The 56,662-nt window shown below is 70.7% G+C and carries 53 protein-coding genes and 1 pseudogene (1 of these 54 running past the window's edge); 18 read left to right on the top strand and 36 right to left on the bottom strand.

From position 1 onward, the window contains the following. Positions 1-778: the 3' portion of a sigma-70 family RNA polymerase sigma factor gene (locus IEZ11_RS28910; protein ID WP_189265843.1), read on the top strand. The gene continues 236 nt to the left of window position 1, outside the view; only the last 778 of its 1,014 coding nucleotides appear in the window; its start codon lies beyond the left edge, outside the window; its stop codon occupies positions 776-778. Here the strand turns inward: IEZ11_RS28910 and IEZ11_RS28905 are convergent. Beyond that, positions 662-958: an STAS domain-containing protein gene (locus IEZ11_RS28905; protein WP_505996395.1), complete on the bottom strand. Its 297-nt coding sequence runs from the start codon at positions 956-958 to the stop codon at positions 662-664. The genes IEZ11_RS28910 and IEZ11_RS28905 overlap by 117 nt on opposite strands. 276 nt (positions 959-1,234) lie before the next feature. On the opposite strand from IEZ11_RS28905, the gene IEZ11_RS28900 reads away from it, so the two are divergent. Continuing rightward, positions 1,235-2,155 carry an AEC family transporter gene (locus IEZ11_RS28900; RefSeq protein ID WP_189265841.1) on the top strand — a complete coding sequence of 307 codons (921 nt, stop codon included), beginning with the start codon at positions 1,235-1,237 and terminating at the stop codon, positions 2,153-2,155. Here the strand turns inward: IEZ11_RS28900 and IEZ11_RS28895 are convergent. From IEZ11_RS28895 to IEZ11_RS28855, 9 genes are all read right to left on the bottom strand, one after another. Further along, the gene (locus IEZ11_RS28895) at positions 2,059-2,751 is read right to left on the bottom strand and encodes a Uma2 family endonuclease (protein ID WP_189265840.1); all 693 of its coding nucleotides are present in this window, start codon (positions 2,749-2,751) and stop codon (positions 2,059-2,061) included. The genes IEZ11_RS28900 and IEZ11_RS28895 overlap by 97 nt on opposite strands. Before the next feature lie 74 nt (positions 2,752-2,825). After that, the gene (locus IEZ11_RS28890) at positions 2,826-4,103 is read right to left on the bottom strand and encodes a thymidine phosphorylase (RefSeq protein WP_189265887.1); all 1,278 of its coding nucleotides are present in this window, start codon (positions 4,101-4,103) and stop codon (positions 2,826-2,828) included. A gap of 73 nt (positions 4,104-4,176) precedes the next feature. Next, positions 4,177-4,578 (bottom strand): cytidine deaminase, encoded by a 402-nt coding sequence (locus IEZ11_RS28885; RefSeq protein WP_189265839.1) that lies wholly within the window; start codon positions 4,576-4,578, stop codon positions 4,177-4,179. Next, positions 4,575-5,837 (bottom strand): ABC transporter permease, encoded by a 1,263-nt coding sequence (locus IEZ11_RS28880; protein ID WP_189265838.1) that lies wholly within the window; start codon positions 5,835-5,837, stop codon positions 4,575-4,577. Before IEZ11_RS28880 ends, IEZ11_RS28885 begins: the two co-directional genes overlap by 4 nt. Then, positions 5,837-6,958, bottom strand: a complete 1,122-nt coding sequence (locus tag IEZ11_RS28875; protein WP_189265837.1) for an ABC transporter permease — start codon at positions 6,956-6,958, stop codon at positions 5,837-5,839. The genes IEZ11_RS28880 and IEZ11_RS28875 overlap by 1 nt, the downstream gene beginning before the upstream one ends. Next, positions 6,955-8,673, bottom strand: a complete 1,719-nt coding sequence (locus IEZ11_RS28870) for an ABC transporter ATP-binding protein (protein ID WP_189265886.1) — start codon at positions 8,671-8,673, stop codon at positions 6,955-6,957. Before IEZ11_RS28870 ends, IEZ11_RS28875 begins: the two co-directional genes overlap by 4 nt. 272 nt (positions 8,674-8,945) lie before the next feature. Beyond that, positions 8,946-9,995, bottom strand: coding sequence for a BMP family lipoprotein (locus IEZ11_RS28865; protein WP_189265836.1), 1,050 nt, complete (start codon positions 9,993-9,995; stop codon positions 8,946-8,948). Positions 9,996-10,260: 265 nt separating this feature from the next. Further along, on the bottom strand, positions 10,261-11,292 hold the full coding sequence (locus IEZ11_RS28860; RefSeq protein ID WP_189265835.1) for a BMP family lipoprotein: 1,032 nt from the start codon (positions 11,290-11,292) through the stop codon (positions 10,261-10,263). A gap of 348 nt (positions 11,293-11,640) precedes the next feature. Further along, positions 11,641-12,858, bottom strand: coding sequence for a M20 family metallopeptidase (locus tag IEZ11_RS28855; protein ID WP_189265834.1), 1,218 nt, complete (start codon positions 12,856-12,858; stop codon positions 11,641-11,643). A gap of 260 nt (positions 12,859-13,118) precedes the next feature. Between IEZ11_RS28855 and IEZ11_RS28850 the strand changes: the two genes are divergently transcribed. Beyond that, a complete protein-coding gene (locus tag IEZ11_RS28850) occupies positions 13,119-13,775 on the top strand; it encodes a class I SAM-dependent DNA methyltransferase (protein ID WP_189265833.1) in 657 nt (218 codons plus the stop codon). A gap of 45 nt (positions 13,776-13,820) precedes the next feature. On the opposite strand, the gene IEZ11_RS28845 is transcribed toward IEZ11_RS28850, so the two are convergent. From IEZ11_RS28845 to IEZ11_RS28835, 3 genes are all read right to left on the bottom strand, one after another. Next, positions 13,821-14,909 carry a glutamate--cysteine ligase 2 gene (locus tag IEZ11_RS28845; RefSeq protein ID WP_189265832.1) on the bottom strand — a complete coding sequence of 363 codons (1,089 nt, stop codon included), beginning with the start codon at positions 14,907-14,909 and terminating at the stop codon, positions 13,821-13,823. A gap of 222 nt (positions 14,910-15,131) precedes the next feature. After that, positions 15,132-16,040: a hypothetical protein gene (locus IEZ11_RS28840; protein ID WP_189265831.1), complete on the bottom strand. Its 909-nt coding sequence runs from the start codon at positions 16,038-16,040 to the stop codon at positions 15,132-15,134. Continuing rightward, a complete protein-coding gene (locus tag IEZ11_RS28835) occupies positions 16,040-16,444 on the bottom strand; it encodes an ATP-binding protein (RefSeq protein WP_189265830.1) in 405 nt (134 codons plus the stop codon). Before IEZ11_RS28835 ends, IEZ11_RS28840 begins: the two co-directional genes overlap by 1 nt. Positions 16,445-16,637: 193 nt before the next feature. On the opposite strand from IEZ11_RS28835, the gene IEZ11_RS28830 reads away from it, so the two are divergent. Both IEZ11_RS28830 and IEZ11_RS28825 read left to right on the top strand, forming a co-directional pair. Continuing rightward, positions 16,638-17,480: a helix-turn-helix domain-containing protein gene (locus IEZ11_RS28830; protein ID WP_189265829.1), complete on the top strand. Its 843-nt coding sequence runs from the start codon at positions 16,638-16,640 to the stop codon at positions 17,478-17,480. Beyond that, on the top strand, positions 17,480-17,683 hold the full coding sequence (locus IEZ11_RS28825; protein WP_189265828.1) for a DUF397 domain-containing protein: 204 nt from the start codon (positions 17,480-17,482) through the stop codon (positions 17,681-17,683). The genes IEZ11_RS28830 and IEZ11_RS28825 overlap by 1 nt, the downstream gene beginning before the upstream one ends. An 86-nt stretch (positions 17,684-17,769) precedes the next feature. On the opposite strand, the gene IEZ11_RS28820 is transcribed toward IEZ11_RS28825, so the two are convergent. Beyond that, a complete protein-coding gene (locus IEZ11_RS28820) occupies positions 17,770-18,645 on the bottom strand; it encodes an AraC family transcriptional regulator (RefSeq protein ID WP_189265827.1) in 876 nt (291 codons plus the stop codon). 87 nt (positions 18,646-18,732) lie between these two features. On the opposite strand from IEZ11_RS28820, the gene IEZ11_RS28815 reads away from it, so the two are divergent. Beyond that, entirely contained in the window at positions 18,733-19,746 is a 1,014-nt protein-coding gene (locus IEZ11_RS28815) for an aldo/keto reductase (RefSeq protein ID WP_189265826.1), read from the top strand. 102 nt (positions 19,747-19,848) lie between these two features. On the opposite strand, the gene IEZ11_RS28810 is transcribed toward IEZ11_RS28815, so the two are convergent. The 4 genes from IEZ11_RS28810 to IEZ11_RS28795 form a co-directional block, all read right to left on the bottom strand. Beyond that, a complete protein-coding gene (locus IEZ11_RS28810) occupies positions 19,849-20,988 on the bottom strand; it encodes a hypothetical protein (RefSeq protein ID WP_189265825.1) in 1,140 nt (379 codons plus the stop codon). A gap of 35 nt (positions 20,989-21,023) precedes the next feature. Next, positions 21,024-21,959: an N-acetylneuraminate synthase family protein gene (locus IEZ11_RS28805; RefSeq protein WP_189265824.1), complete on the bottom strand. Its 936-nt coding sequence runs from the start codon at positions 21,957-21,959 to the stop codon at positions 21,024-21,026. 15 nt (positions 21,960-21,974) lie between these two features. Beyond that, positions 21,975-23,246 carry an acylneuraminate cytidylyltransferase gene (locus IEZ11_RS28800; RefSeq protein ID WP_189265823.1) on the bottom strand — a complete coding sequence of 424 codons (1,272 nt, stop codon included), beginning with the start codon at positions 23,244-23,246 and terminating at the stop codon, positions 21,975-21,977. 68 nt (positions 23,247-23,314) lie between these two features. Beyond that, a complete protein-coding gene (locus IEZ11_RS28795) occupies positions 23,315-24,637 on the bottom strand; it encodes a DUF6716 putative glycosyltransferase (RefSeq protein WP_189265822.1) in 1,323 nt (440 codons plus the stop codon). A gap of 198 nt (positions 24,638-24,835) precedes the next feature. Here IEZ11_RS28795 and IEZ11_RS28790 point away from each other — a divergent pair, with 198 nt between their 5' ends. Together IEZ11_RS28790 and IEZ11_RS28785 are read left to right on the top strand one after the other, a co-directional pair. Further along, positions 24,836-25,813 carry a glycosyltransferase family 2 protein gene (locus IEZ11_RS28790; RefSeq protein ID WP_189265821.1) on the top strand — a complete coding sequence of 326 codons (978 nt, stop codon included), beginning with the start codon at positions 24,836-24,838 and terminating at the stop codon, positions 25,811-25,813. Further along, positions 25,810-27,144 carry an alpha-2,8-polysialyltransferase family protein gene (locus IEZ11_RS28785; RefSeq protein ID WP_189265820.1) on the top strand — a complete coding sequence of 445 codons (1,335 nt, stop codon included), beginning with the start codon at positions 25,810-25,812 and terminating at the stop codon, positions 27,142-27,144. The genes IEZ11_RS28790 and IEZ11_RS28785 overlap by 4 nt, the downstream gene beginning before the upstream one ends. Before the next feature lie 115 nt (positions 27,145-27,259). Here IEZ11_RS28785 and IEZ11_RS28780 read toward each other — a convergent pair whose 3' ends face one another. Both IEZ11_RS28780 and IEZ11_RS28775 read right to left on the bottom strand, forming a co-directional pair. Next, complete coding sequence (locus IEZ11_RS28780) at positions 27,260-29,578, bottom strand: glycosyltransferase (RefSeq protein ID WP_189265819.1); 2,319 nt, start codon at positions 29,576-29,578, stop codon at positions 27,260-27,262. Beyond that, complete coding sequence (locus tag IEZ11_RS28775; RefSeq protein ID WP_189265818.1) at positions 29,575-31,035, bottom strand: glycosyltransferase family 29 protein; 1,461 nt, start codon at positions 31,033-31,035, stop codon at positions 29,575-29,577. Before IEZ11_RS28775 ends, IEZ11_RS28780 begins: the two co-directional genes overlap by 4 nt. A 262-nt stretch (positions 31,036-31,297) precedes the next feature. Between IEZ11_RS28775 and IEZ11_RS28770 the strand changes: the two genes are divergently transcribed. Next, positions 31,298-32,410 (top strand): acyltransferase family protein, encoded by a 1,113-nt coding sequence (locus IEZ11_RS28770; RefSeq protein ID WP_189265817.1) that lies wholly within the window; start codon positions 31,298-31,300, stop codon positions 32,408-32,410. Positions 32,411-32,847: 437 nt separating this feature from the next. Here IEZ11_RS28770 and IEZ11_RS28765 read toward each other — a convergent pair whose 3' ends face one another. Further along, positions 32,848-33,492 (bottom strand): TetR/AcrR family transcriptional regulator C-terminal domain-containing protein, encoded by a 645-nt coding sequence (locus IEZ11_RS28765; RefSeq protein WP_189265816.1) that lies wholly within the window; start codon positions 33,490-33,492, stop codon positions 32,848-32,850. A gap of 71 nt (positions 33,493-33,563) precedes the next feature. Between IEZ11_RS28765 and IEZ11_RS28760 the strand changes: the two genes are divergently transcribed. Continuing rightward, a complete protein-coding gene (locus IEZ11_RS28760; protein ID WP_189265815.1) occupies positions 33,564-34,943 on the top strand; it encodes an FAD-dependent monooxygenase in 1,380 nt (459 codons plus the stop codon). Positions 34,944-35,011: 68 nt separating this feature from the next. Here IEZ11_RS28760 and IEZ11_RS28755 read toward each other — a convergent pair whose 3' ends face one another. Together IEZ11_RS28755 and IEZ11_RS28750 are read right to left on the bottom strand one after the other, a co-directional pair. Next, positions 35,012-35,695: a TMEM175 family protein gene (locus tag IEZ11_RS28755; protein ID WP_189265814.1), complete on the bottom strand. Its 684-nt coding sequence runs from the start codon at positions 35,693-35,695 to the stop codon at positions 35,012-35,014. A 64-nt stretch (positions 35,696-35,759) separates the two neighbouring features. After that, positions 35,760-36,311, bottom strand: coding sequence for a hypothetical protein (locus tag IEZ11_RS28750; protein ID WP_189265813.1), 552 nt, complete (start codon positions 36,309-36,311; stop codon positions 35,760-35,762). A 126-nt stretch (positions 36,312-36,437) separates the two neighbouring features. On the opposite strand from IEZ11_RS28750, the gene IEZ11_RS28745 reads away from it, so the two are divergent. Next, positions 36,438-36,959, top strand: a complete 522-nt coding sequence (locus IEZ11_RS28745) for a PadR family transcriptional regulator (RefSeq protein WP_189265812.1) — start codon at positions 36,438-36,440, stop codon at positions 36,957-36,959. Positions 36,960-36,992: 33 nt separating this feature from the next. Here IEZ11_RS28745 and leuE read toward each other — a convergent pair whose 3' ends face one another. Both leuE and IEZ11_RS28735 read right to left on the bottom strand, forming a co-directional pair. Beyond that, a complete protein-coding gene (leuE, locus tag IEZ11_RS28740; protein WP_189265811.1) occupies positions 36,993-37,646 on the bottom strand; it encodes a leucine efflux protein LeuE in 654 nt (217 codons plus the stop codon). A gap of 49 nt (positions 37,647-37,695) precedes the next feature. Beyond that, a complete protein-coding gene (locus IEZ11_RS28735; RefSeq protein ID WP_189265810.1) occupies positions 37,696-39,276 on the bottom strand; it encodes an acyl-CoA mutase large subunit family protein in 1,581 nt (526 codons plus the stop codon). Positions 39,277-39,399: 123 nt separating this feature from the next. On the opposite strand from IEZ11_RS28735, the gene IEZ11_RS28730 reads away from it, so the two are divergent. Beyond that, positions 39,400-40,248: a L,D-transpeptidase family protein gene (locus tag IEZ11_RS28730; protein WP_189265809.1), complete on the top strand. Its 849-nt coding sequence runs from the start codon at positions 39,400-39,402 to the stop codon at positions 40,246-40,248. 224 nt (positions 40,249-40,472) lie between these two features. Here the strand turns inward: IEZ11_RS28730 and IEZ11_RS28725 are convergent, their stop codons facing one another. After that, positions 40,473-41,582 carry a coiled-coil domain-containing protein gene (locus IEZ11_RS28725; RefSeq protein ID WP_189265808.1) on the bottom strand — a complete coding sequence of 370 codons (1,110 nt, stop codon included), beginning with the start codon at positions 41,580-41,582 and terminating at the stop codon, positions 40,473-40,475. After that, on the bottom strand, positions 41,582-42,244 hold the full coding sequence (locus tag IEZ11_RS28720; protein ID WP_189265807.1) for an RNA polymerase sigma factor: 663 nt from the start codon (positions 42,242-42,244) through the stop codon (positions 41,582-41,584). The genes IEZ11_RS28725 and IEZ11_RS28720 overlap by 1 nt, the downstream gene beginning before the upstream one ends. A gap of 629 nt (positions 42,245-42,873) precedes the next feature. On the opposite strand from IEZ11_RS28720, the pseudogene IEZ11_RS52535 reads away from it, so the two are divergent. After that, positions 42,874-43,041 (top strand): annotated as a pseudogene (locus IEZ11_RS52535) (ATP-binding protein); the annotation flags it as partial. A 439-nt stretch (positions 43,042-43,480) separates the two neighbouring features. On the opposite strand, the gene IEZ11_RS28715 reads toward IEZ11_RS52535, so the two are convergent. The 9 genes from IEZ11_RS28715 to IEZ11_RS28675 all read right to left on the bottom strand — a co-directional run bounded on the left by IEZ11_RS28715 (position 43,481) and on the right by IEZ11_RS28675 (position 52,242). After that, the gene (locus tag IEZ11_RS28715; RefSeq protein ID WP_189265806.1) at positions 43,481-44,986 is read right to left on the bottom strand and encodes an AAA family ATPase; all 1,506 of its coding nucleotides are present in this window, start codon (positions 44,984-44,986) and stop codon (positions 43,481-43,483) included. A 276-nt stretch (positions 44,987-45,262) separates the two neighbouring features. After that, positions 45,263-45,502 (bottom strand): hypothetical protein, encoded by a 240-nt coding sequence (locus tag IEZ11_RS28710; RefSeq protein ID WP_189265892.1) that lies wholly within the window; start codon positions 45,500-45,502, stop codon positions 45,263-45,265. A gap of 21 nt (positions 45,503-45,523) precedes the next feature. Then, positions 45,524-46,123: an RNA polymerase sigma factor gene (locus IEZ11_RS28705; RefSeq protein WP_189265805.1), complete on the bottom strand. Its 600-nt coding sequence runs from the start codon at positions 46,121-46,123 to the stop codon at positions 45,524-45,526. 245 nt (positions 46,124-46,368) lie between these two features. Beyond that, the gene (locus tag IEZ11_RS28700; RefSeq protein ID WP_189265804.1) at positions 46,369-47,841 is read right to left on the bottom strand and encodes an MFS transporter; all 1,473 of its coding nucleotides are present in this window, start codon (positions 47,839-47,841) and stop codon (positions 46,369-46,371) included. A gap of 95 nt (positions 47,842-47,936) precedes the next feature. Continuing rightward, positions 47,937-48,347 (bottom strand): hypothetical protein, encoded by a 411-nt coding sequence (locus IEZ11_RS28695; protein ID WP_229713416.1) that lies wholly within the window; start codon positions 48,345-48,347, stop codon positions 47,937-47,939. Between the two features lie 95 nt (positions 48,348-48,442). Beyond that, positions 48,443-48,988, bottom strand: coding sequence for a hypothetical protein (locus IEZ11_RS28690; RefSeq protein ID WP_189265802.1), 546 nt, complete (start codon positions 48,986-48,988; stop codon positions 48,443-48,445). Between the two features lie 87 nt (positions 48,989-49,075). Then, positions 49,076-49,561: a hypothetical protein gene (locus tag IEZ11_RS28685; RefSeq protein ID WP_189265801.1), complete on the bottom strand. Its 486-nt coding sequence runs from the start codon at positions 49,559-49,561 to the stop codon at positions 49,076-49,078. Between the two features lie 148 nt (positions 49,562-49,709). Beyond that, positions 49,710-50,501 (bottom strand): DUF4328 domain-containing protein, encoded by a 792-nt coding sequence (locus IEZ11_RS28680; RefSeq protein WP_229713415.1) that lies wholly within the window; start codon positions 50,499-50,501, stop codon positions 49,710-49,712. Positions 50,502-50,577: 76 nt separating this feature from the next. Further along, entirely contained in the window at positions 50,578-52,242 is a 1,665-nt protein-coding gene (locus tag IEZ11_RS28675) for a beta-N-acetylhexosaminidase (RefSeq protein ID WP_189265800.1), read from the bottom strand. 155 nt (positions 52,243-52,397) lie between these two features. Between IEZ11_RS28675 and IEZ11_RS28670 the strand changes: the two genes are divergently transcribed. The 5 genes from IEZ11_RS28670 to IEZ11_RS28650 all read left to right on the top strand — a co-directional run bounded on the left by IEZ11_RS28670 (position 52,398) and on the right by IEZ11_RS28650 (position 56,544). After that, positions 52,398-52,946: a 2-oxo-4-hydroxy-4-carboxy-5-ureidoimidazoline decarboxylase gene (locus tag IEZ11_RS28670; RefSeq protein ID WP_189265799.1), complete on the top strand. Its 549-nt coding sequence runs from the start codon at positions 52,398-52,400 to the stop codon at positions 52,944-52,946. Between the two features lie 191 nt (positions 52,947-53,137). Next, complete coding sequence (gene sdhC, locus IEZ11_RS28665) at positions 53,138-53,518, top strand: succinate dehydrogenase, cytochrome b556 subunit (RefSeq protein ID WP_071659649.1); 381 nt, start codon at positions 53,138-53,140, stop codon at positions 53,516-53,518. Positions 53,519-53,523: 5 nt separating this feature from the next. Continuing rightward, positions 53,524-54,006 (top strand): succinate dehydrogenase hydrophobic membrane anchor subunit, encoded by a 483-nt coding sequence (locus IEZ11_RS28660; RefSeq protein ID WP_189265798.1) that lies wholly within the window; start codon positions 53,524-53,526, stop codon positions 54,004-54,006. Between the two features lie 19 nt (positions 54,007-54,025). After that, a complete protein-coding gene (gene sdhA, locus IEZ11_RS28655) occupies positions 54,026-55,780 on the top strand; it encodes a succinate dehydrogenase flavoprotein subunit (RefSeq protein ID WP_189265797.1) in 1,755 nt (584 codons plus the stop codon). Next, the gene (locus IEZ11_RS28650) at positions 55,780-56,544 is read left to right on the top strand and encodes a succinate dehydrogenase iron-sulfur subunit (protein WP_189265796.1); all 765 of its coding nucleotides are present in this window, start codon (positions 55,780-55,782) and stop codon (positions 56,542-56,544) included. Before sdhA ends, IEZ11_RS28650 begins: the two co-directional genes overlap by 1 nt. The last annotated feature ends 118 nt before the right edge of the window (positions 56,545-56,662 follow it).

Raw genomic sequence — 56,662 nt, 5'->3', positions numbered from 1 at the left:
CAAGCGGGCCCGGCCGATGGACCTGAGCGAGTCGACGCCGCTGGCCCAGGCGGCACTGTCACCCCGGCCCGACAACACCTGGCTGGAGCCGGTGCCGGACGCCCGCGTGCTGCCGACGGTGGACGACCCGGCGGAGGCGGCCGTGGCCAGGGAGTCGATCCGGCTGGCCTTCATGGCCGCGCTCCAGCAGCTGCCGCCGAAGCAGCGCGCGGTGCTGATCCTGCGCGAGGTGCTGGCCTGGCGGGCGACCGAGGTGGCCGAGCTGCTCGGCACCTCGGTCGCGTCGGTCAACAGCGCCTTGCAGCGGGCCCGGGCCACCCTGGCCGAGCAGCGGCAGTCGGGCGCCGGCGCCGAGGTCTGCGACCCGCTCGACGAGGAGCAGCGAAAACTCCTGGAGCGCTATGTCGCCGCCTTCGAGGGCTACGACATGACGGCGCTGACGGCACTCCTCCACGAGGACGCCGTCATGACGATGCCGCCGTTCGACCTGTGGCTCACCGGCCACGACGACATCACCGGCTTCATGACCACCATCGGCTCCGCCTGCGAGGGCTCGCGGCTGTTCCCGGTCCAGGTCAACGGCCTGCCCGGGTTCGCGCAGTACAAGCCCGACCCGGACACCGGCGGCTGGAGCCCCTGGTCCGTCCAGGTACTGGAGATCTCAGACGGCAGGCTGACCGGGTTCCACTTCTTCCTCGACACCAAGCGCTGGTTCCCGCTCTTCGACCTCCCCCTCCACCTGGAGCCCGAGGCCGAGGAAACGGAGGAGGGAGCGTAGGGCGGGGTCGGGGTCGCGGAGCCGTGTCCGCCCTCCGGCCCGCCGGGCCGCCAGCTCCAGCCGGGCCAGCAGGTCCACGGCCGCCAGACCCGGCGGTCCGAGGCCGGCCACGTCACAGACGACCACTCCGGCGCCGGTGACCGCCAGCAGCTCACGCACGTCGTCACACAGCCCCGGCACCTCGTCCCTGGCGACGGGGCCCGACAGCACGAGCACGGCGGGGGTCACGGCATTCACGACGCGGTAGACCGCCGGCGGTCCGGCAACTCATCGGCAGGCGTCGCGACTCACCGGTAGGGGGTCGCGACTCACTGGCAGGGGTCGCGCAGATCACGTCGATCACAAGGACCACAACGTTGACCTGGACCTGACCGGCCCAGAGGGTTGGTGTATGCGCCACGTACCGCCATCGCCCCCACCGCCCGACGGCCACCCGGCTCCCGCCGAGGAGGTCATGTGCAGGGGGTACTGAGCGGTTTCGCGGTGATCGCGATCGTCATCGCCGTCGGCTACGCCCTCGGCCGCGGTGGTCACCTGGGGGCCAACGGCCGCGAGGTGCTCACCAAGCTCGCCTTCCACGTCGCCTCCCCCGCCCTGCTCTTCACCACCCTCGCCAGGGCCGACCTGGCGGTGGTCTTCTCCAGCCGCCTCCTGGTGACGGCCCTGAGCACGGCAGCGGCGGCGGGCGCGTTCGTGGCGGTGGGCGTCGCACGACACTGGGGCGTGGGCCGCACCACCATCGGCGCCCTGTGCTCCAGCTACGTCAACTCGGGCAACCTCGGCATCCCGATCGCGGTGTACGTGCTGGGCGACGCGTCCCTGGTGGCCCCGGTGCTGCTCTTCCAGGTGGTGGTCCTCACCCCGGTCGCCCTGACGATCCTCGACGTGGCGGGCATGGGCGAGAAGGGCCCGTGGTGGCGCCGACTGCTGGCGCCCCTGCGCAACCCGATCGCGATCGGCTCCCTGACCGGCGTACTGGTCTCGGCCCTGGGCCTGCACGTCCCCGGCCCGGTGATGGACCCCCTCACCCTGATCGGCAACATGTCCGTCCCGGCGGTCCTGCTGGCCTTCGGCATCTCACTGCACGGCAGCACGCTCCCCGGCCGGGGCCACGACCGGCACCCGGTGTTCCTGTCGGTCGCCCTGAAGTCGGTGGGCCAGCCGCTCGCCGCCTGGGCCCTGGCGTCGATGGTCTTCGACCTGCACGGAGCGCCCCTGCTCGACGTGACGGTGACCTCGGCCCTCCCGGCCGCGCAGAACCTCTACACCTACGCGAGCACCTACCGCGCCGGCGAGGAACTGGCCCGCGACTCGATCCTGCTGTCGACGGTGCTGTCGGTGCCGGTGCTGGTGATCGTGGCGGCGCTGCTGGGGTGACGCGCCGGCCAGTCGACGGGGAACTCGGCGGTGTCGATCGTGAGGTCGAACGGCTCCGGCAGCTTGATGGGGTCGCCGAACTTGACGGCACGCAGGATCCGGTAGACGCCGTCCCTCGGCTCGCCGTACAGCGTGATCGTAGGGCCCCCCGGTGCCAAGCCGTCGATCAGGAGATACAGCGGCACACCCGCCTCGGCACAACCTGCGGCCTTGTGGGTCCGATCGTTGGTCAATGTGGCCTTGGAGGTGATCTCCACGACGAGTTCGGCCCTGTCCACCGGCACGAAGTAGGCGTCCCCGGCAAGTGCCTCCTCCGGCACCACGGCAAGGTCCGGCATGTAGAGGCTCAGCCGGGACGGTACGGCCATGCCCAGCCGCTGATAAATGCCCCAGTCCTGCGGGATCGCCTCGTAGAGGCGGCGCTGCACCCGCCCAGCAATGCAATGGTGCGCGTTGGCAGCCAGGGGAGTCACCATGACGAGGCCATCGATGATCTCCACCCTGCAGCCCTTGGGAACATCCGTCTGCTGCCAGAGCCAGACCAGTTCGTCCCACTCGTTGTCAGCCACGATGTAGTCGGCGTCGAACTCTCCCATGGGCCCATCAGACACGCCGAACGGGACCGGCGCAGGTCCACCGGCCCCGTTCACCCGATCGAGAGACCTCCTCGTCAGGCGATGCGCTCCAGCACCACCGGCGACGCCGTGAACTCCGTCCCCGCCGCCCCGATGTCGTACGACCCCTCGACCGCCTGGAGCGCGTACTCGAAGCGTTCCGGGGTGTCGGTGTGGAGGGTGAGGAGGGGCTGGCCCGCCGTCACCGTGTCGCCTGGCTTGGCGTGCAGCTCGATGCCCGCGCCCGCCTGCACCGGGTCCTCCTTGCGGGCGCGGCCCGCGCCCAGGCGCCAGGCGGCGACGCCGATGCCGTAGGCGTCGAGGCGGGTCAGGACACCGGACGACGGCGCCTTGATCACGTGCTGTTCCTTCGCCACCGGGAGCACCGCGTCCGGGTCGCCGCCCTGGGCCGCGATCATCCGGCGCCAGACGTCCATCGCCGAGCCGTCGGCCAGCGCCTTCGCCGGGTCTGCGGCGCGCACGCCGGCCGCGTCGAGCATCTCGCGGGCCAGGGCGATCGTCAGCTCGACGACGTCCGCGGGGCCGCCGCCCGCCAGGACCTCCACCGACTCGCGGACCTCAAGGGCGTTGCCCGCCGTCAATCCCAGCGGCGTCGACATGTCCGTGAGGAGCGCGACCGTCTTCACGCCGTGGTCGGTGCCGAGGCCGACCATGGTCGAGGCCAGTTCGCGGGCGTCCTCGATGGTCTTCATGAAGGCGCCGGTGCCGACCTTCACGTCCAGGACCAGGGAGCCGGTGCCCTCGGCGATCTTCTTCGACATGATCGAGGAGGCGATCAGCGGGATCGCCTCGACCGTGCCGGTGACGTCCCGGAGCGCGTACAGCTTCTTGTCGGCGGGGGCCAGGCCGTCGCCCGCCGCGCAGATCACCGCGCCGGTGGTGTCGAGGACGTTCAGCATCTCCTCGTTGGAGAGCAGCGCGCGCCAGCCGGGGATCGACTCCAGCTTGTCCAGGGTGCCGCCGGTGTGGCCGAGACCGCGGCCGGAGAGCTGGGGGACGGCCGCGCCGCAGGCGGCCACCAGGGGCGCGAGCGGGAGGGTGATCTTGTCGCCGACGCCGCCCGTGGAGTGCTTGTCGGCGGTCGGGCGGGACAGCGAGGAGAAGTCCATGCGCTCGCCGGACGCGATCATCGCGGCCGTCCAGCGGGCGATCTCGCGGCGGTTCATGCCGTTGAGGAGGATGGCCATCGCGAGCGACGACATCTGTTCGTCGGCGACCTCGCCTCGCGTGTACGCGTCGATGACCCAGTCGATCTGCTGGTCGCTGAGCTCACCGCGGTCCCGCTTGGTGCGGATGACGGAGATGGCGTCCATGGTGGCCATGGCGTTCCCTTCGAAGAAGTGCGATGCGTACGGCCCCTCCCAACCGGAAGGGGCCGTACGGGAGTTACTTGGTGAGATGGGCCGGGCCGAAGGCCTGGGGCAGCATCTCGGAGAGGGGCAGGACGCCCTCCGGGGTGTCCAGGAGGAGGTCCGGGCCGCCGAACTCGTAGAGCAGCTGGCGGCACCGGCCGCACGGGACGAGCAGCCCGCCGGTGCCGTCCACGCAGGTGAAGTGCGTGAGGCGGCCGCCGCCCGTGCGCTGCAGCTGGGAGACGAGTCCGCACTCGGCGCACAGGCCGAGGCCGTAGGACGCGTTCTCCACGTTGCAGCCGCTGACCGTACGGCCGTCGTCCACCAGGGCCGCGACCCCGACCGGGAAGCCGGAGTAGGGGGCGTACGCGTGGGACATGGCCTCGCGGGCCTCCGCGCGCAGGGACTCCCAGTCGAAGCCGGCCGCGTCGGTCACTTGCCCTGTCCCTTCCGGTACGGCAGGCCGTCCGCCTTCGGCATCCGCAGGGACTGCGCGGACAGCGAGAGGACGAGGAGGGTGACGATGTACGGGGTGGCGGTCACGAGCTGGCGCGGGACCTCGTTGGTGGTGGCGTACCAGAGGAACATCAGGACCGAGATGACGATCGTGATGGCGGCCGGGACGTACTTCTTGCGCCAGGCCAGGTAGGCGGCGCCGACCACCAGCAGGATCGCGATCAGCAGGATCAGCGCGTGGACGTTCACCGTGCCGCCGCGCAGGTTGAGGCTGTCGGTGTAGCCGAACAGGCCCGCGCCGAGGGCCAGGCCGCCCGGCATCCAGTTGCCGAAGATCATCGCGGCGAGACCGATGTAACCGCGGCCGGCCGTCTGGCCGTCCAGGTACACGTTGGAGGCGACGATGGAGAGGAACGCGCCGCCGAGGCCCGCGAAGCCGCCGCTGATGAGCACCGCGATGTACTTGTACTTGTAGACGTTGACGCCGAGGGACTCGGCCGCGACCGGGTTCTCGCCGCAGGAGCGCAGGCGCAGGCCGAAGGCCGTGCGCCACAGGACCCACCACGTGATCGGGACGAGCGCGACGGCGACGACCGTCAGCGGGGACAGGTCGGTCAGCAGACCGCCGACCAGGCCCGCGATGTCCGAGACCAGGAACCAGTGCTTCCCGTTGAGCGTGTTCAGCCAGTCGGACAGCCCTGGCACGCTGAAGGTGCCGAGCGAGTCGATCGGCGGGGACTGCTTGGAGGAGCCGCCCTCGGCGTTCTCGAAGGTGAACTTCGAGAGGTAGCGGGTGGCGCCCAGGGCGAGGATGTTCAGGGCCACACCGGAGACGATGTGGTTGACGTTGAAGGTGACGGTGGCGACGGCGTGCAGCAGGGCGCCGAGCGCGCCGCCGAGGATGCCGAAGACCACGCCGACCCACGGGCCCCACTGGTAGCCGGCCCAGGCGCCGAACCAGGTGCCGAGGATCATCATGCCTTCGAGGCCGATGTTGACGACGCCCGCGCGCTCGGCCCACAGACCGCCGAGACCGGCCAGGCCGATCGGGACGGCGAGGCGCAGCGCGGTGGACATCTGGCCGGTCGAGGTGATGCCGTCGGCGCCGGTGATCAGGCGTACCGCGGAGGTCAGGATCAGGACGCCCGCGATGACCAGCAGGAGTACCGGGAGCGACATTCGGCGGCCGCCCCTGCCGGGCTGCTTCGCCTGCGGCTTGGCGATGGTCTCGGTGGACATCAGGCCGCCACCTCCTTCTTGGTGTTCTGGGCGGCGGCCGCGGCGAGCTCCGCGCCGACCTGGCGCTGCTGGCGGCGCAGGCCCCACTGGCGTACGGCTTCGTAGGAGATGACGACGGAGAAGACGATCAGGCCCTGCATGATCGTGGCGATCTCCTTCTCGTACGCCACCGGGGTGGCGTAGTCGAGGGCGGGCGAGGCCTTGTCGAGGAAGGCCCACAGCAGGGCGGCGAAGGCGATGCCACCGGGGTTGTTGCGGCCGAGCAGGGCGATGCCGATGGCGGTGAAGCCGAGGCCGGCCGGGAAGTCGAGGCTGTAGGTGTGGGAGTCGCCGAGCAGCAGCGGGAGGCCCGCGAGACCGGAGACGGCGCCGGAGATCAGCATGGAGACCAGCACCATGCGCTTGGCGTCGACGCCGGAGGCGGCCGCGGCGGACTCGGAGGCGCCGGTGGCGCGCAGGTCGAAGCCGAAGCGGGTGCGGTTGAGGACCACCCAGTAGCCGATGCCGAGAGCGATGGCGACGAAGACCATGCCGTAGATCTCGCCGACGTCGGAGCCCAGGTTGATGCCGGGGAACCAGCCGGACTTCTTCATCACGCCGGTCGTCATGTTGTTGCCGACCTGCACGCCCCACACGTTCGAGAGGGTGACGTAGCCGATGACGCTGGTGGCGATGGCGTTCAGCATGATCGTGGAGACGACCTCGCTGACCCCTCGGGTGACCTTGAGGACGCCCGCGATACCGGCCCAGAAGGCGCCGGTGAACATGGCGACCAGGAGCAGCACCGGGATCTGCAGGAAGGCGGGCAGGCCGATGTTGGCGCCGACCACGGCCGTCATCACGGCGGCGAGGCGGTACTGGCCGTCGACGCCGATGTTGAACAGGTTCATGCGGAAGCCGAGGGCGACCGCGATGGCCGCGATGTAGTACATCGCCGCCTGGTTGATGATCAGGACCTGGATGTCCGAGTACGGCAGCTGCTGGAGCATCAGCACGTACGGCTCGAACGGGTTGCGGTTCGAGGCCAGCAGGACGATCGAGGTGAGCGCGATCGCCAGCACGAGCGCGATGACCGGGCCGGCCAGCGCGAGGAGCACCCGCTCCTTGTCGAACTTCTTCATCGGGCCTCGTCCTCCGGACCAGCGGCGCCTTCGTGTCCTTCTTGGGCGGTGTCTACGTGTTCCAAGTGGCCGGACGCGGCACCCGTCATGGCGGAGCCCAGCTCCTCCGGGGTGATCGTGGCCGGATCGGCGTCCGCGACCAGCTTTCCGTCGTAGATCACCCGCAGGGTGTCCGACAGGCCGATCAGCTCGTCCAGGTCGGCGGAGATCAGCAGCACGGCCAGGCCCTCGCGGCGGGCCTCCCGGATGCGGTCCCAGATCTGCGCCTGGGCGCCGACGTCCACACCGCGGGTGGGGTGGGCGGCGATCAGGAACTTCGGGTGGTGGCTCATCTCGCGGCCGACGATCAGCTTCTGCTGGTTGCCGCCGGAGAGCGAGGCGGCGGTGACGTCGATGCCGGGGGTGCGGACGTCGAACTCCTCGACGATCCGGCGGGTGTCGGCCTGGGCACCCTTGATGTCCAGCCAGAAGCCCTTGGCGTTGGGCTTCTCGGTGACGTGGCCGAGGATGCGGTTCTCCCAGAGCGGGGACTCCAGGAGCAGACCCTGGCGGTGCCGGTCCTCGGGGATGTAGCCGACGCCGGACTCCCGCCGCCTGCGGGTCTGCCAGCCGGTGATGTCCTCGCCGAGGAACTCGATCGCGCCGGAGTCGGCGTGCCGGGTGCCGATGAGCGCGTCGATCAGCTCGGTCTGGCCGTTGCCCTCGACGCCGGCGATGCCCATGACCTCGCCGGCGTGGATGGTGAAGGAGACGTCGTCGAGGACGCGCTTGGCGGCGCCGGGGGTGGTGGCCTCGTCGAGGACGTCGCCGCGCGCCGTGGCGCCGGCCGAGCCGACCGTCGCGGTCTCGGGCTGCGCGCCGACCTCGCCGAGGGAGGCGATGCCGCCGCTGGCGTAGACGGTGAGGTTCCTGACGGTGATCACGGGCTGGTCGGTGACCGTGGACTCGGCGGTCTCCGGGGTGGGCAGCTCGCTGCCGACCATCAGCTCGGCGAGCTGGCGGGGGGTGGTCTCGGAGGGGATCGCGGTCCCGACGGTCGTACCGCGGCGGATGACGGTGATGTCGTCGGCGACGGACAGCACCTCGCCGAGCTTGTGGGAGATGAAGATGACCGACAGGCCCTCGGACTTCAGCTCGCGCAGGTTGTCGAAGAGCGCGTCGACCTCCTGCGGGACCAGGACGGCGGTGGGCTCGTCGAGGATCAGGGTCTTGGCGCCGCGGTAGAGGACCTTGAGGATCTCCACGCGCTGCCGGTCGGCGACACCGAGATCCTCGACCAGGGCGTCCGGGCGGATGCCGAGGCCGTACCGGTCGGAGATCTCGTTGATCTTCTTCCGGGCGTTGCCGCCGATGCCGTACAGCTTCTCGCTGCCGAGTACGACGTTCTCCAGGACCGTCAGGTTGTCCGCCAGCATGAAGTGCTGGTGGACCATGCCGATGCCGCGCGCGATGGCGTCGGCCGGGGACGAGAAGGCGGCCTGCTCGCCGTCGACGGTGATGGTGCCCTCGTCCGGCTTCTGCATGCCGTAGAGGATCTTCATCAGGGTCGACTTGCCGGCCCCGTTCTCACCGACCAGGGCATGCACGGTGCCCTTGCGGACGGACAGGTGGATGTCGTGGTTGGCTACGACACCCGGGAATCGCTTGGTGATCCCCGCCAGCTCGACCGCGGCTGTCGTCTCTGCGGTGAGCGGAGGGCTGCTGGACGCGTCGATGGCGCACTCTCCTAGGGAAAGGGGCCGCTCTACGCGCGTAGCGCCCCTGCTTTAAATAGTGCCCGGACCTGACCGAGTTTTTACGACTCTCGATCCGTTCCGAGCATTCTGCCGCGCGAACGGGGTGTGTCCCTGCCGTAGACGGTCCGAGGGTGCCGGATCTACGACAGGGGCGCGGGAAGGTCATCCTTCCCGCACCCCGTTCCGTGGCCGTAACGCTGCCATTACAGCGTTCTTTTGACCATGCCTACGACAGGGTCATGACCGCCGGGTCAGGAGGTCTTGACCGTGATCGAGCCGTCCTTGATGCCGGCCTCGGCCTTCTTGAGCGCGGCCTGCAGGGTGGCGTTGTTCTTGAAGACCGGGTTGGAGTCGGCCAGGCCGACGCCGCCGTTGGTCAGGGAGCCGCGGATGTCGCCGGACAGCGGCTTCTTGTCCTTGATGACGGACTTGGCGAGGTCGTACACCGCGCCCTCGACGTTCTTGAGGGCCGAGGTCAGGATGTAGTCCTTGTACTTCGACAGCGCGGCCTGGTTGTACTGGTCGGAGTCGACGCCGATCGCCCACACCTTGTGCGCGGCGGCGGCCTTGATGACGCCCTGGCCGGACAGACCGGCGGCGGCGTAGACCACGTCGGCGCCCGCGCCGATCTGGCCCTCGGCGGCGGCCTCGCCCTTGTCCGGGCTGGAGAAGCCGCCCTCCTGGGCGGTCTGGGTCAGATACTGGGCCTTGACCGTGATGTTCTTCTTGGTGTCCTTGACGCCCTGCTCGAAGCCGGCCTCGAACTTGTGGATCAGCGGGACGTCCACGCCGCCGATGAAGCCGACGGTGTTCGACTTGGTGGTCAGCGCGGCGGTGACGCCGGCCAGGTACGAGGACTGCTCCTCGTGGAAGACCATGTCCGCGACGTTGCTCGCCTGGTCCTGGTTGTCGTCGATGATGCCGAAGGTGACCTTCGGGAACTTCGCGGCGGCCTCCTTGACGGCGGGCGCGTAGGCGAAGCCGACGCCGATCACCGGGTTGTAGCCGGCCTTGGCCAGGGTCTCCAGGCGCTGCACCTTGTCCGCGTCCGACTCGCCGTCCTGCGGCTCGATGTCCCGGCCGGAGACGCCGAACTCCTTGTCGGCCTTCTGGAAACCGGCGTACGCGGCGTCGTTGAAGGACTGGTCGCCCTTGCCGCCGACGTCGTACGCGAGACCGACACCCTTGGAGGCGCCACCCTTGCCGGTGGACGAGCTGGACGAGCTGCCGCACGCTGAAACGGTGACGGCGAGGGCTGCGGTTGCAACGCCTGCAACGGCAATACGGGACACCCGGCGCATGGAACGAGACTCCTTCGTGCAAGCGCCCAAACCAGGCGCTGGTTCCGCGGCAGCGTAACGCGCGTAGACCAGACGGAAAACCCCCAATGTCCGGTCCGTTATCTAGCTGTGGCCACAGTCACGGCCAAAGCTACGCACAGCAGTGCGCCCCTTGCGGTAGGCAAGGGGCGCATGATCTGCAACGGCGCGCGGGCGGGCGTACCTCGACCGCCCTCAGCCGTCCGTATACGGCCAGGTGATCACCCGGCCGTATATATATGACGCATTACTTGGTGTTGACGGTGACCTTGCCGGAGATGATGTCCTGCTTGGCCTTCTCCACCGCGGCGACGACCTTGGTCATGGCCTTGTACTTCGGGTTGGTGTCCGCGAAGCCGACGCCACCGGTCTTGAGGGTGCCGTTGACGACACCGCTCTCCGGCTTGCCCTCGTGGACCGACTTCACCAGGTCGTACACGGCGCCGCCGACGTTCTTCAGCGCGGAGCCGAGGATGTAGTCCTTGTACTTGGCGAGCGCGCTCTGGCTGTACTGGTCGGAGTCGACGCCGATGGCCCACACCTTGGCGGCGGCCGCGGCCTCGATCACGCCCTGGCCGGAGAGACCGGCGGCGTGGTAGATGACGTCGGCGCCGGCGTCGATCTGGCCCTGCGCGGCGGCCTTGCCCTTGTCGGGGCTGGAGAAGCCGCCCTCCTGGGCCGTCTGGGTCAGGTACTGCGACTCGATCTTTATCTTCGGGTCGACCGACTTGGCGCCCTGGTCGAAGCCCGCCTCGAAGGTGTGGATGAGCGGGATGTCGACGCCGCCGATGAAGCCGATGTGGTCCTTCTTGGTGGCGGAGGCCGCGGCCACGCCCGCGAGGTAGGAGGACTGCTCGGCCGCGAAGACCATGTCGACGACGTTGGAGGCCGTGACCTCGTTGTCGTCGATGATGCCGAAGGTGATCTTGGGGTACTTGGCCGCGACCTCCTTGACGGCGGGCGCGTAGGAGTAGCCGACCCCGATGATCGGGTTGTAGCCGGACTTGGCGAGCGTGTCGAGGCGCTGCACCTTGTCGGCGTCGGACTCGCCGTCCTGCGGCTCGATGTCCCGGCCGCTGATGCCGAAGTCCTTCTCGGCCTTCTGGAAGCCCGCGTAGGCGGCGTCGTTGAAGGACTGGTCGCCCTTGCCGCCGATGTCGTAGGCGAGGCCGATGCCCTTGCCGTTGTACTTGCCGGACGAGTTGGTGCTGGTCGCACCGCTGTCCGAGCTGGACTTGCCGCAACCGGCGGCCGCGAGGGCGATGACGGCAACGGTCACCGCAGCTTGGGAGAACCGAGTTTTCCGACCCGAGATATAACGCACAGCAAGCACCCCTTCGTCCCCACGGCACCGTCATCGGTCCGCTTCCCCAACCGTCCACCCTCGGTGGCGATTTCGGCGCACAGTAACGCGCGTAGAAGGGGAGGGGAACGGGGTTTCTCCGGGCCGTTATCGAACCGTGCCGACTCCGGGTTACAAGCGGAGACCAACGGTTACGGCGGGGTGACACAAGGGGGCGAAGGGGTACCGACCGGGCACCCCTTCGCCCCCTGCGGGCGGCACGGCGGCGGGACGGCTCAAGCTGACCGTTTCTCCCGCCGTCTGATACGACTTCCGCCGGTACGACTACATGGTCGCGTCGATCAGGGCGGCGGCCGTGAACAGCTCCACCCCGACGGTGATGGCCCGCTCGTCGGCGTCGAAGTGGCCCTGGTGCAGATCGCGCACGGTCCGCTCGCCCGGCGTGCGCACCCCGAGCCGCGCCAGCGCGCCCGGCACGTGCTCCAGGTACCAGGAGAAGTCCTCGCCGCCGAGGCTCTGCTCGGTGGTCTCGATGGACTCGGTGCCGCGCCGGGCGGTCATCGCGTCCCGCAGCAGTTCGGTGATCACCGGGTCGTTGACGACCGGCGGCACCCCGCGCACGTAGTTGATCTCGGACTTGGCCCGGTGCAGGGTCGCGATCTCGTCGATCGCCGCGTGCACGACGTCCGGCGCCGTCCGCCAGGCCTCCAGGTCCAGGCAGCGCACGGTCCCGGACAGCTCGGCGTGCTGGGGGATCACGTTGGGCGCGTGCCCGCACTCGATCCGGCCCCAGGTCACGGCGAGCCCGCTGCGGGTGTCCACCCGCCGCCCGATCAGCGCGGGCACGTCGACGGCGACCCGGGCGGCGGCGGTGACCAGGTCGGTGGTCAGATGCGGCCGTGCGGTGTGGCCGCCGGGGCCGTCCAGGGCCACCTCGATGCGGTCGCAGGCGCTGGTGATGGCGCCGGTCCTGAGCCCGATCCGGCCCACGTCCACCCGGGGGTCGCAGTGCACGGCGATGATCCGCCCCACCCCGTCCAGCACCCCGGCCTCGATGGCGTCCGCGGCACCGCCGGGCAGCACCTCCTCGGCGGGCTGGAAGAGCAGCCGCACGGGCCGCGGCAGCCGGCCCTGCGCGTGCAGCTCGGCGAGCACCAGTCCGGCGCCCAGCACCACCGTCGTGTGCACGTCATGGCCGCAGGCGTGCGCCCGGTCCGGCACGGTGGACCGGTACGCGCACTCGGTCTTCATGTCCGGGATGGGCAGGGCGTCGATGTCGGCGCGCAGGGCGAGCACCGGAAGCCCGTCCCCGACCGGCCCGATGTCACAGATGAGTCCGGTCCCCGACGGAAGGACGCGCGGCCGGAGACCGGCCTTTTCCAGCCGCTCCTTGATGGCGGCCGTGGTGCGGAACTCCTGGTTCCCTAGCTCGGGGTGCATGTGCAGGTCGCGGCGGAAGGCGACGAGTTCGGCGTGCAGTTCCTCGCTGAGCACGCCGGGGAGCACATCCCCGGGAAGGTCGGCCTCGGTCTCTGTGGACATCAATTGGTTCACCCTCTGAAGGGTAGGACGCCCGAAGGGTCAACTGACCCGAGATCAACAAAAGTTCAGCCCGTTAGGGGAAGAAAATCTGACCGCGGACGCATGACCTCGGACGTGGCTGGGTAACACCTATGTTTCCTCTTCCACGCATACCACGCCTGGCGACGATCACGCCGCTTCTGTCCATCCACCGAAACGGGACCGAGCCGCAACCGCGACTTCGCCACACGGGCCGCGCCCGCCCGGTAGCGTGCGCGACCGTGACGGACTCGGAGACACCCGACTTCATACAGACCACCCGTACGTCCTACGACGCGATCGCCAAGGACTACTCCGCCGCCTTCCCCGGCCTCCCCGCACGACCGGTGGACATGTCCATGATCGCCGCGTTCGTCGCGCTGGTGAAGGCGAACGGCACCGCCCCGGTGGCCGACCTGGGCAGCGGCCCCGGCGACATCACGGCCCACCTCAACGACCTGGGAGTCCCCGCCTTCGGTATCGACCTCTCCCCCGCCATGGTCGACCTGGCCCGCGAGGCCCACCCCGCCGTGCGCTTCCACCGGGGGTCCATGACGTCCCTGGAGCTGCCCGACGAGACCCTCGGCGGCATCCTCGCCCTCTACTCGATCATCCACGTCCCGGACGACCACCTCCCGGCGACCTTCGCCGGCTTCCACCGCACCCTGGTCCCCGGCGGCCATGTCCTGCTGTCCTTCCAGAAGGGCGAGTCCCCCGGCCTCCACCTCACCGAACGCTTCGGTCACGAGATCGACCTGCGCTACTACTGGCGTCCCGCGTACGCGGTGGGCGACATGCTCTCCAAGGCGGGCCTGGACGTGGCGGCGACCCTGATCCGGGAGCCGGTGGAGTCGGAGAAGTGGCCCCGGGCGTTCGTCCTGGCCCGCAAGCCGGGCTGAGGGGGCACCGAGCCGGCGCCGGGCGAGGTTCGGCACCGGGACAGGTCACTCCTGGGTGCGCCGCACGCACCCCGTGACGACGTCCCGCAGGCTCCCGGTGCCCGCCAGCAGCTCCCGCTGCTCGTCGGCGCCGCTGCCGCACCGCAGCAGCCGTCGCACGCCCTCCTCCACGGCCGCCAGGTCGCCGGTGCCGACGAGGGCGTCCCGGGTGTGCGCGAGCAGCGCGTCCAGTACGGCGGGTGCCGGCCGGGGCCGCAGAGTGCCTGGGTCCAGCAGTTCCCCGCCCAGCCCCGACCGCGCGGCCCGCCAGGCGGCCAGCCGCTGAAGCGCCACCCCGTGGTCGACCGGCTCCCGTCCCGCCCGCCACTCCCGGGCCGCCGTCTCCACCAGCGCCCGGGCGAGAGTGGCCACCAGCACCGCGGTCCCGGCGCGCAGACACACGTCCGCGACCCGGATCTCGACCGTCGGATAGCGCCGGGCCAGCCGGGCGTCGAAGTAGACCATCCCCTCGTCCAGGATGACGCCGGTGGCCACCATGTCCGCGACCAGCCGGTGGTACCGCTCCGCGGACCGGAACAGCTCCGCCGGACCGGCGGACGGCCAGCGCGACCACACCCGGCTGCGGTAGCTGGCGTACCCGGTGTCGTTGCCCTGCCACAGCGGCGAGTTGGCGCTGACCGCGACGAGCACCGGCAGCCACGGCCGGACCCGGTCCAGCACCCCCACCCCCTCCTCGTCGGACTCCACGGCCACGTGCACGTGACACCCGCACACCAGCTGGTCCCGGGTGGCGATGCCGTACTGCCCGGCCAGCCACTGGTAGCGCCGGTTCACCGTGATGGAGGGGCTGACGGGCAACGGCGAAGAGGCGAGCGCGACGACGGCACATCCGAGCTCCCCGGCCAGCCGCCCGGCCTCCTTACGGCACCGGACGATCTCCTCCCCCAGCTCAGCCATGTCCGACTGCGGATGGGTGGCGAACTCCAGCATCTGCCCGTAGAGCTCCTTCTCGAACACGTCCTGCCCCGGATCGGCCAGCGCCGCCCGCGCCAGCACGGCAGCCGCCAGCGCCCGGGGCTCCCCCGTCTCCGGGTCGACGAGCAGAAGCTCTTCCTCCACTCCGACGGTACGCACCTGAGATCGCCCTCCGTCCACGGCAGGCCGTACCCCCCGACTTCCCAGCCGGGCCCAGGGGACACCTACGGCGGACGCCCCTCCCCCGACGACACACATCCGCCCATCACCGTCCCACCCGACCGCAAGCCGCCCGAAGGGGCATCGCCGAAGGCGACGCGCAGCGCCCTTGACGCGGCTCGCGGAGGCACGACACCGCGAGGAAGCGGACGGCCCCGACGTTCACTCCTCCACGAACAGCTCCGCGGCGTCCGTGACGTGCACCGCACGCTGGGCCCAGATTTCGAGCTGGTCCAGATCGGTACAGGCGTCCACCCGCTCACGCACCGGGTCACTCACCGGAACACCGCGCCACTCCAGGAGCCGCAGGACCATCTCGGCACGCTCCTGAACCCGCCCCTGCTCCCGGCCTTCCTCCCGGCCTTCCTCGCGGCCTTCCTCGCGCACCTGCTCCGCCAGCGGATGCCGCCAGAAGTACTGGATCGCCGTCATCAGGTCCCTCCACATCTGCTTCGCCTGGGGATCGACCAGGCACGAATCGACGAACTGCACGAACACCGCGGCACTGTCACGGTCGATGGTCTTCAGGGCGGCTGCCAGCGACTCCAGTATGGCCGGGGCCTGCCGCCCCCGCCCATGCGTCATGGCCGACAGCACCGCAAGAGGTACGTCGTCCTCGGCCTCCCGCACATCCGCGATCACCGGGACGTTGTCCGGCCCCAGCACCAGCGGACGCACCGTCAGCGACTCCCACCCCCGCAAGCCGAGGTGGATCGGCTGCGCCGCCCACTTCGCCGTCGCGCTGCTCTGCGTGATCACGATCAGCACCGGCTCACACCGGTACTTCTCGTACAGGTACGACAGGTAGTACGGCCAGCTCCCCCGCTTCCGTTCGTCCGCCTTCCCTTGCGACTCGACCACCAGCAGATACGTCCCCTCGTCCGTCTCCGCCCGCAACAACGTGTCCACCCGACGCTCGACCGGCTCGATCTCCGTCAGATCCACGTTCATCGCCGCGATCTCCCGTGTCTCGGGAAACGGCACACCCAGCACCCGCTGTAACGCATGCGTCAGCAACCCCGGATCCTTCTGGAAGATCCGGTGCAACGCCTCATGCGACGACCCCACCATCACGCCACCTCCAGCTCACACCACACGAACTTGCCCCGCTCCCCGAACCGGGCCGACGGCTGCCACCCCCAGCCGTCCGCACACGCCACCACCAACCCCAAACCCCGGCCCTGCTCCCGGTCCGTCACCTCCTCCAACGACCCCGGCGGCTCCGGAGGCACGGGATCCGCGTCCCACGCCCCGATCCACACCACGCCCCCAGGGGAACGCCGCACCCGCAGCGCCGCCGGACCCTTCGTGTGCCGTACGGCATTCGAGACCAGCTCGGCAGCGAGGAGCTCTGCGGTGTCGGCGAGACCGATCAGGCCGTGCATCGTCAGGATCAGACGCAGGGTGCGACGGGAGATCGTCACCGCTCTCAGGTCGTTGGGCACGTAGAGCGTGTAGTCCCAGGTCTCGGGCATGCGTCATCAACTCCGTTCAGGTGAGGGGGATTTCGCGCACGGTGGCATCGCCGCACGGGGAAGGTGCGGTGCACTTCCGCTGCGTGTCCGTTACGTCACCGACGGTAGGGGGCAATGTTTCGATCCCGCAAGCGGGTCGCGTAATCTGACCCCGAAAGAGTCGCGTCTGACTGCGCATTGGGAGGCCCCGTCGGTGGCAAAGAGGATCGAGCCGACGGCGCGGCAGCTGCGGTTGGCGGTCGAACTGCGCAGGTTGCGGGACGCCGCAGGCCTCACCTCGCGGGAGGCCGCCGTACTGCTCGGGGTGAACGCACCGCAGATCAGCCAGATCGAGTCCGGCCTGGCCGGGGTGAGCGAGAAACGGCTACGGATTCTCGCCGCCAACTACTCCTGCTCGGACGGCGAGTTGATCGAGGCCCTGGTGGCCATGACGAAGGACCGCGCACGGGGCTGGTGGGAGGAGTACCGGGAGTTGCTGCCGGCACCCTTCCTCGATCTCGCCGAACTGGAACACCACGCCACGTTCCTGCGGGAGGCGCAGTTTCTGTACATCCCCGGCCTGCTCCAGACAGCGGACTACGCTCGCGCCGTCTACGCCTACCGCACCCCGGAACTACCGCAGACGGAACTGGAATTGCGCGTGCAGCACCGGCTGCGACGCAAGGCGGCCCTCGACGGCACGCCCTTCGACGCCATCATCCATGAGGCTGCGCTGCGCATCATGGTCGGCGACCGCGCAGCCTCTCGGGCCCAACTGAACGAGGTGTTGGACGTATCCGAGGCGGAGAACGTCACCGTGCGCGTCATCCCCTTCGCCGAGGAAGGGTTCGCGGGTGCCGCGAGCGCCATGCTGTACGCGGGTGGCACCCTGTCCAAGCTGGACACCGTCGTGCGGGACGGCCCCAACGGCGCGGCATACATCGACTCGGACCGCCAACTCGCCGCCCTTCGAACACTTCTCCGTAAACTGGAAGCCGCGTCGCTCAACCCCGGCAAGTCACGAGACCTGATCAACCGCGTGGCGAAGGAACTGTGATGCCCGACACCGACCGTTGGCAGAAGTCGTCCTACTCAAGCTTCGGCGACGGCGACTCCTGCGTGGAGATAGCGAGCTCTCCCACCCGCATATCCATCCGCGACTCCAAGGACCCCACCGCCGGCACCCTCACCTTCCCGCCCGTCCCCTTCACCCGGTTCCTCACCACTCTGCGGGAGGCCCCCGTCCCCGAGCTGGGATAGGGCGCGCCGGAAACCCCTGCAGCGGTCGGTGACCGGCACCGTCCCCTCGTCCGGACAATGGTCGTACAGATCGGTGGCGCCCGGGGTCAACGGCGTGTTCGCCCGGTGCGCAGGCGGGCCGCGTCCTGGACGGGTGGGAGGCCGTAGGCGGTGCGGTACTCGCGGTTGAACTGGGTGGGGCTGACATAGCCGACGGCCTGGGCGATCTGGGCCGCGGTGGCGTCGCCGGCGGCCAGGCGGCGCCGGGCCTCCTGGAGGCGCAGGTGCTTCTGGTACCTGAGCGGGCTCAGGCCGGTGGCCGCCTTGAAGTGCCGGTGCAGGCTGGCCGCGCTCATGTGCGCCACCGCCGCGATCTCGTCGATGCTGAGCGGCTCCGCGTACCGGGCCCGGATCCAGCGGGCCACCTCACGTACCCGGGTCGCGGTGGAGTCGGCGGCGGTCCACTGGCGCAGCACGGGGCCGAGGGAACTGCGCAGCAGCCGGTAGAGGATCTCGCCCTCGACCCGGCCGGCGAGCGGGCGGATGTCGTCGGGGGTGTCGAGGAGCTCCACCCAGCGGGTGACCGCGTCGACGAGTTCGGGGGACATCGGCGCGGCGACATGCGCGGAGCCGGCCGGCGGGGCGGCGGGCGGCGCCGTCCCGGCCAGCTCCACCAGGAGGTCCGTGAGCGCCTCGGCGTCGAGCCGCAGGGACGCCGACCGGTACGGCACCTGCTCCAGATCGGCGGTGACGGGCAGGTCGATGGTCGTGAGGAGCATCTGGCCGGGGGCGGCGACCCGGACCAACTCACCCGCTGTGGTGCGTTTCGTGCCGGCGGCGACGAAGCAGATCGTCGGTTCGTAGAGGAGGTGGGCGGGCTCGACGGGCTCGTCGACCGCGGCCAGCGAGAGCCTGGGGACCGGGGTGTCCGCGCCCGACACCCCGCAGTGCCGGTCGATGGCCGCGATGAGTCGGTCCAGCACAGCGCACTCCGCTCCTGAGAGGATCAGGCAATTCTATGCGAGCGGTGGCCCATGTTTCCCGGGCGGCTCGTGCCTAGCGTGGACGGCATGGCAGAGCACATCACACACCTTCCCCGGCGCACCCTTGGCACCCAGGGCCTCGCGGCCGGCGCGATCGGTCTGGGCACCATGGGCATGACGATGGCGTACGGCACCCCGGACGAGCGGAGCAGTGTCGCCACCCTGCACCGGGCCCATGAACTCGGGGTCACCCTCTTCGACACGGCCGAGCTGTACGGCCTCGGCACCGGCAGCAACGAGCAGTTGCTGGGGCGCGCGGTGAAGGGCTTCCGCGACGAGATCCTGATCGCGACCAAGTTCGGCTTCGACCTCTCGGACCCGGCCCGGATCGGACACGCGCTGGACAGCCGTCCCGAGCACATCCGGGAGGTGACCGAGAGCAGCCTGCGGCACCTGGGCACGGACCGTATCGACGTGCTGTACCAGCACCGTGTGGACCCGGACGTCCCCATCGAGGACGTGGCGGGCACGGTAGGCGAGCTGATCGCCGAAGGCAAGGTCCGGTTCTTCGGGCTGAGCGAGGCCGGCCCGGAGACGATCCGCCGCGCCCATGCCGTGCACCCCGTCTCGGTGCTCCAGACCGAGTACTCGGTGTTCGAACGGGCCGTGGAGGCCGAGATCCTGCCCGTGGTCCGGGAACTGGGCATCGGCTTCGTGCCCTACTCCCCGCTCGGGCGCGGTTTCCTCACCGGCGCGGTCAAACCGGCCGCGGAATACGACGCCGACGACATGCGGCACACCATGGACGAGCGCTGGCGGCCCGGCAACTACGAGAAGAACGTCGCGGCGGTGCGGCGGCTGACCGCCCTGGCGGAGGAGAAGGGCGCCACGGTCACCCAGCTGGCGCTGGCCTGGCTGCTCGCGCAGGGCGACGACATCGTGCCCATCCCGGGCACCCGCAGCCCGCACCGGGTCGAGGAGAACACGGCGGCCGCGCAGGTCGGGCTGACGCCCGGCGACCTCGCCCGGATCCAGGAGATCCTGCCCCGGGGAGCGGCCGGGTCCCGCTACCCTGCCGCGGTCATGCCGACCTGGCAGTGACCGGGCAGTGACCGGGCCACGGCCCGGCAGCATCCCCGAGGGGGCGCGGGACTGTACCGGATGTGCGGCCGCCGGCGCATCGCGGCTCCTCTCGCGGAGCGCCTACGCCGGGGCCCTCACCGCCGCCAGTCGGTGGACGTCCTTCGCCGTTCCCGTGACGCCCGACAGGAATCCCTGGGCGCGTGGGGACGCGTTCTCCGTCAGCCAGGTCGGGTCGATGTCGCAGACGGCCACCCGGACGCCCGTGCCCACGAGGGCCAGCGGCAGGGTGTGGACGACGGTCGACGGGAAGCTCAGGACGGTACGGCCGATGGGGCCCCGGCGGGCGATCAGCTCCAGGGGCAGGTCCGGGCGGACTATCTCCAGGCCGGTCTCGGCGGCCAGCCGGTGGAGTTTCTCGGTGCTCTCGCGACGGTGGGCGAAGTAGCGGGTCGCGCCGTGGGCCTTGGCCAGGGTCTGGACGGCCTCCAGGTAGCGGTCGCCGTCCACGACGCCCGTCTCCACCAGGGAGGTGCCGACCATGTCGGCGCCCTTGGTGATGCGCGGCGGGCCGAAGCGGGCGCGGGTCCAGCCGAAGTCGTTCGCGGTGACCGTCACCCCGGCCGGCGTCTCCGTCATCGGCATGGACGAGAAGACCTCCACCCGGCGGCGGTCGCTCGGGGTGAGGCGGCGGCGGGCGGAGGAGGAGACCGGCGCGAAGAGCAGGTCCCGGGCGCCGGGGCGGCCGCCCTTGCGGTGCCAGCGGACCAGGCGTTCGCCGCGCGCCAGCTGGGCGACGAACTCCATCGTCGCGGTGCCGTCGTCGACCACGACCAGGTCATGGGCGCGGGTGATGGTCAGGAGGAGCTGTACGTAGCGGGAGAAGGGGTCGCCCATCACGATGCGGTCGGCGCGGCGCAGGGAGCCCGCCAGGCCGCCGATGGTCTGGAAGGGGGCGGTGGTGCCGCCCCGGGCCTCCTCCCAGCGGACCCGGTATCCCTCGTCCCGGGCCAGGTCCGCCATGCGGCGCAGCTGGCCCCGGGTCATGGGGTCCGTCGGGGACAGGACGACGATCGTGAGTTCCGCGCCGGGTGCTGCTATGCCGGACACCGAGCGCCGTACCTGGCCGGGTACGGTCGGCAGCGGCTCCGCCGAGCCGCGCAGGGCATGGACATGCGCCCACTCCAGCACGTTCAGCAGTTGCACCGGACTCTCGACGAACGCGAGTGTGTGGGGGCCGGTGTTCCCGGCGCGGGGGCTCATCGACGTACGACCGTCCCGTCGTCGTAACAAACTGCTCAGACCTGGACCGGCTCGCCTGCGGCCGCGGCGATCTCCGCCTCGGCGACGACACCGGTGACGCGGCGCAGCTTCTTCATCGGGCCGAGCTCGGAGTCGTAGACCTTCTTGACGCCGTCGCCCAGGGAGGCGGAGATGGTGCGGATGTCGCGGACCAGGCGGGTCAGGCCCTGCGGCTCGACCGAGGCGGCCTGGTCGGAGCCCCACATGGCGCGGTCGAGGGTGATGTGGCGCTCGACGAAGGTGGCGCCGAGGGCGACCGCGGCGAGGGTGGTCTGCAGGCCCGTCTCGTGGCCGGAGTAGCCGATCGGGACGTTCGGGTACTCCTTCTCCAGCGTGTTGATCACGCGGAGGTTCAGCTCCTCGGCCTTCGCCGGGTAGGTGGAGGTGGCGTGGCAGAGCAGGATGTTGTCGCTGCCCAGGACCTCGACCGCGTGGCGGATCTGCTTCGGGGTGGACATGCCGGTGGAGAGGATGACCGAGCGGTTGGTGGCGCGCAGGGCCTTGAGGAGCTCGTCGTCCGTGAGGGACGCGGAGGCGACCTTGTGGGCGGGGACGTCGAACTTCTCCAGGAAGGCGACGGCCTCGGTGTCCCACGGGGACGCGAACCAGGCGATGCCCTTCTCGCTGCAGTACTCGTCGATCTGGCGGTACTCGTCCTCACCGAACTCCACGCGGTGGCGGTAGTCGATGTAGGTCATGCGGCCCCAGGGGGTGTCGCGCTCGATGTCCCACTGGTCGCGCGGGGTGCAGATCTCCGGGGTGCGCTTCTGGAACTTGACGGCGTCGCAGCCGGCCTCGGCGGCGACGTCGATCAGCTTGAAGGCGTTCTCCAGCTCACCGTTGTGGTTGATGCCGATCTCGCCGCAGATGTAGACGGGCTGGCCGGGGCCGACCTCACGGGAACCGAACGTGCGCAGACGGGAGTTGCTCATGACTGTGGGGTGTCCTTACTTGGGGAGGGAATCGAGAGAGGGGCCGAGGATCCAGCTGGCGATCTCTCGGATCGCGCCGTCGCCACCCGGGACGGTGGTGACCGCGCGTGCGGCGCCGCGTACGACGTCGTGGGCGCTCGCGACCGCCACGGGCCAGCCGGCGACGGCGAAGCACGGGAGGTCATTGACGTCGTTTCCGACGTAGAGCACGCGCTCGGGAGCGATGCCCTGCTCCTCGCACCACTGCTTGAGTGCGAGGTCCTTTCGGTCGATGCCGTGCAGGACCGGAATCTGTAGCTTCCGGGCCCGGGCGGCGACGACCGGGTTCTGCTCCGTGGAGAGGACCAGCATCTTCAGCCCGCTCTTGCGCAGGGCGGCGATGCCGAGTCCGTCGCCGCGGTGCACGGAGACGAACTCCTTTCCATCGGCGTCGATCAGCACCCGGTCGTCGGTCTGGGTGCCGTCGAAGTCCAGTACGACCGCGTCGACGTCGTCGGCGGTCGGCAGCGCGCCGGGGCGGTCCGCGTCGAAGAGCGGGGCCAGGGCGCGGGCGCGCGCGAGGTCGTGCGGGTCGTCGATCTCCAGGACCCGCGCGGGGTCGGTGCGCACCAGTTCGGTGTGGCCGAAGAAGCGGTGCCGGTGCTCGCGGAAGCCGTCCGCGCGCATCGCGTAGGCGGCGCCGGTCTCCAGGAAGTCCTGGGGGCGGTCCTGGCGGCGGGGCCGGAAGGACTTGTCGTGGTTGACGCCCGTGCCGCCGCTCACCACGGCCGAACCGCCGTCCACCGCGGCCGAATCGGCGCCGACCGGTACCGGGGCGTCCACCTCGTCGCGCCAGACGAAGCCGTGGAAGGGGGCCACGGTCAGGGCCGTGTCCGCGCCGTTCTCGACGACCGCGCCGGCCACCCCGTCGAGGTCCTCGCGGACGATGAACGGGCTGGTGCACTGGACGAGGAGGACCACGTCGACCGTGGCGCCGTGCAGGGCCTCGTGGGCGTCCATGGCGTGCAGGACGGCGGCCTCGGAGGTGGCGGTGTCGCCGGCGATGGCGGCGGGGCGCAGCACGACCTCGGCGCCGGCCGAGCGGGCGGCGGCGGCGATCGCCTGGTCGTCGGTGGAGACGACCACGTCGGTCACCAGGCGGGAGGCGACGCACTCGCGGACCGCGCGGGCGACCAGCGGGACGCCGCCGACCGGGGCGAGGTTCTTCGCGGGCACTCCCTTGGAGCCGCCGCGGGCGGGGATCACGGCGAGCACGCGGGGCACTACGGCCGCTTCGGGGTGGGACATCGGCTCTGTTCCTTCGGCAGACACTGGCGCAGTCGGCTCTGACTGGGCCTGGTGCGGGATCCGGTCGCTCACAGCTCTCCCATTCGTCGGATCACGGGGGCCACCCGCTGGACGCCGTGGCGGTAGGCGCCGCGTGCGGCCCGGCGCACGATCTGGCGGACGGGGCCCGGGGCCCGGTCGGCGGCGGGCGCGCCCGGGAGCGGGGCGCCGTCGGGGCCGAGGTGGTGGCGGGCCAGGATGCCGGGCAGGTATCCGGACGCGGTCTCGGGTGTGTAGTAGGGGGTGAGGGGCGGCAGCCCCCCGGGCCGGCCGAGCAGCTTCGCGATGCGTTCGCGGGCCGCGTCGAAGGTGGTGGCGTAGCCGCCGTCGGCGGCGACGCCCTGCCGTGAGACCCACTCGGCGTCGGGCACCGGGCGGTGTCCGGCGTCGAGCTGGTCCCAGGAGGCGAGGCAGCCGGAGCCGACGAAGTGGTGGTTGCCGAGCGCCTCGCGGATACCGAGGTCGGTGAGGACCACGGTCGGGATCCGGCGGTGCAGGGACTCCAGGGCGGCCGTCGAACTCATCGTGACCAGGAGGTCGGTGCGGTCGAGCACCTCGCCCATGTGGCCGTAGACCAGCCGGAAGTTGGCGGGCGCGTCGGCGCCCTGGACCAGCTTCTGGTACGGCAGTTCCTCGATGTGGGTGGTGTGCTCGCCGGGCTTGGAGCGCAGCTTGAGCAGCACCTCCCGCTCGGGGTGCCGGCGGGCGTGCTGGATCAGCCGGTTGAGCAGGTAGGTGCGGTCCTTGCGGCTGTCCGGGACCGAGGGCTGGGCGGCGAACACCACGGTGTAGGGGTCGTGTTCGCCCTCGTAGGGCGCCCCGCCGAGGAAGGGGAGCGCGACCTCGGTCACCGACGCGGAGTCGGCACCGACCCCGTCGTACACCGCCCGGAAACGGTCGGCGTCCTGGCGGGAGTTGGCGAGGACGAGGTCCGCGCCGTGCCGCAGGAGCAGTCCGTCGGCGAGCTTCTCGTAGACGACGCCGACGTAGCCGGTGACGACCACGGGCCGCTTCTCCCGGCCGGCCCAGGCGCTGCGCAGCCCGTGCAGCATGGCCTGCACACCGCCGCCGACGAGGGAGAGGACGAGGATGTCGTACGACTGCTGTTCCATCTCTCTCAGGAACTCGACGGTCGTCACCTCGCGGAGCGAGTCCGCGTGGACGCCGACCTCCTGGAGCTGGCGGGCGGTGGGGGTGGCGCGGCCGCGCAGGAGGTAGCCGTCGAGCCGGACGTCCGAGGTGTCGCTTTCGTTGGGGATCAGGCGCTTCGCGGTGAGCGCCCCCCACTTCCACCGAGTATCGGAATCCGCCAGGACGGCCACCCGCAGGGACTTCGTTGCACTTGCTGGCACGTCGAAGACGCTAGGAAGCCATTCCGAGGAACTCCCCAACCCGAATCCAACAAAGGGTTAACAACACATCGCCGGATGGCGAATCAGCTCGGGTTAAGCCCTCGAATTCAGCCGGTTCACAGCTTCGCCACGCGTCGTTCACCTCGAATCAAGGAAACGGCCAAGACGGATGACGGGCGTCCGCCTAACGTCCTCCACGTGGTCAAGCTCTCCGTCATCGTGCCGTTCTACAACGTGCAGCAATACGCGCCCGACACCCTGAGGAGCCTGCGTGCGAACGCGCGTGAGGACTTCGAATTCATTCTCGTCGACGACTGCTCGACCGACGGGACGCCAGAGATTCTCGCGCGAGCAGAGCGCGAGCTGCCAGGCGCGGTCCATGTCAGACACGAACAGAACGGAGGTCTGGCCACCGCGCGCAACACCGGAATCGACAGGGCGCGCGGCGAGTACGTGACCTTCCTGGACGGCGACGACTGGCTGGCACCGGGCTACTACCCGCAGCTGGTCGACGCGATCGAGTCGCTGGGCTGCGACTTCGTCCGCACCGATCATGTGCAGTGCACCGCGCGCGCCCGGGTCGTGACCCGGGTGCCGGTCGGCCGCCGGAACATCGTGATGAACCCGCGGGACGCCATCCTGCCCGCCGACCGGTCCACCTCCGTGGACTACGCCTACGCCTGGGCGGGCGTCTACCACCGCCGGCTGGTGGACAAGGGGCTCGTGCATTTCACGGACGGCCTGCGCACGGCCGAGGACCGGCCGTGGATCTGGAAACTGCACCGGGAAGCCGGTTCCTTCGCCGCGGTGAACCTGCTCGGCGTCTTCTACCGGCGTGGCGTAGCCTCTTCACTCACGCAGATCGGCGACGTCCGTCAGCTCGATTTCATTCGCGCGTTCGACCAGGTGATCGAAGAAACGGCACAGGACGCCGACGCGAAGGAACTCCTGCCCAAGGCCGTCCGCACCTATTGCGCCATCATTTCCCATCACCTGGGATCCATCGAAAGGTTCGAGCCCGCGGTGGCGAAGAAGCTGAAATCCATGAGCGCGGCCGCACTGCGGCGCATGCCGCAGGACGTGCTGGACGAGGCCCTGGACTCCATGGACCTCCAGCGCGCCACCAAACTGCGCCGGCTGCGCCGCCGTCCCGCCCCCGCGGGAGCCGCCGCGTGACCACCCAGATCTTCCAGGCGTCCACCCTCTACGGCACCGCCACCCTGGGCGCCGCCCTGGACTCCGGCGCGTTCCGCCCGGCCGACCGGCGCATCCTGCTGGTCTGCAACAACGCGGCGACGCCCGAGACCACCCCGGGCCTGGACGGGGCACCCGGCTTCGAGCGGCTGCGCGACCGCTTCGACGACGTGATCTCGTACAACGAGACGATCTTCCCGTTCCACCCGGGCGGCTGGGCCCCGCGCCCGGACGACTTCCCGCTCTGGGAGCGTTTCCTGCGCCACGAGTGGCGGCTCGGCGACGACGACGTCGAGTTCGCCGTCGAGTCCATCCAGGTCAACCCCTCGCTCAGCCTCACCCAGATCTTCAACGGCGCCCCGGTCACGGTCTACGCCGACGGCCTGATGAGCTACGGCCCGACCCGCAACAAGATCGACCCGCTGGTCGGCACCCGCGTCGACCGGGTTCTGCACCTGGACCTGGTGCCGGGCCTGAAGCCGATGCTGCTCACCGAGTTCGGCGTCCCCGGCGAGGTCGTGCCGACCGCGGCGTTCATCAAGGTGCTCGCCGAACTCGCCCCCAGCGGTGACGAGTTGCCGCAGATCGACGAACCGGCCCTGCTGCTCGGCCAGTACCTCTCCGCGCTCGACATCCTCACCCCGGAGCAGGAGGAGAACCTGCACGTGCGGATGTTGCGGGGCGCCGTCGAACTCGGCCACACCAAGGTCGTGTTCAAGCCGCACCCCTCCGCCCCGGCCCGGTTCGCCCGGACCCTGGAGCAGGAGGCCGAGAAGCTCAAGGTCGACCTCACCGTCCTGGACACCACGGTCCTCGCCGAGGTGCTCTACCAGCGGATGCGTCCCGCCCTGGTCGTCGGCTGCTTCTCCACCGCGCTGCTCACCGCGTCCGCGCTGTACGGCCTGCCGACCGCCCGCGTCGGCACCGACACCCTCCTCGACCGGCTCACGCCGTACGAGAACAGCAACCGCGTCCCGGTCACCGTCGTCGACGCGCTGGTGCCCGCGCTCGGCGACCGCAAGGCGGTCGAGGCGCAGCGGCCGGGCATGGGCGTCGAGGACCTCGGCGCGCTGATCCGTGCGGTCGGGTTCGCGATGCAGCCGAAGATCTATCCGCAGCTGCGTACCGAGACCGAGCGGTATCTGACCAGGCATCTGAACGAACGCACCATCCGCTACTTCAAGCGCAAGCGCCTGACCTCTCTCGGGCTGCCCGGCGGGGTGCCGGCGCAGCTGGCGTTCCTGCCGCGCAACGCGACGGTGCGGCGGATGGCCCGCAGGGCTCGTAATCTGCGGCGGGTCGTTCGTCGGTAAGTTCCGTCTGCCGTCGTTCGGCTGATGCGCCGTCGTGGCTGGTCGCGCAGTTCCCCGCGCCCCTTATGGGGCGCTGTCCAAGGGGCGGGTCCGAACCGGACCCGCCCCTTCGGTGTCACCTGCCCAGGATCTTCTTGATCGTGGCGCGGTTCTCCTCCGTGACCTTCCACAGCCGCTGCTGGCGGTCGTGCACGTCGGCGACCGTGCGGCTGTGGTTGTCGAGGATGCCGATCGCGCGCTCGGTGAGGATCTCGCCGAGGTCCTTCTCGTGCACCGAGACGCCCCACTCGGGCCGCTCGATGTCGTTCAGGAAGTACGCCATCTTCGGGTGCGAGATCAGGGAGATGATCGGCGTGCCGACGCCGAACGGGATCATGCCTGCGTGCCCGCGCATGCCGATGACCAGGCGGGTCCTGGCGTAGGTCTCGCGGATCTCGTCGTTGGAGAAGTCGTACATCGGGATCACCGGCAGCGAGATGCCGTGCTCGCGGCGCAGGTCGAAGGCGATCTTCTCGTCGTCGAGGGAGTGCGCCACGCACGTGACCTCGGTGTGCTCGCCGATCCTGCGGACGGCCTTGGCCATCTCGGCGAGGAAGTGCCCGTAGTCGTGGCCGAAGCGCAGCCCCGCGCGGTCGTAGGCCGCGTTGAGCATGACCGTGTCCTCGCGGTACCCCGGGTCGGTCCAGCCGGCCACCAGCTGGCGCATGACCGTGGTGGGGCAGGGCTGGAAGACGACCTTGTCCTGGAGCTCCGGCGGCAGCATGCCGCGGACCTTGGCGATGGAGCCGTGGTTGCGCAGCCCGAAGAAGGAGGACTTCTCGACCAGCAGCCGCAGGCTGTCGTTGAACCGGTTGGCCCGGTAGGACTGGCCGTCGAAGGCGTTGAAGCCGACCGCGTAGACCATGATCGGGACGTCGACGGCGCGCAGGTGCTCGTCCGGGACGTTCCACTGCCAGGCGCTGTTGCCGTTGGGCATGGTGTCCGGGATGAACAGACCGCCGCCGCCGATGACCAGGCCGCGGCGGGCGTTGACGCGCTCCAGGGCGGCCTTGTCGAAGTAGCGGTGGGCGTGCACGGAGTGCCAGCGCCGGGAGGTGGTGTCCGGGCCGAAGCCGAGCCGGACGGTCTCCGGGAGCAGCTTGTCGCCCGCGTTGCCCTGCCGGTCCATGTAGAACGCGACGTGCGCGAGCTGGTCCTCGGCGCTGCCCTGCTCCTGGGAGGGGACGGCGGCCGCGCGCTGCGCCCACAGGCGGCTGGAGCGGTGCGTGGGGTCCACGGTGAGGCCGGCGGTGGCGTATCTGAGGGCCTCGGTGTTGTCGCCGTGCACCCAGGCCATCTGGGCGAGCCGCGCGAAGGCGGTGGCGGCCCGGTTGGGGGCGGCGCTGGCCAGCAGCAGCTGGGTCTTGGCCTCCTCGTAGCGGGAGACGCTCATCAGCGCGTGGCCGAGCACCTCGTGCGGCCAGGCCTCGTCCAGCGGGATGTGGACGCTGGACAGGACGTCGACGGCGTCCTGGTAGTCGCCGGCCGCGATGTGCGCGGCGGCCACCTTGCGGGCGATCTCGACGTCACCGGTGCGCCTGACGTGCGGGGTGCCGAAGTGGACGACCAGGTCGTGGTGGAGGCCGCCGGGGGCGGCGAAGTAGGCCGCGTGGAACTCGGCGTCGGTCAGCTCGAACTCGCGCCAGCGGTCCTCGGCCTGCGCGTAGCCGCTCTCGCCGCCCTGCCAGGGCTTGTGGCGCCCGGTGAAGTGCAGGATCTTCGTCTCCTCCGGGACCGGGAGGTCGCCGGAGAGCCGCCGCTTGACGAAGTTGTACTTGGCGTCGAGGCGGACGAAGTCGCCGTCCAGCACGGCGTTCAGGATGCCCTGGTCGTGCTTGTCCAGCTCGTAGTCGCCGCTGCGGCCGGTCTTGTCGATCTTCGCGCAGAACTCGTCGGACAGGTACTCCTTCTGGATGACCAGAAGCCCGGAGTTCAGCTTGTGCTGCCCGTAGAAGAACTGCGGGACGGCCGCGAGTCCCTCGCGCAGTTCCAGGAGCTCGTCCAGACCGCCGAGGACGACCATGTCGGTGTCCAGGGTGATGACGGTGTCGTAGTCGCGCAGCCGGAAGATGTCGAGGATGAAGTACGCCTTGCGGACCAGGTAGTTGTCCTGGTCGCCCTTGACGTAGGAGTCGTAGTGCGTGTCGTTGACCCGCTGCAGCACGATCCGCGGGTGCAGGGCACGGATCTTCGCGATGGAGGCCGGGCGCAGGTCGTCGTAGAGCACGACGAAGTCCTCGCAGACGCCCGGGTTGGACAGGGCGAGGCTGCGCAGCAGGGCCAGGAAGCCGGGCAGGTAGTTCTCGTCCACGTAGGACGCGAACGCGATCCGCCGCTTCTTGGTGAGGGCGCTCGCGTCGGTGTCGGGTATCGGCGGGGTGAAGGTGGTCGTCATCGCAGGGAGATCCTCATGTCGGTCACGCTCTGGGCCCGCTGCATGACCCAATCCTTCTCACTGGTGTATTCGTGCACGGAGGTGATGGCCAGCTTCATGGCCTCCTGCACGCGGTAGGCGCCGCTCTCGTAGAAGTCGAAGCCGATCAGGTCCAGGGTCGGGCTGACGTCCAGGAAGTCCAGCAGCCACAGCATGTTGAAGCCGGAGGTCGGGATGCCCGACCAGGTGTCGGTGGTGATCTGCCCGATGTTCCGCATCGGCCAGCGCAGCGACTCGTCGCCGAGGAACTTCTGCGCGCCGGGCACCAGCTTGTTGCGCAGCGAGTGCTTCCAGTCGCCCGAGACGCCGCCGAAGATCAGCCGGGTGGTCACCGGCTTCTCCCAGTTGAAGGCGTGCTTGTGGATGCTGACGTGGATGTCGGTGCGCTCGCCGGTGTGCTTCGGGTCGATCTTGTACGAGTTGAAACGCACGACCAGGTCGTAGTCGTCGATCTGCTTGCCGATGCCGCTCGCGCCCACCCGGCCGGAGTTGGCGATCAGGCAGACGGACTTGCCGGCGATCTGGTTGCGGAACTCGCCGAGGCTGATCCACTGCACGCCGTCGACGGTCGGATTGCCGACCGGGCCGCGCATCCGGATCCGGCGCTGCTCGGCGTAGAGCGCGACGGCCTGGGCGAGGCCGGCGTCGTTGCCCTCGGCGAGGCGCAGGTCCAGGTACTGGCTGAGCAGCTCCTGCCGGTCGTTCACCGGTGCCTCGTCCTCGGCGAGGGCGAGCAGCGCGCCGACCAGGCGGGGCTCGGCGGCCCGCCAGTCGCCGACGGCCTGGAGGGCGAGGCCCTCGGCCCAGGTGGCGGTGGCGGGGCCGCGGACGTGGTCCGCGGCGGCCGGGACCTGGCGCCCCAGGAGGCCGAGGAGGTCGCTCTCGAGTTCGGCGGCGCGGCGCATGCCGGAGATCCGGCTGGCGACGCCGAAGCCGTCGTCGGTGGTGAGTTCGAGGTAGCGCTCGTAGGCCTCGACGGCCTCGCGCTCCTCGCCGAGGCCCTCCAGGATGCGGGCGCGCAGCCGCCAGCCGGCGCGGGAGTTCCTGCGCTGGGCGAGGACGGTGTCGCTGATCACCAGGGCGAGGTTCAACTCGTCGTTGTAGCCGCACTCCAGGGCCTTGTTGGCGACGGCGAGCAGGGCGTCCAGCAGGTCGTTGTTGATCCCGCCCGAGGAGCTCGCGGCGCCCTTGACGGCGCGCTTGAGAAGCGCCGTCGCACCGCCGGCCGAGACGGGCGCGGAGGTGGTGGTGCCTTCCATGGCGACGACCACCAGCAGCTTGCGCAGCTGCTCCGCCAGTTCCGCGCGCCGGCGGTCGAGGCTGCCGACCACTTTTCCGCTGTGCACGGCGCAGGCGTGCAGGCAGTCGTCCAGCTCCCCTCCGCGCGCAGGTGCCCGCCTGTTCTGGACCCTCGTCATAGCTCTCCTGATTTTGCCAAGCAAAGCTTGTGTAACGGCTGTGTGTGGTGGGGTGGCCCGCACCGGGGGGATGGATGGAGAAACTAGGAAGCCAAAACGACCATATGGTTAACGAATCCCGACTGGTAAGAGAATGGTTAGGAGGTTCACCGCACACTTCCTATGATTCCCCCAGGTGACGGTATTGGGCCTCCCACGTCCCGGGGACTTCAAGAACAGATCGGATGATTAGCCTCCCGGACCCGGGTAGGGGTCCCGGACCATGTCACTCGCGACCCCCACACTGGCGCCCTCGCCCGCGAAGATCCCGGCCGTCCCGGCCCCACCCGGACACCCCCGCAACCGCCTGCTCGCCCTCGACGGACTGCGGCTCGCCGCCGCCCTGATGGTCTGCCTCTACCACTACGCGGGACGCGGCGGAGTCGTCGCCGCGTCCTGGCACCAGAACCCCGAGCACGTCTTCCCGACCCTGTCCCGGGCGGCCGTCTACGGCTGCCTCGGCGTCGAGTTCTTCTTCGTCATCAGCGGCTTCGTGATCTGCATGAGCAGCTGGGGCCGCCCGCTCGGCGACTTCTTCCGCTCCCGCGTCGCCCGCCTCTACCCCGCCTACTGGGTCGCCCTGGTGCTGGTCACCGGGGCGTCCCTGGTCCTGCCGGCCGTCGTCCGCGCGGTGCGCCCCGACGAGTTCCTGGTCAACCTGACGATGCTCCAGCAGCCGATGGGCGCACCCCGCGTCCTGGGAGTCTGCTGGACCCTCTGGGTCGAGGTCCGCTTCTACGCCCTGTTCGCGCTGACCGTCGTCCTGCCGGGGGTCACCTACCGCAGGGTGGTGCTGTTCTGCTCGGTGTGGACCCTGGCCGCCGTGCTGTCCACCGCGGCCGGCGACGGATCGTGGGCCGAGCTGGTCGTCATGCCCCGGTACGCGCCGTACTTCGTCGGCGGCCTCGCCCTCTACCTCGTCCACCGCTTCGGCGGCCGGCTGCTGCCCTGGGGCATCGTGGCGCTCTCCTGGATCCTCGGGCTGCGCACGGCCACCGAGGGGCTGTGGCACCCGGGCGCGCCCCGCGACCCGTACGCCGTGATGCTCGTCGTCACCCTGGCCTTCGCCGCGGTCGCGGCGGTGGCCGCGGGCTGGACCCGACGGATGGCCGGGCCCTGGCTGACCACGGCCGGGGCGCTGACCTATCCCTTCTACCTGGTCCATGAACACATCGGATGGTTCGTGATCCGGGTGTTGCACCGCGGATGGGGAATCCCGCCATGGCCGACGCTGTTGATCACGATGTGCGGAATGCTCGGACTGGCCTGGCTGATCCACCGGTTCGTGGAGACACCGCTGGGGCCGAGATTGAAGAGCGCATTGAAGACGTCGTGAATTCAGTCCTGATTCACCGCCCGTACACTTTCGGAAGTTGGCCCGCCGTTCACCTCTCCGTCGGTTTCGGAGACACACGGCGGGCAGGCACCGTGGAGCCCTGCGGCACACGGCATCCCCGCAGGGTTCCCACGGACTTCCGGAATACGGGGGCGCCCGTGCTCGAAGTCGGGGTCTGCCGTTGATCCCGGGCAGCACCCCGGCCTTCGGGGCGGCGAGGAAGCACGCCTCAGGGCCGCGCTCCCCTCGACCGCCGGCACGGATCCGCGCCGCTCCGCGCGCCACAGTGGAGTTGCGGCATCGGTCTCGAAAGCGGCAGCGTTCGACGCGAGCCCGCACGTCGGGGGATCGAATCCCCGGGTTCCGCAACCAGGACCGTCGCGTCGGGCGCAGCAGGGGAAGCCCCCCTGAGGACCAGCCCGGTTACCACCAGGGCGCTACAGGTATCGCACCCCGATCCCCGCAATCACCATCTCCAGACCCTCCTCGAACTGGTGGTCGTAGTCGGTGAAGAGTTCCCGGCCCGCCGCCGCCGACAGGGGGAAGTCGGCGAGCACACGGGCGCGTTCGGTCACGTCGTAGCCCTCCCGGCGTTCGCCGGGAAGGGGCTCGACGCCCTGTTGCTCGATCACGGAGCCGACGGTGTAGGCGTTCGTCGCCATGCCCGCCTGGGCCGCCTGGGCGAGGGTGAAGCCGGCCGCCGTCATGAGGCGCAGGTACGCCTCCTGCTCCGGGGCGTGCTCGATGCCCGTGAAGCGTGAGCCGCTGTAGACCCGGGCGCCGTCGCGGTAGCCGAGCAGGGTCCCGCGCAGCCCCCGGCTCACCGTGCGCAGCCCGTCCTGCCAGGTGCCGACGGGGTCGAGCCGGGTCTCCGCGGCCATGCGGCGGTACATCTCCGTCGCCATCTCGTCGAGCAGCGCCTGCTTGTCCTTGAAGTGCCAGTAGAGGGCCGGGGCCTTGACGTCCAGCTCCTTGGCGATGCCCCGCAGGGTCAGGCCCTCCAGGCCCACCTCGTTCAGCAGGCGCAGGGCCGTGTCGGCGACCCGGCGGCGGTCGAGGGGGGCTCGTCGTTCCGTACTCACGCTTGACAGCTTAACAGCGTTAAGGGCAGTCTTGTCGCCGGTGGCACTTAACAACGTTAAGGAGAAATGTGATGGATGTAGTGGTTGTAGGCGCCGGGCCCACCGGACTCGCCCTCGGTGTCGACCTCGCCCGGCGCGGGGTGGACGCCCTGGTCGTGGAGGCGGGCGGGAAGCTGTTCCCGGGCTCGCGCGGCAAGGGGATCCAGCCCCGCACCCAGGAGGTCTACGACGACCTCGGCGTCCTCGACGCGATGCGCGCGGCCGGCGGTCCCTACCCGCCGCAGCTGTTCTGGAAGAACGGCGAACCGCTGGAGACGAAGCCGATGTTCGACCCGGTCCCGGCGGACGAGGGCGCGCCGTACACCGAACCGCTGATGGTCGCGCAGTGGCGCACGCAGGAGGTGCTGTACGCGCGGCTGCGGGAGCTGGGCGGCCGGGTGGAGTTCGGGCGCGGTGCGACCGGCCTGGAGCAGGATCCGGAGGGGGTGACGGTCCGCTTCGCCGACGGTACGGCCGAGCGGGCGCGGTACGTGGTGGCGGCGGACGGCGGGCGTTCGACGGTACGGCGCGCGGTGGGCGTCGGGATGACCGGCGAGCCGGTCGACCCGAGCCCGTTCCTGGTGGCCGACCTGCGGGTGCGGGGCCTGGACCGCGACCACTGGCACGTCTTCGCCGACGACGACGGGTACGGCGTGGCGCTGTGCCCGCTGGCCGGCACGGACGACTTCCAGCTGGGCGGCAGGCTCCCCGAGGGCACGGAGGCCGACCTGTCCCTGGCGGGCCTGCGCCGGTTGGTGACGACGTACAGCCACCTGGACGCCGCGGACATCACCGAGCTGCGCTGGGCCTCCGACTTCCGCCCGCGTGCCGCGCTGGCCGACCGGTTCCGGGTGGGCCGGGTCCTGCTGGCCGGGGACGCGGCCCATGTGCACTCCCCGGCCGGCGGCCAGGGCCTGAACACCAGCGTCCAGGACGCCTACAACCTGGGCTGGAAGCTGGCCGCGGTGCTCGCCGGGAAGGCTCCGGACGCGCTCCTCGACACCTACGAGGAGGAGCGCCGGCCGAACGCCGCCGCCATGCTGGGCCTCTCGACGGGCGTCCACCACGGCGAGGTCCGGCGCGGCGAGGCCACGGTCCAGCTGGGCATCGGCTACCGGGAGTCCTCACTGACCGAGGAGACCCGGGCGAACCCCGGCCCGGTACGGGCGGGCGACCGCGCACCGGACGGGCGGAACGCGGACGGGGTGCGGATGTTCGACGCGTTCCGGGGACCGCACTGGACCCTGCTGGCGCCGGAACCGGTGGCCGGCATCCGCAGCCTGCCGGCCCCTCGGTCGTACGGCCCGGGTGTGTTCCTGGTCCGTCCGGACGGCTATGTGGGCTGGGCGGGCGAGACGGCCGAGGGGCTGCGGACGTACGCGGAGCGCGCCGGGGCGTGGACGCTCCGCTAGGAAGTGCCGCGCTGTGCCGTGCTGCGGCTGCGGCGCCGTTGTGGCTGGTCGCGCAGTTCCCCGCGCCCCTACGAGACGCTGCCGGGCCGGCGCCCGAGGCTGCGCAGGCCGATGCGGATCACCGGAAGCAGGGCCCAGCACGCCGACGCCCAGTGGGTGACCAGGGCGACCGGTATGGAGATCAGGAAGGCCAGCATCATCGCGGTGAGCCAGCCCAGCGTGCTCGACACGGCCTCCGCGGAGTCGTCGGCGCCGAACACCCCGGACCTGCGCAGGTCGGCGACGGCCAGCCGGAAGAACAGGCAGGTCAGGACCTGGTTGGCGGCGTACACGATGAACTGGACCTGGTAGGCGTCGGCCTCGCTGGTCAGCAGCTTCGTGGTGAACGGCGTGAGGACGATCGCGAGCAGCCACAGCAGGTTCCACCGGATGGCACCGCCCGAGAGCCCGGTCGCGTACCGGAACAGGCGCTGGTGGACCATCCAGTGGATGGCGATGGCCCAGAAGCTGACCAGGAACGCGGTGTACTCCGCCAGATGGTCGCGCAGGAAGTGCAGGACACCGCTGTTGCCGTGGACCTCCCCGGTGGGGACCGGCAGTTCGAGGGCGAGCAGGGTGATGGCGATGGCCACCACCGCGTCCGAGAAGTAGATCAGCCGCTCCGGACTCACCGGCCGGGGGCCGGGCGCCTCCTCGGTGTTGTCGGTCAGGTCATCGGGCCCGGCGGTGTGCCGCGCGCGAGTGTCGGGCATCTTCTGCTGCTTCCTTTGCTTTCCTGTGCGGTGCCGTGCGGGTGCGGTGTCGCGCGGTGGACGGTCAGGCCAGGGCCTGTGCGGCGCGGGCCCTGGCCCGTGCCGCGTACCGGCCGCCGGCCGCGAAGGGGAGGACGAACGCCAGGACCTGGGCGGTGACGAGCGGCACCGTCGCGGAGTGGTCGTAGTCGACGACGGCGGCACAGGCGAGCGCGCCGAGGGTGAACCCGGTCGCCCAGATGGCGGTCAGCACCATGTTGACCCTGAGGAACCGGGGGGAGTCCCAGAACTCCCGGGGCACCTCGGCTCGGGCGAAGGTCAGGGTGAACGGGCGGTGCACCACGAGGGAGGCCAGGGCCGTGGCCGCCAGGGTGGCGTTCGCCAGGGCACAGATCCAGTGCTGGAGGCCGGTGCCGGGGTCGGCCAGCGCGATGGCGGCCATGACCACGAAGAACCCGCAGGTGGCGGCGGCCAGGAGGTCGACCGTACGGGCGCGGAGCTGCAGGGCCAGCAGATACAGCGCTGCCAGGGCGGCGACGCCCGTGCCCAGTCGCCAGTCGACCGGGCTCAGGGCCGCGTAGCACAGCCAGGGCGCGAACCCGCGGACGTAGTTCACCGGTTGTCTCCTTCGGACAAGCCTTCGGACAGGCCGAGCGTCCAACATTGGACGGTCCAAGAATGGCCTGTCGATCTTGCTCTGTCCAGCCGTGACGGGTGAATTCCGGAAAGGTAGGGTGAGGTCATGAGCTTGCCCCACGCACTCCTCGGCCTCCTGGCCGAGCAGCCCGCCAGTGGATACGACCTGCTCAAGCGGTTCGAGTCAGGCCTGGCCGTCGTGTGGCCGGCCCAGAAGAGCCAGGTCTACGGCGAGTTGGCGAAGCTCAGCGAGAAGGGTCTGATCGAGGTCACCGGGACCGGCGCACGCCAGCGCCGCGAGTACGGCATCACCGAGGCAGGGCGCGCGGAACTGCGCGGCTGGCTCACCGAACCCGGCACCGACTTCGCCTTCCGCAGCGCCGCCCTGCTCCGGGTCTTCTTCCTGTGGACGCTCAGCCGCGAGGAGGGCGTCGACTACCTGGAGAACTTCGCCCGCATCAACCGCGAACGCCTCGCCGCGCTGGAAGCCGTGCGGGACAACGCCGAATGGGTCGGCGACCCGGTGCAGATCTGCGGCTGGCTGATCCTCGAATACGGCCTGCGCGGCTCCACGACGTCAGCGGAGTGGGCCGACTGGGCCGCCGAACGGCTCACCGAACACCTGTGACCCCGACGGTGGCGGGGCCATCGGACGGACGGCTCAGGCGCTGGCCAGCGTCAGCTTCACCGCGAACCCCAGGAACAGCACCCCGGCCGCCGAAGTGGCCGTCGCCGACATCCGCTTGCGACGGCGGAAGGCGTCGGCCAGCCTGGTGCCGCTGAATATCAGGGCGCTGAGGTACAGGAAGCTGGCCAGCTGGGCGAAGGCGCCGAGGACGACGAAGGACAGCGCGGGGTAGGCGTACCCCGGGTCTACGAACTGCACGAAGAAGGCAATGAAGAACAGGATCGCCTTGGGGTTGAAGAGGCTGATCACCAGGGCGCGGCGGTACGGGCGCTCGTGGGCCGGCGCGGCGACCGGCGCCGCCTGCTCGGCCGCCTGTTCCTTCCGCGACCGCCACATCTTCCAGGCCGCCCGCAGCATCCCGGCCGCCAGCCAGGTGAGATAGCCGGCGCCCGCGTACTTCACGATCCCGAACAGCACGGCGTTGGCCTTGAGCAGCGAGGCCACCCCGGCCGCCGACAGCGTCATCAGCACGGTGTCCCCGCACCACACGCCCGCGGCGGCGGTGTAACCGGCCCGGATCCCCTGCCGCGCGGCGACGGACAGCACGTACAGGGAGTTGGGACCGGGCAGCAGGACGATCAGGACGAGTCCTGCCAGATAGGTGGGGAGATCGATGACGCCGAACATGAGAAGCAGTGTCGCACGCGGGTCCGACAACGCCCCCGGGCGCTCCCTGTCAGAACACGTCCGTCGGGACGTACACCCCCCACACCTCCCGGAGCGCGTCGCAGACCTCTCCCACCGTGGCCCGCGCCCGCAGGGCCTCCTTCATCGGCGGGAGGACGTTGTCGTCGCCCTCGGCGGTCTTCGCAAGGGCGGCGAGGGCGGCGGCGACCGTCCGCCGGTCGCGGCCGACGCGCAGCCGGGCGAGGCGTTCCGTCTGCCGGGCCTCGATGGCCGGGTCGACGCGCAGCGGCTCGTACGGTTCCTCCTCGTCCAGCCGGAAGCGGTTGACGCCGACCACCACCCGCTCCCCGCTGTCCTGCTCCCGCGCGATGCGGTAGGCGTTGCGCTCGATCTCCCCCTTCTGGAAGCCGTGTTCGATGGCCGCGACCGCGCCGCCCAGGTCCTCGACCCTCCGCATCAGGCCGACCGCCGCCGCCTCCACCTCGTCCGTCATCCGCTCGATCGCGTAGGAACCGGCGAAGGGGTCGACGGTCGCGGTCACGTCGGTCTCGTGGGCCAGTACCTGCTGGGTGCGCAGGGCGAGGCGGGCGCTCCTGTCGGTGGGCAGGGCGATCGCCTCGTCGAAGGAGTTGGTGTGCAGGGACTGGGTGCCGCCCAGGACCGCGGCCAGGCCCTGGACCGCCACCCGGACCAGGTTCACCTCCGGCTGCTGGGCGGTCAGCTGGACCCCGGCGGTCTGGGTGTGGAAGCGCAGCATCAGCGACCTGGGGTTGCGCGCGCCGAACTCCTCCCGCATCACCCGCGCCCAGATCCGGCGTGCCGCACGGAACTTGGCGACCTCCTCCAGCAGCGTCGTACGGGCCACGAAGAAGAAGGAGAGGCGGGGCGCGAAGTCGTCGACGTCCATGCCGGCCGCCACCGCGGTGCGCACGTACTCGATGCCGTCGGCGAGCGTGAACGCGATCTCCTGCACCGGAGACGCCCCCGCCTCGGCCATGTGGTAGCCGGAGATCGAGATCGTGTTCCAGCGCGGCAGCGCGGTCCGGCAGTACCGGAAGACGTCCGCGGTCAGCCGGAGCGACGGCTCGGGCGGGAAGATGTAGGTGCCCCGCGCGATGTACTCCTTGAGGACGTCGTTCTGGATCGTGCCGGTCAGGGCGTCCGCCGGGATCCCCTGCTCCTCCGCCACCAGTTGGTACAGCAGGAGCAGCACGGCCGCCGGGGCGTTGATCGTCATCGACGTCGAGACCCGGTCCAGGGGGATCCCGGCGAACAGCACCCGCATGTCGTCGACCGAGTCGATCGCCACCCCCACCTTGCCGACCTCGCCGTGCGCGAGGGGCGCGTCGGAGTCGTAGCCCATCTGGGTGGGCAGGTCGAAGGCGACGGAGAGGCCGGTGGTGCCGTGCGCGATGAGCTGCCGGTAGCGGGCGTTGGACTCGGCGGCCGTGCCGAAGCCGGCGTACTGGCGCATGGTCCAGGGGCGGCCGGTGTACATCGTCGGGTGGACGCCCCGGGTGAAGGGGTACGACCCCGGGTCGCCGAGTTTGCCGGCCGGGTCCCAGCCCGCCAGGTCCTCCGGTCCGTAGACCGGCTCGACGGGCAGTCCCGACTCCGACTCACGGACCATGGTAGATGACCTCCGCGGTAGGCCGGCACGCCGTTGCGCCGGTACTGCTCTGTCCCGGTACGTCTGTCGGTTCCCACCATGCCCCCTTGTTCGGCGGCGGTCACGCGGGGAAGCATCCTCGGCATGAAGGTCTCGGGGCACACAGGGATCCTGGCCGCCGCACTGGCCGCGCTGACCGCACTGGCCGCGCTGAGCGGGTGCACCGTGCAGCCGCCGGCCGGCGGGGACGCCAAGGGGCACTCGCCCGTCCACATCGACCTCCCGCGCAGTCCGACGCCCAGGGCCGGCACCTCCGCCCCGTCACCGTCCGCGTCCCCGTCCGCTGTCGAGACCGACCCGCCGCACATCGTCTTCACCCGCGGCGACACCGGCACCGGTGTCCGTGAGCTGCAGGCCCGGCTGCGCCAGGTCGACTGGCTGTTCGACGGGCCCACGGGGACCTACGACGACCTCACCGCTCAGGCCGTCCGGGGCTTCCAGGGCAGGCGCGGGCTGCCGCGGACGGGTGAGACCGACGCCGTGACCTGGCGGCGGCTGGTGCGGATGACGCACAGACCGGGGAAGTGGGAGCTGTACCTGATGGGCGGTCAGCCGGCCGCCGCGCCCGATCCGCGGTGCCTGACCGGGCGGGTGCTGTGCATCAGCAAGACCAGCCGGACGCTGCGCTGGATGATCGACGGGCGCACGGTGTCGGAGATGTCGGTGCGGTTCGGGGCGCAGTACACCCCGACGCGCGAGGGGGTGTTCCACGTCTACTGGAAGTCCCGCCACCACTTCTCGACGCTCTACCACTCCTCGATGCCGTACGCGATGTTCTTCAGCGGCGGCCAGGCGGTGCACTACTCCTACGACTTCGCGGCCCGGGGCTACGCGGGCGGTTCGCACGGGTGCGTCAACGTGCGGGACGAGGCGGCGATCGCGGCCCTGTTCGCGCAGGTGCGCAACGGCGACAAGGTCGTCGTCTACTGGTGAGCGGGGACGTGCGAAGGATGTTCGGGGCGCGGGCGGGACCGGGGGAACGTGTCCCGCCCGCGCCGATGCACGAGCCACGGGTACGGGGGGAACCCCGGCTCTGTGCGACGGCCGATGACCAGTCGGCTCACTCTGTACTGCGGCGTCGCCGCCGAAAACGTCACACCTCGCGGGAAAAAAGTTCAGCGAATTTCAAAACCGCAGGTCACAGCGGTGCGTAAAGGTCAAAGCGCGCTGTAGGTGGGGCTGGGCAAGGCGCCGGCCTGGTTCGACGGCCGGGGCGAGAAGGCGGTCGGGGCGGGTGTGGCCATGCCGTCCTGGCCGTGGCTGTCACCCTTGCCGCCGCCCGGACCGCCGATACCGAGGCCGTTGCCTCTGCCCGGCCGGCCGCCGCCGTCGTCGCCCTGACCGCTGCCGTCGCCCTGGCCGCCGTTCTGACCGCCCTGGCCGCTGCCGCCGTTCTCGCCGCCGCTGCCGCCGCCGCTGCCGCCGCCGTTGCCACTGCCGTTGTCGTCGCCGGAGGCGGTGTCCTTGCCGGTCAGCCCGGGGCCGAGGACCGCCTTGCAGAACTTGTTCACCCGGCCGGGGCCGCCTGCCAGGCCCTCCAGGGCGCGCTTGCGGTCGGCGCCCAGCGTCTTGCCGTTCTGGATCGCACGGCAGGACGTCAGCGCACCGCTCCACCCGCCGGCCGGGAAGCCGGGCGAGGCGCTGTCCCGGTTCTTCGGCCTGCCGGACGAGCCGGGCGCGCTCTGCCCGGAACCGGCGGACGTGGCACCGGAGGAGGGCGTGGCGCTCTCGCCGCCGAGCAGGGACTCGGGGGACGAGGAGCCGTCCGGGCGGGCGGGGGTACCGGCGGCGGAGACGGAGGCGGCCGGGCCGGGACGGTTGTCGTCGAACGGCGTGGGCAGCACCCCGGTGCCGGCGGCCACCGCGACCCCGCCGAGCATGCCGACGGTCAGCGCAGCGGCGAGGCCGAGCCGTGCGGGGCGGAGCCGTGCGGTTCCCGGCCGGCCCGGGACCCGGTTCGGCCGGGAACCGGCGCCGATACGGAAGAGACCCGCGTCGGCGGCCCGCCCGCCCGTCCAAGGCTGCGCGACCGCACCGGTCCCCGCGTCCTCGGCGGATTCGCGCGCTTTGCGGAAGGCAGCCAGCGCGGCTTCCTCACCGGGGAGTTCGGCGCTGGCCGGCGTGGCCCGCGCGGAGAGCGCGCCGAGCGTCCTGGCGAGACGTTCTGCCTGGTCACGGGCGGAGGCATCGACAGCTTCGAGCGACTCACCGCGCAGCAGACGTTCCGCCGTCACCCGGTTCAGCCACTTGTACCGCTCGTCGGCCATCACATGTCCTTCTGCGTCCGCGAACGCGTATGCGTCACACTGGCGGACGTCACCGTACGATCCTTCGGTTCTCTTTGGGGCGGAAGCGCGTCGAGGACGCCCGCCTTCTCCGGATCGGCGCCGAGCATTTCCGCGAGTTTCCTCAGGCCCCGGTGGGCTGCCGTCCGGACGGCGCCGGCGCGTTTGCCGAGGGTCTCGGCGGCGGTCTTGGCGTCCAGGCCCACGACCACCCTGAGGACGACCGCCTCGGCCTGGTCCTGCGGCAGCCGGGCGATGAGGGAGAGGGTGGAGTCGGTGGTCAGCGCCTCTATGGCCTCGCCGGCGGTGTCCGAGTCGGCGGCCCGGCCGGCCAGCTCCGTCTCGTCGCCGCCGATCGCGGGGCGGCGGCCGCGCATCCGTATGTGGTCGAGGGCACGGTTGCGGGCGATCCGGGCGGCCCAGCCGCGGAACCGGTCGGCGTCGCCGCTGAACCGGTCGAGGTCACGGGCTATCTGGAGCCAGGCCTCGGAGGCGACGTCCTCGGCGTCCGGGTCACCGACCAGCGTTCGGACGTATCCGAGCAGGCGTGGCTGGACCGCGCGATAGACGATGCGGAACGCGGTCTCGTCCCCGTCCTGTGCCGCACGCACCGCGGCGGTCAGCTCCGCGTCGTCCCCCAGCACCCGATATCCCTCTTTGCGCCTAAACCGGCGCCGCTCTCGCGGACGTGGTTCCTCGCCGTCGTGGTTCCTCAATTGATGGTTGCGGTGTTCGGGGCCGCGGATGGTTGCGGTGGTCATGCGTCCCCCGCGGCCCGGCGCGAACTGCACGTTACGCACTGAAACCGTTCGCCGTCCACGTCCGTACAAAGTGCAACTGACTCGTGACGCCGTGGGGTGTGACAGAAAACGCACTCATGGCGCTGAACAGAGTACGGGCCGCCGCGCGGTCCGTACCGCGCGACGGCCGGGGCCTCTCCTGTGGGGGGTGGCGGCCCCGGCCGTTGCTTCGGTCTATGGCTCTGAACTGCGGCGATGAGCGATTTTCGTGACCAATGCGGCCAGCGCGTGACCAACGGACCAGACGTCACGTGTGATGCTAGCCAGACCGATGAGCTGAGCCGCTCCGGTCGCTGGCTCGTCAACCCCATCTACTCTGCGCTCCCGTGCAGCAGCCATCCCGGTCCACTCCTGCGCTCGGCCCGGATCTCCGCCACCAGCTCTTCCGCTGCTCGGGATCGGCCTGTTCATGAGCTTGAGTCGATGCTGTCCTACCTGACCAGGGTGCTGAAGATACCGACCATCGGTGCCTTCTGGGAGGAGCTGGCCGACCCGACCAGGCCCGAGACCAGAACTGGTCCCACGAGGAGTATCTGGCGGCCCTGCTGCAGCGGCAGGTCGCCGATCGGGAGTCCAAGGGCACCCCGATGCGGATCCGCACGGCCCACTTTCCGCAGGTCAAGACGCTGGAGGACTTCAACCTCGACCACCTGCCATCAACGGCTGGACCTCGCGGCATAGAACGGAAGTGTCGGGACCTGAGGGGTCACTTCACCCACTCGCCAGCACCCGAACCTCCCGACTCAGCCGCCTGCACCCCGCATAGACACCACCGAATTCGCCAACGGTGTCCTCACAGGGACGTGACCGGTCGAGACGGCGAGCCGCCCTGCAGGAAGGCCGATGTCTTCGACGGAACAGGATGGCTTGAGAGGCGAAGGCCGGTGGGCCGAAAGACGAGGGGCACTCCGACAACCGTTGTACGCAGGTCAGCATTACGCCGTTCCGCCAGTGGCTCGGCGGGATTCGACACGCGCGCCGGGTTCCGGTGCGCCCCGTTGGGGAAAGCCAGGTCGTCCCCTACGCGGCTCGCCTGCGGGACCAAGGCGTGCCTGGTTCAAAGACTGGCGCCCCTTGGTGTCAGCTGCCGTACAGGGTGGCCAGGTCGACCAGGAGAAGATCGTCACGATGGTCGGCCAGGTCGACCAGGTCGGGGTAGAAGCCGTGCAGGGAGTACAGGGCCAGAGTGGTGGAGGCGGTGTCGTACCCCTGGTCTGCGAGCAGACCACGGACGCGTTCCAGGCGCTCCAGGTCACCGGTGCCCCGGCGGGCGGCGGTCGCCTTGGCCTCGCCCAGCAGCGCGATCCTCGCGCGAGGAGCCTGTGGGCGCTCACCGGCGGCCAGGGCGATGACATCGACCTCGTGCTTCGTCCGGGCGGCCTGGTCAGCGACCTCGGTGGTACCGACCGGGCCAGGCAGTCCGCTGGGCAGCAGGATGTGGGCGTAGCGGCGGGTGAAGTCGCGGGCCAGGTCCTCGAAGTGCGGCCCGAGGATTTTGGAGTTGAAGGTCGGAGCCGCCTGCTGCCACACCTGCTCGGCGAAGCCCTGCTCCACGGCGGCGACCTGCGGGAGGGTGATGAGCTGGTTGAAGCGGATGACGGGGTCGACGAGGGTGATGACGGGGTGCCTGGAGCGGAGGATGTCCTGTTCCCGCCGGATGTAGCCGGTGGATTCGAGCACTCCGAGCGGGTGGGCGACGGCGTTGCGCGGGCGCTCCAGGGCGGCACCGATCCTGCTGGGTGTGCTCGCCCCGTTCGCGATCGCGGTGAGGATGTCGTAGTACAGCGTGTGCTGCGTGATCCTCGGGTCCTCACGCAGCAGGTACTCGGTCTCGGTACGCGAGTACACCGCCCGCCCCGGGTCCAGCAGCGTCCGGGTGAGCCAGGTGTCGAAGCCGTCGTCCGGATGCGGCCGGGCGGCCACCGGCCGGTAGCCGGGGGCTCCGCCCAGGACCGCGTGCACCTTCAGCGCGGTCAGCGGGTCGGTGATCTGCCAGAAGGACCGGCTGTCACGGTAATCGAAGGCACCCAGCCGTAGATCGACGACGGCACGTCCCCGTAGCGGCTTGGTCCCCGAAAGCAGTTCGTGCATGACGCTCATCGCGGAGCCGCACAGGATCAGCCGCGGCCCCGGCCCGGCACCGGGCCGGGCGCCCCGCTGGCGTTCGTCGTAAAGCTGTTGCAGCAGCCCCGGGATTTCAGGCGAGTGCTGGAGCAAGTACGGCAGCTCGTCGATCACCAAGAGCGGGTGGGTCGAACGGGCGGTCACATCGAGGGCGTTGGAGAGGACGTCACGCCAATCGGTCAGACGCAGACTTCCTGGCCTCAGACCGGCGTGGACGGCGACCGCGTCACTGAACCGCTGGATCGCGGGCAACCGCCCCTCCTCCCGCACCGCTGTGACGTACAGGCCGCCGACCTGCTCGGACAGGGCCTGCAGGAGGTACGACTTCCCGTGCCGCCGCCGGCCCGACACGATGCCGAGCCGCATCGCCGGATCCGGATCGGTCAGGAACTCCGCGAGCAGATCCCACTCCCGGCTCCGGTCGACCACGTCGTCCGGCTTGGCCAGCGGGCTTTCCTTCACTCGCCCTCCTCCGAATCCACATCTACATCTACATCTACATCGACTGTGACAAAATTTGTCCAAGTGTACTTCGACAAAAAACGTCGTACTGGATTTGCCCCTGAACGCGGACACCCAGCGGTTTGCCGTATGACCAACGCGTGACCAACAGCGGTCAGGAACAGTCAGAAACACCCAGATGAGGACCCATCCCCGCAGTAGACGAGAGCCAGCCCCACTCCGCGATCGACGTGACCGATACGCGACCGGCGGACCGGACGTCCCGTGCGGTCCGGGTCAGTCGGACGGTGTCGGGACGGGCCGCCAGTCGTCGCGGCGGCGGGGACGGGCGCGATGGGCGCCGGTGTCCCGGGCGGTGCGGAAGGCGGTCATCGCCCGCTGTTCGCCCTCGGTGTCCACACCGTCCTCGCGGAGCGCGGCGGCGAGCACGGCCTCCAGCCCGGGTCCGGTCGCCGTGCCACCCGGGTGCGCGGACCGACGGCCGCGGTCGGCGTCGTGGCCGCGTCGTTCACCCATGTTCCGGTCCCTCCTTCCTGCTCAGTTCGGCTCCGCCCGCGTCCCGTCCGTGACACCCAGCCGCCGGGCCAGGGCCTTCAGCCCGCGGTGGGCGGCGGTGCGCACCGCGCCCGGACGCTTGCCGAGGACCCGGGCGGCGGCGGGACCGTCGAGGCCGACCACCACCCGCAGCAGCACGGCCTCGGCCTGGTCGCGGGGCAGCGAGCGGACCAGTTCCAGGGCGCGCTCGGTGGAGAGCGCTTCCAGCGCCTGCTCGTGGGTGCTGTGCCCGGACGGCAGGTCCAGCAGGTCGCGCTCCGGCACCGACGGCCGGGGCCGTACCCGCTGCCGGCGCAGATGGTCCAGGGCCCGGTGCCGGGCGATGGTCGCCGTCCAGCCCCGGAAACCGGCCCCGTCGCCCTGGAAGCGCCCCAGGTCCCGGGCGATCTCCAGCCAGGCGTCGGCGGCCACGTCCTCGGCGTCGTCCCCGACGATCCCGCGGAGGTAGCCGAGCAGGCCGGGCTGCACCAGCCGGTAGGCGACCGCGAAGGCCGCCTCGTCGCCCTCCTGGGCGCGCGCCACGGCCGCGCCGAGCTCACCGTCGTACGCCTGTGCGCGGCGGGTGTCCCCTCCCTGGCCCAACGCGATCCCGTCCGTACCGAGTGCGAATCGGGCTCTGCCGAACCCGAACCCGTGCCATGCCGTGCCGAGCCGTGCGGCGCCGTGCGGCGCCGTGCGGCACCCGCGGTGGTGCGCACGGCCCCCACGATCACCAGCGCCGGGCCGCACCGAAATGTCACACAGGGAGTTCACAGCCGACACGGTCGGCCGAGGTGGGCCGAGGTCGGGCGAGGCCGGGCGGGGAGCCCGGCCGATGCCGGTGGGGCTCAGGTGGCCGAGTCCACCGGCTCCGGGGCCCGTTCCGGCGCGGCCTGCGGGGTGGGTACCCGGTCCGCGTTCACGACCACGCCGGCGACCAGCGCACCCAGCAGCAGCGCGGCCATCGCCCACCAGGTGGCCACGTTGAAGCCGTGCACCGCGGCCTTCGCGGCCAGCAGCGCCTTGTCCGGGACGGTCGCGGCATGCGCGGTGGCGTACCGGGTGGTGACGCTGGCGGCGATGGTGTTGAGAAGTGCCGTACCGATCGAACCGCCCACCTGCTGGGCGGTGTTGAAGGTGGCCGAGGCCGCGCCCGAGTCCCGCGGGGCGACGTTGCCGGTGGCCAGGGAGACGGAGGTCATCATCGCCGTGCCCATGCCGAGGCCGAGCATCAGCATGCCGGGCAGGATGTGCGAGGCGTACGCCGGCTCGACCCCGACCTGGGCTATCAGCACCAGCGCCCCGGCCGCGACCAGCAGTCCGGGCACCATCAGCACGCGGGGCGGGACCCGGTGCAGCAGCCGGGCGGCGACCTGGGTGGAGCCGGTGACCATGCCCACGGTGATGGGGAGGTAGGCGACGCCGGTCTTCACGGGCGAGTAGCCGAGGACGCGTTGCATGTAGTACGTCAGGAAGAGGAAGACGCCGAACATGCCGACGGTCACCAGCAGCACGGTGAGGAACGCGCCGATGCGCTGCCGGTCCCGTACGACGGTCATCGGGAGCAGCGGCACCGGGGCCCGGGTCTGCCAGTACCCGAAGAGGCCGAGCAGCGCGACCCCGCCGCAGAGCAGCGCCAGGACCAGGCCGTCGGTCCAGCTCCGGGACTCCGCCTCGGAGAAGCCGTAGACCAGGGCGAGCATGCCGGCCGAGCCGAACAGGGCGCCGGGGACGTCGAGGCGGGCGTCGGGATGACGGCCGCCGCCGGGCAGCAGGACCCAGGCGCCGGCGAACGCGGCCAGGGCGATCGGCACGTTGACGTACAGGCACCAGCGCCAGTCCAGGTACTGGGTGAGGAAGCCGCCCGCGAGCAGCCCGACCGCGGCACCGGCGCCGATGATGGCGCCGAAGATACCGAACGCCTTCCCGCGTTCCTTCGGGTCGGTGAACGTCGTGGTGAGCAGCGACAGCGCGGCCGGGGCGAGCAGCGCGGCGAACACGCCCTGCAGGGCCCGTGCCCCGAACAGCATCCCCTGGTCGACCGCGGCCCCGCCGAGCGCGGAGGCGGCCGCGAAGCCGACCAGGCCGGTCATGAACGCCACCCTGCGTCCGGCCAGGTCGGCGATCCGGCCACCGAGCAGCAGGAGTCCGCCGAAGGCGAGGGTGTAGGAGGTGATCACCCATTGCCGGTTGCCGTCGGACATGTGCAGGGCGACCTGGGCGGAGGGGAGCGCGATGTTGACGATGGTCATGTCGAGCACGACCATCAGCTGGGCCAGTGCGATGACGACGAGGGCCCACCAGCGTCGGTTGTCGGCCATGGGCCAATCGTGCTCCCCCGACACCCACTTGGGAACGCCTGCGTCTCTTATTACGGTGTTTTTGCCGACCCTCTCGCCGCCTGTCGCGCCCCTGGCTACTCCAGGGCGTCCCGGCACAGCAGTCGCAGGGAGCCGTGGCCGCCGTAGCACCGCCGGGCCTCGTCGATCGGGTCCCACAGCCGGCCGTCGGGGGTACGGATCCAGTGCTCCCCGCCGGACGCCCACCACTCGGCGCCGGTGTGACGGACGATCACCTCACCGGCGTAGGCCCCGAGGCCGCGCAGCGTCTCGCGCACGGCGTCGTACGGCACGCCCTCCCGGCGTATCTCCTCGATCACCCGGTCGACCCGCCACAGGCTGGGCGCCGAGTAGTCGAGCCGGACCCGGGCGCCTTCGCGCAGGACCGCCACCGCGTCCGCCGCCCACCGGGCCGGTCTGGCGGCGGCGTGCGGCCTGGTCTGCTGCTGCGCTGTCCCCTGGCGGGATGTCACGTAGTGGGCTCTCACATAGGGAAGATCCAGGCCGACGGCGGTTTCGTCACCCGGATTCGGCGCTGCCGCGGCAACCGGCGCAGGACCCGCCCACCGCCCTCACGAATGGTTCACCCGCGCCCGCGGGCACGGCGGGAGACCACCGCGCGCAGCACCCGGCGGCCCTCGGTGGAGACGTCCAGCGCGCGGCGCAGTCCGGCCGCGCCGTGCCCGGCGAGCAGTTCGAGCACCGTGACCTGGCGGCGCAGTTCGGCGGCGACCAGCGGGGACATGCCCTCGGTGCCGCCCTCGCGGCGGCTGTCCACCGGGGACGAGGTGTCCCCGGCGGGGTCGAGGATCCGGTGGATCCGGAGCGAGGCGACGGAACACGCGTCGGCCCACAGCCGGACGGCGTCGGCCTCGGGCGCGGCGGGGGCGGCGTCGAGCATCCGCCGGGCGAGCGCCTCGGCCTCGCCTGGCCGGTCGCCCGCGCCGAGCGCGCCGCGCGCCTTCTCCAGTCCCGCGCTCCAGTCGGAGCCGTCGGCGAGGCTCGCCCACAGCGGCCGCAGCACCAGGTCGTCCCCGCCCAGCAGCGGCACGCACCGATCCAAACAGGCCAACCCGCTGGCGGCCAGTCCGCGTTCATCGGCCTGAGCGATCAGCTCCACCAGGCTCATCCCACGCCTCCCAGAAACGGTACACACCAAGGCCCGACATGCACGGAGCCCGTACACTCCCTGACTGCGTGCGACGGTACGGCAGTGTCACACAGGCAGGACACCCAGGATCCGGAGAAGCCCGAAGAAAGGGTTTTCAGCCAACGGCGCGTCCGGGTCGGGATCGGCGGTCAGTACGGCGAGGAGCGCCTCCGGGGCGACGGTGTGCCCGGCCTCGGCGGCCCAGGCGGCGGCGCGGTCGGCCGCGTCGCGGGGGTCGAGGAAGTAGTCGTCCAGGGACAGCCCCTGCCCGTCGACGGCCAGGAAGCGGGCCGCGGCCGCCCGGCCCAGACAGGTGGTCCAGCCACCGCTCCGCGGCGCCGCTGCCTCGACGACCACGCAGGCGCCGTCCATCACATAGCCGAAGAGCGCCGGTGCGCCGGTGCGCGCGGCGAGGGCGTTCATGCTGCCGACGTCGGCGCCGGGACTGTCGTAGCGCCACACGCGCCGGCCGCCGGGACCCGAGCGCCACAAGTGCCCCCCACCGGACGGCGGTTCACCCTGACCGACGACGAAATACCCCCAGTAGCCCATGTCCGTCCCCCTGTGTCCCCGAATGGTCCCGCGCCGAATACACCACAGGGGCACGGGGGTCCACCAGACGCGTACGGGCGCGCGGGCGGACGAACGGACGGACGGACAGCCGAAGGGAGGGGCCGGTGGCCGAGGGGACGGGGCGGTGTCAGAACCCTGTCGGGGCCGCGCCCGCCGTCGCCTTCTCGTGCTGCATCCGGGTCAGCCGCACCACGACCAGGATCGCGAGGACGGCGGCGGCGATGTCGAGGGTGTCCGAGAGGACGAGTCGCAGGGCGCCGTCGCGGACCTGGGCGGCACCCTCCGCGTCGTCGCCGCTCGTGGCGAGGGGGTCGGCGAACAGCGCGGCCAGCCACAGCGTCCACCAGGCGTTGACCAGCGTGTGCGAACGGGTCGTGCCCCAGGGGCTGCTGGCGTCCCAGACGTCGAGGGTGATCCGGCGCGGGTACCAGAGGTTCACGACCGGTACGAACCAGCCGCCGATCGCCCAGCCCGGCGACTTGCTCTGCCCGAGCGGGTCGAACACCTGGGCGTTGGCCCGCACCCGCTGGAACCAGCTCAGGTACACGATCCCGCAGGCGAGCAGCGAACCCGCCTGGGCACCGCCGGCGACGCCCAGCATCCGGTCGGCGCGGTCGGCCCGGCGGAACGCGGCGGCGCCGGTCTCGCCGTCCGCCAGTGCCCCCGCCGCGTCGTACTGGAGGAGGTCCGCCCAGACGGAGAACAGGTCGGCGGCCACGACCACCCCGAGCAGGACGACGGTGGCCCAGCCGAGGCCCACCGGCGAGCGCAGCCACTGACCGGGCGTGCTGCCGAAGGGCGGGACCGGCTCCGTCGAGCCGCCCAGGCAGCGGTGGCACAGGGTGGTGCCGGGCGCGGCGGCGAAGTGGTGGCAGCGGGCGCAGATCAAGACGGTTCCCCCGGGGACGCGGTCGGGCACGGTGCCCTCCCCAGGCCCGCGCGCGGAATGCGGAACATACGGCCCGTCACCGCCGTACGTCCACCGCGATCCGGGATCAGCCCAGTCTGTTCGCGAGGTTCCTGAAGTCCGTCCAGGACATCGCCGGGGTGCCCGGGTCCCACAGCTTCTGGATCGTGGCCCGCAGCGGCATCCGGATGCCGGCCGCCACCTGGTCCTGGGTCTGGGAGTCGGCGAGGTCGCACCAGACGGCGAAGGAGCCGCCGAGGACCTGGGGTTCGTACCGCGCGGCCACCGCGGTGGTGCCGCGCAGCACCCGCGGGCTCCACTGCTCGTAGATCCGCTGCCCGGTCGGGTAGACGAAGGTGTTGGGCTCGCCGAGGACGTAGTAGAGGTACTCGTCGTTGTAGTTGAGCACCTTGCGGCCCGCCCTCAGGTACTCCACGGGCTGCCGGGCGCCGTTCTCCTTGCCGGTCCAGTAGCCGACCTGGAGGTCCTCGGCCGGCTGCGCGGAGGTGCCGCGCAGGAAGCCGTCGTTCCAGGCCCGCATGGTCCGCTCGTGGGCGCGGACGGTGTCGGCGCGGGCGTCGAGCCAGCCGGTGGTGAGGTCGGCGACGGTGCCCGAGGCGCCGTACGCCTGCCGGGCGGCGGCCGCGAGCTGCGGGTAGGAGGTCTGCGGGTTCGCGACGGTCAGTGCCTGGTACTCGTCGCCGCCGAGGTTCCAGTAGGAGCCGGGGAACAGGTCGGCGTACTCGTTGAGCAGGTCGTCGACGAGCCTGGCCGAGGCGCTCCTGGAGATGTCGATGGCACCCCGGGTGGGCACGCCCTGCGCGTTGCGCAGCTGGAGCTCCGGGTGGGCGGCGAGGACCGCGCCGAGGTGTCCCGGCGAGTCGATCTCCGGCACGACCTGGATGTGCCGGGCGGCGGCGAGGGCGACGATCTCCTTGATCTGTGCCTTGGTCAGGTGGTCCCGGGAGACGATCTCGGGGTGGGTGTCGGACTCGATCCGGAAGCCCTGGTCGTCGGAGAAGTGCAGCCCGAGCTGGTTGTACTTCAGGTCGCCGAGTTCTCGTATCCGGGCCTCTATCCAGTCCGCGGTGAACGGCTTGCGCGCGATGTCCAGCATGAACCCGCGCTGCGGCTTGGCCGGCTGGTCGCGCACCACCCCCTCGGGGGCCGTACCGCCGCCGTGCACCTCCTGCTTCAGCGTCCGGGTGCCGTAGAAGACGCCCGCGTCACCGGGCCCGCTGATCCGCACCGAACCGCCGCGCACGGTCATGGTGTACGACTCCGGGTCCCCGCCGCCGCCGAGGTCGAGCCGCAGGTCGCCCGGCCTGACGTCGTCGTCCGCGGCTTTCTGCCCGGCGTACGTCAGCCCCAGCTCGCCCGCCGTCAGCCGTCCCTCGTCGATGAGCGCCGCGTTGCTCACCACGACCCGGCCGCCCGGCCGCGGGCGCCAGCCGGGGCCGCGGGCGGCGGTGTGCGAGCGGACGGCGGGGATGGTGCGGGGGGCCTGGGAGAGGGGGTAGCTGCGGGTCGGTGCGGGAGTGGGGGTCGTCGCCCCGGAACGCCCCGCGGACGAGGCCGTCCGCGGGCTGCCGGAGGGCTGCCGGGCCGCTCCGGTGCCGCTCCCGCCGCCCGAGGAGGCCCATACGCCGATGCCCGCGGCGAGCGCGACAGTCCCCGCGAAGGCCGCGGCGACCACCACCGCCCGCCTCCGCGCGTCCCGCCGTGTCGACGGCCTGCGCCTGTGCTGGCTCACGTCTACAACTTACGACGCACCCACCGCGCAACCGTCACCGACCCAATCCGAAACTCTCCCGTTCGGGTGAAATTCAGGCAACCGACGGACACGCCGTGAACGTCATCGATAACGTCAACGACACTTCTCTCACAGCATCCCCTGCCACACCGCACGTGACGCGAGGACCCACGCTGCCCGCCCACCGCCTGCCCCACCTCCCCACCCCGCTGGACGCCTTCAACGCCGCCCCCGACGACGAGGCCGACGCGCTGCTCCTGCACTGCCTGCACAGCCCGCGCTGGTCCCGCCGCATCGCGGACCACCGCCCCTACCCGGACGTGGAGTCCCTCCTGGCGGCGGCGGACGAGGCGACGTACGACCTGTCGCCGACGGACCTCGCCGAGGCGTTGGCGGGCGAGTGCCTGCCGCCGGTGCCGGACGGCACGTACTCCGCCGCCCACACCGCCCTCAGCGCGGCGAACGCGGCCTATGAGGCCCGCTTCGGACATGTCTTCGTCATCTACCTGGGCGACACACCACCCGCCGAGTCCCTGGACCGCGTCCTGGAGGGCATCCGGTCACGTTTGACAAACGATCCGGAGGAGGAACGGGTCATCGCGGCAGAGGAACTCCGGCGCCTTGCAGGCGGACGTCTGCTGCAACTCCTCAGGGGCGCGGAGAACTGCGCGACCAGCCCAAACACACCCGCACCCGGCAAATGACCGGACAACCCACCCCGGATGCCGCCCGGCTAACCCATCCGCGTGCCACTTTGATCACACCGGTAGGCCCGGCGTAAGCCCAGCGCGAGCGCATCGCTACGATGCTGGGGGCCGGTGGACCGTACCCGGCCGGGCCCGACCGACAGCACAAGCCGGCGCGGCCCCGATACCCCGCTCCCGGAGGGACTTCCGTGCCGGCTGGAACGCTGTACCGCGGCCGGGAAGGAATGTGGTCCTGGGTGGCTCACCGAGTCACCGGCGTCCTCATTTTCTTCTTCCTGTTCGTTCACGTGCTGGACACCGCTCTCGTCCGCGTCTCCCCCGAGGACTACGACAAGGTCGTAGCCACGTACAAGACGCCGATCGTCGCACTGCTGGAGTACGGCCTCGTGGCCGCCATCCTCTTCCACGCGCTCAACGGCCTGCGTGTCATCGCCGTCGACTTCTGGTCGAAGGGCCCGCGCTACCAGAAGCAGATGCTCTGGACGGTCGTCGGTGTCTGGGTCGTCCTGATGGCCGGGGCCGTTTACCCCGTTCTCGGCCACGCCGCTCGTGTCCTGTTCGGGAGCTGACGCAGATGTCGACCACTGAAACCCCCGCCGCCGGCGTCGGCCCCGTCGAGGGCGCCCCGCTCTTCGACGTGGACAACCCGGCGCCCCTCATCGAGGCCCCGCGCAAGCGCACCAAGAAGACCCCGCGATCCACCCGCGGCAACTTCGAGATGGCCGCGTGGCTGTTCATGCGCCTGTCCGGTGTCGTGCTGGTCGTCCTGGTCCTCGGCCACCTGCTGATCCAGCTGGTGCTCGACGGCGGCGTGTCGAAGATCGGCTTCGCGTTCGTGGCCGGCCGCTGGGCGAGCCCCTTCTGGCAGGTCTGGGACCTGCTGATGCTGTGGCTCGCGATGCTGCACGGCGCCAACGGCCTGCGCACGATCATCAACGACTACGCGGAGCGCGCGAACACCCGGCTGTGGCTCAAGGGCCTGCTCTACACGGCCACGGTGTTCACCATCCTGCTGGGCTCGCTGGTGATCTTCACCTTCGACCCGAACATCCGCTAGGCACGGGGCTGCGAGAATCATGAAGATCCACAAGTACGACACCGTCATCGTCGGCGCCGGTGGCGCGGGCATGCGCGCGGCCATCGAGTCCACGAAGCGCAGCCGCACCGCGGTCCTGACCAAGCTCTACCCCACCCGCTCCCACACGGGCGCCGCGCAGGGCGGTATGGCCGCCGCGCTCGCCAACGTGGAGGAGGACAACTGGGAGTGGCACACCTTCGACACGGTCAAGGGCGGTGACTACCTGGTCGACCAGGACGCCGCCGAGATCCTGGCGAAGGAGGCCATCGACGCCGTTCTCGACCTGGAGAAGATGGGCCTGCCGTTCAACCGGACGCCCAATGGCACCATCGACCAGCGCCGGTTCGGCGGTCACAGCCGCAACCACGGCGAGGCGCCGGTCCGCCGGTCCTGCTACGCGGCCGACCGCACCGGCCACATGATCCTCCAGACGCTGTACCAGAACTGCGTCAAGGAGGGCGTGGAGTTCTTCAACGAGTTCTACGTCCTGGACCAGCTGATCACCGAGGTCGACGGCGTCAGTAAGTCGTCCGGTGTGGTGGCGTACGAGCTGGCCACCGGCGAGATCCACATCTTCCAGGCGAAGGCCGTCATCTACGCCTCCGGCGGCACCGGCAAGTTCTTCAAGGTGACGTCCAACGCGCACACGCTGACGGGCGACGGCCAGGCGGCGGTCTACCGCCGTGGCCTGCCCCTGGAGGACATGGAGTTCTTCCAGTTCCACCCGACCGGCATCTGGCGCATGGGCATCCTGCTGACGGAGGGCGCCCGCGGTGAGGGCGGCATCCTCCGCAACAAGGACGGCGAGCGCTTCATGGAGAAGTACGCGCCGGTCATGAAGGACCTCGCGTCCCGTGACGTCGTGTCCCGCTCCATTTACACGGAGATCCGTGAGGGCCGCGGCTGCGGTCCCGAGGGCGACCACGTCTACCTCGACCTCACCCACCTCCCGCCGGAGCAGCTGGACGCGAAGCTCCCGGACATCACCGAGTTCGCGCGCACCTACCTGGGCATCGAGCCGTACACCGACCCGATCCCGATCCAGCCGACCGCGCACTACGCGATGGGCGGCATCCCGACCAACGTCGAGGGTGAGGTGCTGAGCGACAACACGACGGTCGTCCCGGGCCTGTACGCGGCCGGCGAGGTCGCCTGCGTCTCGGTCCACGGCGCCAACCGCCTCGGCACCAACTCGCTCCTGGACATCAACGTGTTCGGCCGCCGGGCGGGCATCGCGGCCGCCGAGTACGCGCACACCGTGGACTACGTCGAACTCCCGGAGAACCCGGCCGAGTTCGTCGTCTCCCAGATCGAGCAGCTGCGCACCTCGACGGGCAACGAGCGGGTCGCCACGCTCCGCAAGGAGCTGCAGGAGACCATGGACGCCAACGTCATGGTGTTCCGCACCGAGCAGACGATCAAGACGGCGGTCGAGAAGATCGCGGAGCTGCGCGAGCGCTACAAGAACGTCTCGATCCAGGACAAGGGGCGTCGCTTCAACACGGACCTCCTGGAGGCCATCGAGCTCGGCAACCTGCTCGACCTCGCCGAGGTCATGGCGGTATCGGCGCTGGCCCGCAAGGAGTCCCGCGGCGGTCACTACCGCGAGGACTACCCCAACCGCGACGACGTCAACTTCATGCGCCACACCATGGCGTACCGCGAGGTGGGCGACGACGGCACCGAGTCCATCCGTCTCGATTACAAGCCGGTCGTCCAGACCCGCTACCAGCCGATGGAGCGTAAGTACTGATGGCAACCCCCGTTCTGGACAAGGTGGAGGCGGAGGCCGCGGCCTCGGACCACCTGATCACGGTCACCTTCCGGATCCGCCGGTTCAACCCGGAGGTCTCCGCGGACGCCGTCTGGGAAGACTTCCAGCTGGAGATCGACCCGAAGGAGCGCGTCCTCGACGGCCTCCACAAGATCAAGTGGGACATCGACGGCACGCTGACCTTCCGCCGGTCCTGCGCCCACGGCATCTGCGGCTCGGACGCGATGCGGATCAACGGCAAGAACCGCCTTGCCTGCAAGACCCTCATCAAGGACATCAACCCCGCGAAGCCGATCACGGTCGAGCCCATCAAGGGCCTCACGGTCCTGAAGGACCTGGTCGTGGACATGGACCCGTTCTTCCAGGCGTACCGCGACGTCATGCCCTTCCTCATCACGAAGGACACGAACGAGCCCACCCGTGAGCGTCTCCAGTCGGCCGAGGACCGCGAGCGCTTCGACGACACCACGAAGTGCATCCTCTGCGCGGCCTGCACGTCCTCGTGCCCGGTCTTCTGGAACGACGGCCAGTACTTCGGCCCGGCCGCCATCGTCAACGCGCACCGCTTCATCTTCGACTCGCGTGACGAGGCCGGCGAGCAGCGCCTGGAGATCCTGAACGACCGCGACGGCGTCTGGCGCTGCCGTACGACGTTCAACTGCACGGACGCCTGCCCGCGCGGTATCGAGGTCACCAAGGCGATCCAGGAGGTCAAGCGGGCGCTGATCACGCGCCGCTTCTGACCGGACGCCACACCGGAAACCCCATGAGGGGCCGTTCTCTCCCAGCGACGGGAGGAACGGCCCCTCGTCGTTTGCCGGCCGGGGGCGGCTTCGCGGGGCCTTCCGCGTGTCGGCCGTC

This window comes from Streptomyces fuscichromogenes (genome assembly GCF_014645815.1).
GTDB classification, from domain to species: domain Bacteria; phylum Actinomycetota; class Actinomycetes; order Streptomycetales; family Streptomycetaceae; genus Streptomyces; species Streptomyces fuscichromogenes.
The sequence above is the reverse complement of the archived record's forward strand: the minus strand, read 5'-3'. Positions and strand labels throughout refer to the sequence as shown.

Coding starts and splice junctions, on each gene's coding strand:
- IEZ11_RS28735 (WP_189265810.1), bottom strand. CDS start 39,276: ATGGTCCGTGAGTCGGAGTCGGGACTGCCCGTCGAGCCGGTCTACGGA.
- IEZ11_RS28805 (WP_189265824.1), bottom strand. CDS start 21,959: ATGAGCAACTCCCGTCTGCGCACGTTCGGTTCCCGTGAGGTCGGCCCC.
- IEZ11_RS28725 (WP_189265808.1), bottom strand. CDS start 41,582: ATGGCCGACGAGCGGTACAAGTGGCTGAACCGGGTGACGGCGGAACGT.
- IEZ11_RS28780 (WP_189265819.1), bottom strand. CDS start 29,578: ATGACGACCACCTTCACCCCGCCGATACCCGACACCGACGCGAGCGCC.
- IEZ11_RS28815 (WP_189265826.1), top strand. CDS start 18,733: ATGGCAGAGCACATCACACACCTTCCCCGGCGCACCCTTGGCACCCAG.
- IEZ11_RS28650 (WP_189265796.1), top strand. CDS start 55,780: ATGGCAACCCCCGTTCTGGACAAGGTGGAGGCGGAGGCCGCGGCCTCG.
- IEZ11_RS28840 (WP_189265831.1), bottom strand. CDS start 16,040: ATGGTGGGGTCGTCGCATGAGGCGTTGCACCGGATCTTCCAGAAGGAT.
- IEZ11_RS28710 (WP_189265892.1), bottom strand. CDS start 45,502: ATGGGTGAACGACGCGGCCACGACGCCGACCGCGGCCGTCGGTCCGCG.
- IEZ11_RS28775 (WP_189265818.1), bottom strand. CDS start 31,035: ATGACGAGGGTCCAGAACAGGCGGGCACCTGCGCGCGGAGGGGAGCTG.
- sdhA (WP_189265797.1), top strand. CDS start 54,026: ATGAAGATCCACAAGTACGACACCGTCATCGTCGGCGCCGGTGGCGCG.
- IEZ11_RS28895 (WP_189265840.1), bottom strand. CDS start 2,751: ATGGGAGAGTTCGACGCCGACTACATCGTGGCTGACAACGAGTGGGAC.
- IEZ11_RS28770 (WP_189265817.1), top strand. CDS start 31,298: ATGTCACTCGCGACCCCCACACTGGCGCCCTCGCCCGCGAAGATCCCG.
- IEZ11_RS28660 (WP_189265798.1), top strand. CDS start 53,524: ATGTCGACCACTGAAACCCCCGCCGCCGGCGTCGGCCCCGTCGAGGGC.
- IEZ11_RS28835 (WP_189265830.1), bottom strand. CDS start 16,444: ATGCCCGAGACCTGGGACTACACGCTCTACGTGCCCAACGACCTGAGA.
- IEZ11_RS28730 (WP_189265809.1), top strand. CDS start 39,400: ATGAAGGTCTCGGGGCACACAGGGATCCTGGCCGCCGCACTGGCCGCG.
- IEZ11_RS28800 (WP_189265823.1), bottom strand. CDS start 23,246: ATGTCCCACCCCGAAGCGGCCGTAGTGCCCCGCGTGCTCGCCGTGATC.
- leuE (WP_189265811.1), bottom strand. CDS start 37,646: ATGTTCGGCGTCATCGATCTCCCCACCTATCTGGCAGGACTCGTCCTG.
- IEZ11_RS28745 (WP_189265812.1), top strand. CDS start 36,438: ATGAGCTTGCCCCACGCACTCCTCGGCCTCCTGGCCGAGCAGCCCGCC.
- IEZ11_RS28685 (WP_189265801.1), bottom strand. CDS start 49,561: ATGGGCTACTGGGGGTATTTCGTCGTCGGTCAGGGTGAACCGCCGTCC.
- IEZ11_RS28865 (WP_189265836.1), bottom strand. CDS start 9,995: ATGCGCCGGGTGTCCCGTATTGCCGTTGCAGGCGTTGCAACCGCAGCC.
- IEZ11_RS28890 (WP_189265887.1), bottom strand. CDS start 4,103: ATGGACGCCATCTCCGTCATCCGCACCAAGCGGGACCGCGGTGAGCTC.
- IEZ11_RS28760 (WP_189265815.1), top strand. CDS start 33,564: ATGGATGTAGTGGTTGTAGGCGCCGGGCCCACCGGACTCGCCCTCGGT.
- IEZ11_RS28880 (WP_189265838.1), bottom strand. CDS start 5,837: ATGTCCACCGAGACCATCGCCAAGCCGCAGGCGAAGCAGCCCGGCAGG.
- IEZ11_RS28825 (WP_189265828.1), top strand. CDS start 17,480: ATGCCCGACACCGACCGTTGGCAGAAGTCGTCCTACTCAAGCTTCGGC.
- IEZ11_RS28810 (WP_189265825.1), bottom strand. CDS start 20,988: ATGAGCCCCCGCGCCGGGAACACCGGCCCCCACACACTCGCGTTCGTC.
- IEZ11_RS28755 (WP_189265814.1), bottom strand. CDS start 35,695: ATGCCCGACACTCGCGCGCGGCACACCGCCGGGCCCGATGACCTGACC.
- IEZ11_RS28855 (WP_189265834.1), bottom strand. CDS start 12,858: ATGTCCACAGAGACCGAGGCCGACCTTCCCGGGGATGTGCTCCCCGGC.
- IEZ11_RS28875 (WP_189265837.1), bottom strand. CDS start 6,958: ATGAAGAAGTTCGACAAGGAGCGGGTGCTCCTCGCGCTGGCCGGCCCG.
- IEZ11_RS28690 (WP_189265802.1), bottom strand. CDS start 48,988: ATGAGCCTGGTGGAGCTGATCGCTCAGGCCGATGAACGCGGACTGGCC.
- IEZ11_RS28700 (WP_189265804.1), bottom strand. CDS start 47,841: ATGGCCGACAACCGACGCTGGTGGGCCCTCGTCGTCATCGCACTGGCC.